58 protein-coding genes and 1 tRNA gene are annotated in these 54,095 nt (G+C 62.8%); 30 read left to right on the top strand and 29 right to left on the bottom strand.

Going from position 1 to position 54,095, the window contains the following annotated elements; all coding sequences use genetic code 11:
* Positions 1-25 precede the first annotated feature (25 nt).
* The 3 genes from lon to clpP form a co-directional block, all read right to left on the bottom strand.
* A complete protein-coding gene (gene lon / locus RFN30_RS29365; RefSeq protein ID WP_320265555.1) occupies positions 26-2,437 on the bottom strand; it encodes an endopeptidase La in 2,412 nt (803 codons plus the stop codon).
* Positions 2,438-2,714: 277 nt separating this feature from the next.
* Positions 2,715-3,989 carry an ATP-dependent Clp protease ATP-binding subunit ClpX gene (clpX, locus tag RFN30_RS29360; protein WP_320265554.1) on the bottom strand — a complete coding sequence of 425 codons (1,275 nt, stop codon included), beginning with the start codon at positions 3,987-3,989 and terminating at the stop codon, positions 2,715-2,717.
* 295 nt (positions 3,990-4,284) lie between these two features.
* Positions 4,285-4,914 (bottom strand): ATP-dependent Clp endopeptidase proteolytic subunit ClpP, encoded by a 630-nt coding sequence (clpP, locus tag RFN30_RS29355; protein ID WP_320265553.1) that lies wholly within the window; start codon positions 4,912-4,914, stop codon positions 4,285-4,287.
* 343 nt (positions 4,915-5,257) lie between these two features.
* Here clpP and RFN30_RS29350 point away from each other — a divergent pair, with 343 nt between their 5' ends.
* Entirely contained in the window at positions 5,258-5,851 is a 594-nt protein-coding gene (locus tag RFN30_RS29350) for a hypothetical protein (protein WP_320265552.1), read from the top strand.
* Between the two features lie 164 nt (positions 5,852-6,015).
* Here the strand turns inward: RFN30_RS29350 and RFN30_RS29345 are convergent, their stop codons facing one another.
* Together RFN30_RS29345 and cysE are read right to left on the bottom strand one after the other, a co-directional pair.
* Positions 6,016-6,219, bottom strand: a complete 204-nt coding sequence (locus tag RFN30_RS29345) for a DUF3126 family protein (RefSeq protein ID WP_040969488.1) — start codon at positions 6,217-6,219, stop codon at positions 6,016-6,018.
* A 146-nt stretch (positions 6,220-6,365) separates the two neighbouring features.
* Complete coding sequence (gene cysE / locus RFN30_RS29340) at positions 6,366-7,214, bottom strand: serine O-acetyltransferase (protein WP_320265551.1); 849 nt, start codon at positions 7,212-7,214, stop codon at positions 6,366-6,368.
* A gap of 120 nt (positions 7,215-7,334) precedes the next feature.
* Here cysE and RFN30_RS29335 point away from each other — a divergent pair, with 120 nt between their 5' ends.
* Positions 7,335-7,937 carry an HD domain-containing protein gene (locus RFN30_RS29335; RefSeq protein WP_320265550.1) on the top strand — a complete coding sequence of 201 codons (603 nt, stop codon included), beginning with the start codon at positions 7,335-7,337 and terminating at the stop codon, positions 7,935-7,937.
* A 7-nt stretch (positions 7,938-7,944) separates the two neighbouring features.
* On the opposite strand, the gene RFN30_RS29330 is transcribed toward RFN30_RS29335, so the two are convergent.
* The 3 genes from RFN30_RS29330 to RFN30_RS29320 all read right to left on the bottom strand — a co-directional run bounded on the left by RFN30_RS29330 (position 7,945) and on the right by RFN30_RS29320 (position 10,038).
* The gene (locus RFN30_RS29330) at positions 7,945-8,712 is read right to left on the bottom strand and encodes an alpha/beta fold hydrolase (RefSeq protein ID WP_320265549.1); all 768 of its coding nucleotides are present in this window, start codon (positions 8,710-8,712) and stop codon (positions 7,945-7,947) included.
* A gap of 15 nt (positions 8,713-8,727) precedes the next feature.
* Entirely contained in the window at positions 8,728-9,234 is a 507-nt protein-coding gene (locus RFN30_RS29325; RefSeq protein WP_320265548.1) for a DUF192 domain-containing protein, read from the bottom strand.
* A gap of 210 nt (positions 9,235-9,444) precedes the next feature.
* On the bottom strand, positions 9,445-10,038 hold the full coding sequence (locus tag RFN30_RS29320) for a cold-shock protein (protein WP_320265547.1): 594 nt from the start codon (positions 10,036-10,038) through the stop codon (positions 9,445-9,447).
* Positions 10,039-10,295: 257 nt separating this feature from the next.
* Here RFN30_RS29320 and gloA point away from each other — a divergent pair, with 257 nt between their 5' ends.
* A complete protein-coding gene (gene gloA, locus RFN30_RS29315) occupies positions 10,296-10,736 on the top strand; it encodes a lactoylglutathione lyase (RefSeq protein WP_320265546.1) in 441 nt (146 codons plus the stop codon).
* A gap of 108 nt (positions 10,737-10,844) precedes the next feature.
* Entirely contained in the window at positions 10,845-11,132 is a 288-nt protein-coding gene (locus RFN30_RS29310) for a DUF2218 domain-containing protein (RefSeq protein ID WP_320265545.1), read from the top strand.
* Between the two features lie 63 nt (positions 11,133-11,195).
* Here RFN30_RS29310 and RFN30_RS29305 read toward each other — a convergent pair whose 3' ends face one another.
* Both RFN30_RS29305 and ilvA read right to left on the bottom strand, forming a co-directional pair.
* Positions 11,196-11,768 (bottom strand): DUF1697 domain-containing protein, encoded by a 573-nt coding sequence (locus tag RFN30_RS29305; protein WP_320265544.1) that lies wholly within the window; start codon positions 11,766-11,768, stop codon positions 11,196-11,198.
* The gene (gene ilvA / locus RFN30_RS29300; protein WP_320265543.1) at positions 11,765-13,021 is read right to left on the bottom strand and encodes a threonine ammonia-lyase IlvA; all 1,257 of its coding nucleotides are present in this window, start codon (positions 13,019-13,021) and stop codon (positions 11,765-11,767) included. The genes RFN30_RS29305 and ilvA overlap by 4 nt, the downstream gene beginning before the upstream one ends.
* Before the next feature lie 276 nt (positions 13,022-13,297).
* Here ilvA and RFN30_RS29295 point away from each other — a divergent pair, with 276 nt between their 5' ends.
* The 5 genes from RFN30_RS29295 to RFN30_RS29275 all read left to right on the top strand — a co-directional run bounded on the left by RFN30_RS29295 (position 13,298) and on the right by RFN30_RS29275 (position 18,411).
* On the top strand, positions 13,298-14,332 hold the full coding sequence (locus RFN30_RS29295) for an alpha/beta hydrolase (RefSeq protein ID WP_320265542.1): 1,035 nt from the start codon (positions 13,298-13,300) through the stop codon (positions 14,330-14,332).
* 107 nt (positions 14,333-14,439) lie between these two features.
* Positions 14,440-15,603, top strand: a complete 1,164-nt coding sequence (locus RFN30_RS29290) for an alpha/beta hydrolase (RefSeq protein WP_320265541.1) — start codon at positions 14,440-14,442, stop codon at positions 15,601-15,603.
* A 134-nt stretch (positions 15,604-15,737) separates the two neighbouring features.
* Complete coding sequence (locus RFN30_RS29285; protein WP_320265540.1) at positions 15,738-16,640, top strand: transporter substrate-binding domain-containing protein; 903 nt, start codon at positions 15,738-15,740, stop codon at positions 16,638-16,640.
* Positions 16,641-16,692: 52 nt separating this feature from the next.
* Complete coding sequence (locus RFN30_RS29280) at positions 16,693-17,472, top strand: amino acid ABC transporter permease (protein WP_320265539.1); 780 nt, start codon at positions 16,693-16,695, stop codon at positions 17,470-17,472.
* A 42-nt stretch (positions 17,473-17,514) separates the two neighbouring features.
* Positions 17,515-18,411, top strand: coding sequence for a homocysteine S-methyltransferase family protein (locus tag RFN30_RS29275; RefSeq protein ID WP_320265538.1), 897 nt, complete (start codon positions 17,515-17,517; stop codon positions 18,409-18,411).
* Here the strand turns inward: RFN30_RS29275 and ade are convergent.
* Positions 18,408-20,219: an adenine deaminase gene (ade, locus tag RFN30_RS29270; protein WP_320265537.1), complete on the bottom strand. Its 1,812-nt coding sequence runs from the start codon at positions 20,217-20,219 to the stop codon at positions 18,408-18,410. The two genes, RFN30_RS29275 and ade, sit on opposite strands and share 4 nt — an antisense overlap.
* A gap of 163 nt (positions 20,220-20,382) precedes the next feature.
* On the opposite strand from ade, the gene RFN30_RS29265 reads away from it, so the two are divergent.
* Together RFN30_RS29265 and RFN30_RS29260 are read left to right on the top strand one after the other, a co-directional pair.
* Positions 20,383-20,595 carry a hypothetical protein gene (locus RFN30_RS29265; protein WP_320265536.1) on the top strand — a complete coding sequence of 71 codons (213 nt, stop codon included), beginning with the start codon at positions 20,383-20,385 and terminating at the stop codon, positions 20,593-20,595.
* Positions 20,596-20,686: 91 nt separating this feature from the next.
* Positions 20,687-21,352, top strand: a complete 666-nt coding sequence (locus RFN30_RS29260) for an outer membrane protein (protein WP_320265535.1) — start codon at positions 20,687-20,689, stop codon at positions 21,350-21,352.
* A gap of 291 nt (positions 21,353-21,643) precedes the next feature.
* Here RFN30_RS29260 and RFN30_RS29255 read toward each other — a convergent pair whose 3' ends face one another.
* On the bottom strand, positions 21,644-21,847 hold the full coding sequence (locus tag RFN30_RS29255; protein ID WP_320265534.1) for a hypothetical protein: 204 nt from the start codon (positions 21,845-21,847) through the stop codon (positions 21,644-21,646).
* A 217-nt stretch (positions 21,848-22,064) separates the two neighbouring features.
* On the opposite strand from RFN30_RS29255, the gene RFN30_RS29250 reads away from it, so the two are divergent.
* From RFN30_RS29250 to RFN30_RS29235, 4 genes are all read left to right on the top strand, one after another.
* Complete coding sequence (locus RFN30_RS29250; RefSeq protein WP_320265533.1) at positions 22,065-22,367, top strand: tyrosine-type recombinase/integrase; 303 nt, start codon at positions 22,065-22,067, stop codon at positions 22,365-22,367.
* An 11-nt stretch (positions 22,368-22,378) separates the two neighbouring features.
* A tRNA-Leu gene (locus RFN30_RS29245) sits at positions 22,379-22,464 on the top strand.
* Positions 22,465-22,895: 431 nt separating this feature from the next.
* Entirely contained in the window at positions 22,896-23,075 is a 180-nt protein-coding gene (locus RFN30_RS29240) for a hypothetical protein (RefSeq protein WP_320265532.1), read from the top strand.
* Positions 23,076-23,419: 344 nt separating this feature from the next.
* A complete protein-coding gene (locus RFN30_RS29235) occupies positions 23,420-23,704 on the top strand; it encodes a hypothetical protein (protein ID WP_320265531.1) in 285 nt (94 codons plus the stop codon).
* Between the two features lie 850 nt (positions 23,705-24,554).
* On the opposite strand, the gene RFN30_RS29230 is transcribed toward RFN30_RS29235, so the two are convergent.
* A complete protein-coding gene (locus RFN30_RS29230; protein ID WP_320265530.1) occupies positions 24,555-24,896 on the bottom strand; it encodes a hypothetical protein in 342 nt (113 codons plus the stop codon).
* Positions 24,897-26,082: 1,186 nt separating this feature from the next.
* Between RFN30_RS29230 and RFN30_RS29225 the strand changes: the two genes are divergently transcribed.
* Positions 26,083-26,364 (top strand): hypothetical protein, encoded by a 282-nt coding sequence (locus RFN30_RS29225; RefSeq protein ID WP_320265529.1) that lies wholly within the window; start codon positions 26,083-26,085, stop codon positions 26,362-26,364.
* A 188-nt stretch (positions 26,365-26,552) separates the two neighbouring features.
* Here RFN30_RS29225 and RFN30_RS29220 read toward each other — a convergent pair whose 3' ends face one another.
* Positions 26,553-26,780, bottom strand: coding sequence for a hypothetical protein (locus RFN30_RS29220; protein ID WP_320265528.1), 228 nt, complete (start codon positions 26,778-26,780; stop codon positions 26,553-26,555).
* 210 nt (positions 26,781-26,990) lie between these two features.
* Complete coding sequence (locus RFN30_RS29215) at positions 26,991-27,569, bottom strand: NUDIX domain-containing protein (protein WP_320265527.1); 579 nt, start codon at positions 27,567-27,569, stop codon at positions 26,991-26,993.
* Positions 27,570-27,725: 156 nt separating this feature from the next.
* On the opposite strand from RFN30_RS29215, the gene RFN30_RS29210 reads away from it, so the two are divergent.
* The 3 genes from RFN30_RS29210 (at position 27,726) to RFN30_RS29200 (ending at position 29,472) form a co-directional block, all read left to right on the top strand.
* The gene (locus RFN30_RS29210; protein WP_320265526.1) at positions 27,726-28,829 is read left to right on the top strand and encodes an NADH:flavin oxidoreductase/NADH oxidase; all 1,104 of its coding nucleotides are present in this window, start codon (positions 27,726-27,728) and stop codon (positions 28,827-28,829) included.
* Positions 28,830-28,924: 95 nt separating this feature from the next.
* Positions 28,925-29,203 (top strand): DUF982 domain-containing protein, encoded by a 279-nt coding sequence (locus tag RFN30_RS29205; RefSeq protein WP_320265572.1) that lies wholly within the window; start codon positions 28,925-28,927, stop codon positions 29,201-29,203.
* A gap of 29 nt (positions 29,204-29,232) precedes the next feature.
* Positions 29,233-29,472: a hypothetical protein gene (locus RFN30_RS29200; protein WP_320265525.1), complete on the top strand. Its 240-nt coding sequence runs from the start codon at positions 29,233-29,235 to the stop codon at positions 29,470-29,472.
* Between the two features lie 92 nt (positions 29,473-29,564).
* Here RFN30_RS29200 and RFN30_RS29195 read toward each other — a convergent pair whose 3' ends face one another.
* Both RFN30_RS29195 and RFN30_RS29190 read right to left on the bottom strand, forming a co-directional pair.
* The gene (locus tag RFN30_RS29195; protein WP_320265524.1) at positions 29,565-29,843 is read right to left on the bottom strand and encodes a hypothetical protein; all 279 of its coding nucleotides are present in this window, start codon (positions 29,841-29,843) and stop codon (positions 29,565-29,567) included.
* A gap of 166 nt (positions 29,844-30,009) precedes the next feature.
* Positions 30,010-30,984 (bottom strand): alpha/beta fold hydrolase, encoded by a 975-nt coding sequence (locus RFN30_RS29190; protein ID WP_320265523.1) that lies wholly within the window; start codon positions 30,982-30,984, stop codon positions 30,010-30,012.
* Positions 30,985-31,111: 127 nt separating this feature from the next.
* On the opposite strand from RFN30_RS29190, the gene RFN30_RS29185 reads away from it, so the two are divergent.
* The 5 genes from RFN30_RS29185 to RFN30_RS29165 all read left to right on the top strand — a co-directional run bounded on the left by RFN30_RS29185 (position 31,112) and on the right by RFN30_RS29165 (position 34,630).
* Complete coding sequence (locus tag RFN30_RS29185) at positions 31,112-31,852, top strand: competence/damage-inducible protein A (RefSeq protein ID WP_320265522.1); 741 nt, start codon at positions 31,112-31,114, stop codon at positions 31,850-31,852.
* Positions 31,853-31,957: 105 nt separating this feature from the next.
* Positions 31,958-32,791, top strand: coding sequence for a universal stress protein (locus RFN30_RS29180; RefSeq protein ID WP_320265521.1), 834 nt, complete (start codon positions 31,958-31,960; stop codon positions 32,789-32,791).
* A gap of 216 nt (positions 32,792-33,007) precedes the next feature.
* On the top strand, positions 33,008-33,508 hold the full coding sequence (gene gpt / locus RFN30_RS29175; RefSeq protein WP_320265520.1) for a xanthine phosphoribosyltransferase: 501 nt from the start codon (positions 33,008-33,010) through the stop codon (positions 33,506-33,508).
* Between the two features lie 205 nt (positions 33,509-33,713).
* Positions 33,714-34,202, top strand: coding sequence for an NUDIX hydrolase (locus RFN30_RS29170; protein WP_320265519.1), 489 nt, complete (start codon positions 33,714-33,716; stop codon positions 34,200-34,202).
* A 119-nt stretch (positions 34,203-34,321) separates the two neighbouring features.
* Positions 34,322-34,630, top strand: a complete 309-nt coding sequence (locus RFN30_RS29165; RefSeq protein ID WP_320265518.1) for a PilZ domain-containing protein — start codon at positions 34,322-34,324, stop codon at positions 34,628-34,630.
* A gap of 32 nt (positions 34,631-34,662) precedes the next feature.
* Here the strand turns inward: RFN30_RS29165 and RFN30_RS29160 are convergent, their stop codons facing one another.
* The 4 genes from RFN30_RS29160 to RFN30_RS29145 form a co-directional block, all read right to left on the bottom strand.
* On the bottom strand, positions 34,663-36,468 hold the full coding sequence (locus tag RFN30_RS29160) for an ABC transporter ATP-binding protein (protein ID WP_320265517.1): 1,806 nt from the start codon (positions 36,466-36,468) through the stop codon (positions 34,663-34,665).
* A gap of 378 nt (positions 36,469-36,846) precedes the next feature.
* Positions 36,847-37,074 carry a GNAT family N-acetyltransferase gene (locus RFN30_RS29155; RefSeq protein WP_320265571.1) on the bottom strand — a complete coding sequence of 76 codons (228 nt, stop codon included), beginning with the start codon at positions 37,072-37,074 and terminating at the stop codon, positions 36,847-36,849.
* A 204-nt stretch (positions 37,075-37,278) separates the two neighbouring features.
* Positions 37,279-38,985 (bottom strand): NAD+ synthase, encoded by a 1,707-nt coding sequence (locus RFN30_RS29150; RefSeq protein ID WP_320265516.1) that lies wholly within the window; start codon positions 38,983-38,985, stop codon positions 37,279-37,281.
* 127 nt (positions 38,986-39,112) lie between these two features.
* The gene (locus RFN30_RS29145) at positions 39,113-39,826 is read right to left on the bottom strand and encodes a DNA-3-methyladenine glycosylase I (protein ID WP_320265515.1); all 714 of its coding nucleotides are present in this window, start codon (positions 39,824-39,826) and stop codon (positions 39,113-39,115) included.
* Positions 39,827-39,916: 90 nt separating this feature from the next.
* On the opposite strand from RFN30_RS29145, the gene RFN30_RS29140 reads away from it, so the two are divergent.
* Positions 39,917-40,477, top strand: coding sequence for a DUF1003 domain-containing protein (locus RFN30_RS29140; protein WP_320265514.1), 561 nt, complete (start codon positions 39,917-39,919; stop codon positions 40,475-40,477).
* Entirely contained in the window at positions 40,477-41,085 is a 609-nt protein-coding gene (locus tag RFN30_RS29135; RefSeq protein ID WP_320265513.1) for a DedA family protein, read from the top strand. The genes RFN30_RS29140 and RFN30_RS29135 overlap by 1 nt, the downstream gene beginning before the upstream one ends.
* A gap of 82 nt (positions 41,086-41,167) precedes the next feature.
* Here RFN30_RS29135 and RFN30_RS29130 read toward each other — a convergent pair whose 3' ends face one another.
* Positions 41,168-41,527: a diacylglycerol kinase gene (locus RFN30_RS29130; RefSeq protein ID WP_320265512.1), complete on the bottom strand. Its 360-nt coding sequence runs from the start codon at positions 41,525-41,527 to the stop codon at positions 41,168-41,170.
* A 77-nt stretch (positions 41,528-41,604) separates the two neighbouring features.
* Positions 41,605-42,024 carry a GFA family protein gene (locus tag RFN30_RS29125; protein WP_320265511.1) on the bottom strand — a complete coding sequence of 140 codons (420 nt, stop codon included), beginning with the start codon at positions 42,022-42,024 and terminating at the stop codon, positions 41,605-41,607.
* Between the two features lie 319 nt (positions 42,025-42,343).
* On the opposite strand from RFN30_RS29125, the gene RFN30_RS29120 reads away from it, so the two are divergent.
* The 3 genes from RFN30_RS29120 (at position 42,344) to RFN30_RS29110 (ending at position 44,604) form a co-directional block, all read left to right on the top strand.
* Complete coding sequence (locus RFN30_RS29120) at positions 42,344-43,414, top strand: GGDEF domain-containing protein (RefSeq protein WP_320265510.1); 1,071 nt, start codon at positions 42,344-42,346, stop codon at positions 43,412-43,414.
* Between the two features lie 85 nt (positions 43,415-43,499).
* Entirely contained in the window at positions 43,500-43,877 is a 378-nt protein-coding gene (locus tag RFN30_RS29115; protein ID WP_320265509.1) for an antitoxin Xre/MbcA/ParS toxin-binding domain-containing protein, read from the top strand.
* Positions 43,837-44,604, top strand: a complete 768-nt coding sequence (locus RFN30_RS29110) for an RES family NAD+ phosphorylase (RefSeq protein WP_320265508.1) — start codon at positions 43,837-43,839, stop codon at positions 44,602-44,604. The genes RFN30_RS29115 and RFN30_RS29110 overlap by 41 nt, the downstream gene beginning before the upstream one ends.
* 10 nt (positions 44,605-44,614) lie before the next feature.
* Here the strand turns inward: RFN30_RS29110 and RFN30_RS29105 are convergent, their stop codons facing one another.
* The 4 genes from RFN30_RS29105 to RFN30_RS29090 form a co-directional block, all read right to left on the bottom strand.
* A complete protein-coding gene (locus RFN30_RS29105) occupies positions 44,615-45,319 on the bottom strand; it encodes a hypothetical protein (RefSeq protein ID WP_320265507.1) in 705 nt (234 codons plus the stop codon).
* Between the two features lie 184 nt (positions 45,320-45,503).
* Entirely contained in the window at positions 45,504-46,877 is a 1,374-nt protein-coding gene (locus tag RFN30_RS29100; protein ID WP_320265506.1) for a class II 3-deoxy-7-phosphoheptulonate synthase, read from the bottom strand.
* A gap of 239 nt (positions 46,878-47,116) precedes the next feature.
* Positions 47,117-50,614: a transcription-repair coupling factor gene (gene mfd, locus RFN30_RS29095; RefSeq protein WP_320265505.1), complete on the bottom strand. Its 3,498-nt coding sequence runs from the start codon at positions 50,612-50,614 to the stop codon at positions 47,117-47,119.
* 12 nt (positions 50,615-50,626) lie between these two features.
* Positions 50,627-50,914 carry a succinate dehydrogenase assembly factor 2 gene (locus RFN30_RS29090; RefSeq protein WP_320265504.1) on the bottom strand — a complete coding sequence of 96 codons (288 nt, stop codon included), beginning with the start codon at positions 50,912-50,914 and terminating at the stop codon, positions 50,627-50,629.
* 92 nt (positions 50,915-51,006) lie between these two features.
* On the opposite strand from RFN30_RS29090, the gene recG reads away from it, so the two are divergent.
* A complete protein-coding gene (recG, locus tag RFN30_RS29085; protein WP_320265503.1) occupies positions 51,007-53,115 on the top strand; it encodes an ATP-dependent DNA helicase RecG in 2,109 nt (702 codons plus the stop codon).
* Here recG and RFN30_RS29080 read toward each other — a convergent pair.
* Together RFN30_RS29080 and RFN30_RS29075 are read right to left on the bottom strand one after the other, a co-directional pair.
* Complete coding sequence (locus RFN30_RS29080; RefSeq protein WP_320265502.1) at positions 53,067-53,822, bottom strand: DUF502 domain-containing protein; 756 nt, start codon at positions 53,820-53,822, stop codon at positions 53,067-53,069. The two genes, recG and RFN30_RS29080, sit on opposite strands and share 49 nt — an antisense overlap.
* An 84-nt stretch (positions 53,823-53,906) precedes the next feature.
* A partial coding sequence (locus RFN30_RS29075) for a hypothetical protein (RefSeq protein WP_320265501.1) occupies positions 53,907-54,095 on the bottom strand: 189 nt, incomplete at its 5' end.

Raw genomic sequence — 54,095 nt, 5'->3', positions numbered from 1 at the left:
TTGTGCATCGCAATGTTAGAAGATACTAATGTGCGAGCGACTTGCCGGCATCGTCGCCGGCATCCACGCCGACCGGCGGATTCACCGGCTCGACCCACTCGATCGGCTCCGGCATCCTGACCAGCGCGTGCGCAAGCACTTCGCCGACCCGCGACACCGGAACGATCTCCATGCCGTTCTTCACATTGTCCGGAATCTCCGCCAGATCCTTGACGTTCTCTTCCGGGATCAGCACCTTCTTGATGCCGCCGCGCAATGCGGCAAGCAGCTTCTCCTTCAGACCGCCGATCGGCAAGATGCGGCCGCGCAGCGTTATCTCACCGGTCATCGCCACATCGGCCCGGACCGGAATGCCCGTCAGGACCGAGACGATGGCCGTGGCCATGGCCGCACCTGCAGACGGGCCGTCCTTCGGCGTGGCGCCTTCCGGCAAGTGGACGTGGATGTCGCGCTTGTCGAACAGCGGCGGCTCGACGCCGAAATCGAGCGCTCTTGAGCGGACATAGGAGGCCGCCGCCGAGATCGATTCCTTCATCACGTCGCGCAGGTTGCCGGTCACCGTCATGCGGCCCTTGCCGGGCATCATAACGCCTTCGACCGTCAGCAGCTCGCCGCCGACTTCCGTCCAGGCAAGACCGGTGACGACGCCAACCTGATCGTCGGCCTCGACCTGACCGAAGCGGAAGCGCGGAACGCCGAGATAATCGGCGAGGTTGTCCGCCGTGATCTTCACCGTCTTCTTCTTCGTCTTCAGGATCTCGGTCACCGCCTTGCGCCCGAGCTTCATCAGCTCGCGCTCCAGGCTTCTAACGCCCGCTTCACGGGTGTAGGTCTGGATGATGCCGCGGATCGCGTCCTCGCCGACAGAGAACTCGTTCGGCTGCAGCGCGTGATCGCGGATTACCTTGGGCATCAGGTGACGCTTGGCGATCTCGATCTTCTCGTCCTCGGTATAGCCGGCGATACGGATGATCTCCATGCGGTCCATCAGGGGCGCAGGGATGTTCAGCGTGTTCGCCGTCGTCACGAACATCACGCTCGACAGGTCGTATTCGACCTCGAGGTAATGGTCCATGAACGTCGAGTTCTGCTCCGGATCGAGCACCTCGAGCAGGGCCGACGACGGATCGCCGCGGAAGTCCTGGCCCATCTTGTCGATCTCGTCGAGCAGGAAGAGCGGGTTGGACTTCTTGGCCTTCTTCATCGACTGGATGACCTTGCCGGGCATCGAGCCGATATAGGTCCGCCTGTGGCCGCGAATCTCGGCCTCGTCGCGCACGCCGCCGAGCGCCATGCGGATGAACTCACGCCCCGTGGCCTTGGCGATCGACTTGCCGAGCGAAGTCTTGCCGACGCCGGGCGGGCCGACGAGGCACAGGATCGGCCCCTTGAGCTTCTTCTGGCGGCTCTGCACGGCGAGATACTCGACGATGCGCTCCTTGACCTTGTCGAGGCCGAAATGGTCGGCGTCGAGCACGTCCTGGGCGAAGGCGAGGTCCTGCTTGACCTTGGAGTTCTTGCCCCACGGGATCGACAGCAGCCAGTCGAGATAGTTGCGCACGACCGTCGATTCAGCCGACATCGGCGACATCGACCGCAGCTTCTTCAGTTCGGCTTCCGCCTTCTCGCGGGCCTCCTTGGAGAGCTTTGTCTTCTTGATGCGCGCCTCGATCTCGGCGGCCTCGTCGCGGCCGTCCTCGCCCTCGCCGAGCTCCTTCTGGATCGCCTTCATCTGCTCGTTGAGGTAGTACTCGCGCTGCGTCTTCTCCATCTGGCGCTTCACCCGCGAGCGGATGCGCTTCTCCACCTGGAGCACGGAGATCTCGGCTTCCATGAAGCCCATCGCCTTCTCGAGACGCTCCTTGACGGAGAGCGTGGCGAGCATCTCCTGCTTCTCGGGGATCTTGATGGCGAGATGCGAGGCAACCGTGTCGGCGAGCTTGGAATAGTCGTCGATCTGGCTGGCGGCGCCCACCACTTCGGGCGAGATCTTCTTGTTCAGCTTGACGTAATTTTCGAAGTCGGTGACGACCGAGCGGGCAAGCGCCTCGATCTCGACCTCTTCCTCATCCGGCTCGACCAGCGCGGTGGCGCGGGCCTCGTGGAAATCGGCGCGGTCGGTGAACGAGACGATCTTGGCGCGCGAGGCGCCCTCGACCAGCACCTTCACGGTGCCGTCGGGAAGCTTGAGCAGCTGCAGCACATTGGCGAGCGTGCCGATGTCGAAGATGGCATCGGGCTCAGGATCGTCGTCGGCTGCATTCATCTGGGTGGCAAGCAGGATCTGCTTTTCCTGACCCATCACTTCTTCCAGCGCCTTGATCGACTTTTCACGGCCCACGAAGAGCGGAACGATCATGTGCGGGAACACGACGATATCGCGCAGTGGGAGGACCGCGAAAACGCCGTCGCCGGAAGACTTGGATATCTTGGCCATTGTCCAACCTTTCATGTCGCGGCCGCTTATTTTAGCCAACCGCGAATCTCATATTAACGACCGAGCGTCGTTCCGCCTACCACCGTTTGTGACGGGAGTTTTACAGCACAGAATTCGGCGCTTCGGCCTTCCGCTGTTAGGTGGATGCGGGTAGTGCAAAGATCAAGGGTTAACATGGTCGCTCAGTCCACTCCATCGCCAGGCGGCACACCCCTGACAACAAAAACGGCGCCGCACGGGCGCCGTTCCATGAAAAATTGCTTGATCAGCAACCATGTCAGGCGCTGACGTTGCCCTTCTTTTCCTTCTGCTCGGAATAAATGTAGAGCGGCCGGGCATTGCCCGAGACAACCTCCTCCGAGATCACCACCTCGCGCACGCCTTCGAGCGCCGGAAGCTCGAACATCGTGTCGAGCAGGATCGCTTCCATGATGGAACGCAGGCCGCGCGCACCGGTCTTGCGCTCGATAGCGCGCTTGGCGATCGCCGACAGCGCGTTCTCGTGGAAGGTGAGATCCACATTCTCCATTTCGAACAGCCGCTGATACTGCTTGACCAGCGCGTTCTTCGGCTCGGTCAGGATCTGGATCAGCGCCGGCTCGTCGAGATCCTCGAGCGTCGCCAGCACCGGCAGGCGGCCGACGAATTCCGGGATCAGGCCGAATTTCAGGAGATCTTCCGGCTCGACCTGGCGGAACAGGTCGCCGGTGCGGCGATCCTCGGGCGAAGCCACGGTCGCGCCGAAGCCGATCGAGGTCTTGCGGCCGCGGTCCGAGATGATCTTGTCGAGCCCGGCAAAGGCGCCGCCGCAGATGAACAGGATGTTGGCGGTGTCGACCTGCAGGAATTCCTGCTGCGGGTGCTTCCGGCCGCCCTGCGGCGGCACGGAGGCGACGGTGCCTTCCATGATCTTCAAGAGCGCCTGCTGCACGCCCTCGCCCGACACGTCGCGAGTGATCGAGGGGTTGTCCGACTTTCGCGAGATCTTGTCGATCTCGTCGATATAGACGATGCCGCGCTGGGCGCGCTCGACATTGTAGTCGGCCGACTGCAGCAGCTTCAGGATGATGTTCTCGACGTCCTCGCCGACGTAACCGGCTTCGGTCAGCGTCGTGGCGTCGGCCATGGTGAAGGGCACGTCGATGATGCGGGCGAGCGTCTGGGCGAGCAGCGTCTTGCCGCAGCCGGTCGGGCCGATCAGCAGGATGTTCGACTTCGCCAGCTCGACGTCGTTGTTCTTGCCGGAATGCGCGAGGCGCTTGTAGTGGTTGTGGACGGCCACCGACAGCACCCGCTTGGCGTAGGGCTGGCCGATGACATAATCGTCGAGGACCTTGAGGATCTCCTGCGGGGTCGGCACGCCCTCGCGCGACTTCACCATCGAGGTCTTGTTCTCCTCGCGGATGATGTCCATGCAGAGTTCGACGCATTCATCGCAGATGAAGACGGTCGGACCGGCGATCAGCTTGCGCACTTCGTGCTGGCTTTTGCCGCAAAACGAGCAATAGAGCGTGTTCTTTGAATCACCGCCGTTGTTGCTGACTTTGCTCATTTTTCTGTCCTTTCACCGCCTGCCCGCCGATGGTCTGGCCGCGTTGGCGTCTCACCAATCTATCGCAGGAATCCGCCACCGCCAGTGTCCCGGCTCACACAGCGCATTCCGTACGAAACACAATCAGAAAACGCGACAATGATTCGCAGCAACCCCATGCAAAGCTAAGCCGTCGAAAATCAACATAGCCTTAACGTAGGCAATCCCGAACCCTGAGGGAACAGGCAATTGTGGCCGAAATGCCGCAAGCCGCGCCAAAAGCGCGTTATCCCGCCAACCAGCTGCCAATCAAGGCCTACGCGGCGGCGGTTTCGCCCAGCTCGCGCGTCGTGATGACCTTGTCGATCAGACCAAAGTCCTTGGCCTCGTCGGCGCTCATGAAATGGTCGCGGTCGAGCGTCCGTTCGATCTCGTCATAGCTCTTGCCGGTGTGCTTGACATAAACCTCGTTCAAGCGACGCTTGAGCTTGATGATATCCTGCGCATGACGTTCGATGTCCGACGCCTGACCCTGGAAGCCGCCGGACGGCTGATGCACCATGATGCGGGCGTTCGGCGTGGCGAAGCGCATATCCTTGTGGCCGGCGCAAAGCAGCAGCGAGCCCATCGAGGCTGCCTGGCCGATGCAGAGCGTGGACACCGCCGGCTTGATGAACTGCATGGTGTCGTAGATCGCCATGCCCGATGTGACCACACCGCCCGGCGAGTTGATGTAGAGGTTGATTTCCTTCTTGGGGTTCTCCGCCTCGAGGAACAAAAGCTGTGCACAAACCAGCGTCGCCATCCCATCCTCGACCGGGCCGGTGATGAAGATGATGCGTTCCTTCAGGAGGCGGGAGAAAATGTCATAGGCGCGCTCGCCGCGATTGGTCTGCTCGACCACCATCGGAACGAGGTTCATGTAGGTTTCGGCGGGGTTCTTCATGGACTACCCTTGTTAGATGGATTCCGGCGCCGTGAAAAATTTGAGCAATCGGGCGGAATCGGTTCTGGATCCTTAAATCCTAAATAGGATGCCGGCTCACCCTAGCGCAAGGCCGCCCCTCCTAGCCATCTGGTTAAGTCGAATCAAGCGTCTCGGCTCAAGGTAATGCTGGCGGTCGCGCCGGAGACTGCCTTTGCCCGAAGTGGCTGGGCGACGCCGAACGCCGCGGTAGCAGTTTCTTAACCGCACGGCTTAACGACAAGCCCTGAAATCCCTGTCCGGCGGTGGACCTTCCGATACATTCCTGCGTTGAACCGGCGTCCTTTTTCAACGGGGGAATGTCATGTTTTACAAGCGTTCCGCATCGCTCGCTTCGGCTAGCCTCGCAATGCTCGCTACCGTGTCGCAAGCCGCGGCCGGCGGCCGGGCGCTCGAATGTTACGAGCCGGTGCATCGGCCGGCGCTTTACGACACCGTCTATGAAGACGTGATGGTAAGCCCCGGCGGCCAGCTCGTCGATTATGACCCGCCGATCTACGGCACGACCGAAAGCATTGAGCAGATCGCCCCGCCTCGCGTCAGCTATGAAGTGGTGCCGGCCGTCACGCGCACCGTCTATCACACGGTCAAGGTGGACGATGGCGGCTATGCCTGGGAATGGCGCGTCATCCATGGCCGCAAGGTGCTGTGCAAGGTGTGGCGCAAGGCGCGCTACGCGCGGGTCGCCGAAACCGTCATCGTCGAGCCAGAGCGCGTCCGGCGCGTCGTCCTCCCGGCCGAATATGAAGGCGTCGCCCGCGAGGTGCTGGTGCGGCCAGGAGAGCGGCGCATCACCGAAGTTGCGCCCTCGTACTGGACGGTGGCGCGTCGGGTGGTGGTGCGGGAAGGTTCGACCGGCTGGCGGCGGGTGCATATCCCGCGGCACTGCGTGGACTAATGCATGTCGCCCAAAAGTGCGCAGCGGTTTGGGGCAACGACATGCATCAAAACAAGACTTAAAGCGCGGCGCCTGAATCGGCTTCAGCGCGACGCGCTTTAGCCGGAAATCCCTTGAGGGTGTTTCCGACCGGGCGGTATAGAGATCCCGGCCGGAAAGTCGGCTCAGGCCAGGTCGACGTCGAGGATCGCCATCGAGAAATTGTAGTCGCCGTCGTCCTCGTCCTTGAAGACGATGCCGAGGAACTCGTCGCCGACATAGACCTCGGCCGAGTCTTCCTTGCGCGGGCGCGCCTTCACCTGCAGTTTGGGATTCTGGAAGACGCGCTTGAAGTAGGCGTCCAGCTTTCTGATTTCGTCCGGCTTCAAAAGTCTTCTCCGAATGCGGCTGTTCGTTGGAACGCGCTTCTGACACGCCGACGATGGCGATGTAAAGGCGAGCCGGCAGCATATCACGGGACAACCGGCGCCTGAAATGGCGGCCGGAAACCGGCCGCTGCCGATGACGGCCGAATTCAGATGTCGAAGCTGACGACGTGGTCCATCGTTTGCGAGGGCAGGAGCTGGTCCATCTGCCGCGAAGGCTGGTCGCAGCCGGTCTCGCCGACGACACGCGCCGGCACGCCGGCGACCGTCTTGTTGTGCGGCACGGGCGAAAGCACCACCGAGCCGGCCGCGATCTTCGAGCAATGGCCGATCTCGATGTTGCCGAGGATCTTGGCGCCGGCGCCGATCAGCACGCCGCGGCGGATCTTCGGATGGCGGTCGCCGCTGGCCTTGCCGGTGCCGCCCAGCGTCACCCCATGCAGGATCGAGACGTCGTCCTCGATGACGGCCGTCTGGCCGACGACCAGGCCGGTGGCGTGGTCGAGGAAGATGCCCTTGCCAATGCGGGCGGCCGGGTTGATGTCGGTCTGGAACACCGAGGACGAGCGGCTCTGCAGGTAGAGCGCGAAGTCCCTGCGGCCCTGGTTCCACAGCCAATGCGCCAGCCGATGCGTCTGGATGGCGTGGAAACCCTTGAAATAGAGCACCGGCATGATGAAGCGGTCGCAGGCCGGGTCGCGATCGTAATAGGCCTGGATGTCGACGCGTACGGTGGCGCTCCACTCGGGATCGTCGGCAAGCATGGCCTTGAACGTCTGCCGGATGAGGTCTGAGCCGATGTCTTGATGATCAAGGCGTTCGGCCAGGCGGTGGATGACCGCTTCTTCCAGGCTCTCCTGGTTGAGGATGGTGGAATAGAGGAACGCAGCCAGCAGCGGATCGCGGTTCACCGCCTCCATCGCCTCATCGCGGATCGAACGCCATATTGGATCGACCGGCTGCACCATGCTGGGGCGGGCTATCGTTACACTGTTCATCGACGGTCTCCGGCCTGCTCGTTCTCCGGCGGCACATATAGGCCAGATCATAGCATGGTTGAACTCAATTTTCCTTAGTGCTTTGTCAAATGGACTTGGTTCATCGAAATTCAAGCCGCGATGGAAAACGAACCCTTGATCAACGAAGCGCTGAAAAGCGAGCTTTCCGCCCTCTATCGGGCCGAGGGCCGGCACTACCACAACCTCGCCCATATCGAGACCATGCTGGCGCTGGCCGAGGAATACCGGAGCCAGCTCCACGACCCGGACGCCGTCGAGGCGACGATCTGGTTCCACGACGCGATCTACGACAGCCGCGCCAAGGACAACGAGGCGAAAAGTGCTGATTTGGCCGCGGAAAAGCTCTCCGGCCGCATCAGCCCAGAGCGCCTCGCGCGTGTCGCGGCGATGATCAATGCCACCGCCACGCACCAGTTGCCCCCGCTCGATGACGAGAAGGCTGCCACCGATGCGGCCTTCGTCCTCGACATGGACCTGGCGATCCTCGGCGCCGAACCGGACGCTTTCGATGCCTGTGAAAAGGCGGTCCGACGCGAATATGGCTGGGTCGAGGAGCCGATGTGGCGCGCCGGGCGCGCGGCGGTGCTAAAGAGCTTCCTCGCTCGCCCGCACATCTTCCACACGGCCGAGTTCCGGCAGCGTTTCGAACCCAGGGCCAGGCAAAATCTGGAAAGGTCGCTGGCCGCGCTCGAAGCCGGATAGTTGCTGTTCAGAGCGGATATTCGGCGTAGAACTCCAGCACGCGCTGCTTGAAGCTCTTGTCGCCGACGGCGAGCATGTGGTCGCGGCCCTCGATGTGAAAAGCTTTTGCGTTGGGCATCAGGACGGCCAGTTCGTCGGGCGAGCCGGCAATGTCGTCCCTGGTCCCGACAGCGATCAAGGTCGGCTGGGCAATGCGCGCGACATCATCCTCGCTCATCGACGCACGCGAGCCGACGATGCAGACGGCGAGCGCCCGGCGGTCGCTGCGCGTCTGGTCGGCGAAGGCGCGAAACGAGCGGCCACGCGCATGGCCGATCGTGCCGGGATCCTCGGCCAGAAGCGCATCGGCGATCGGATCCCAGTCGCCGACGCCGTCGACAAGGCCGACGCCGAGGCCGCCGAGCACCAGCGTCGCCACCTTGTCCGGATTGGACAACGCCATGAATGCGGATACCCGCGCGCCCATCGAATAGCCCATGACATGGGCGCGTTCGATACCGAGATGATCGAGAAGTGCTGCCGCGTCCGAGGCCATCCTGGCCGGCGTGTAGTCCGCCTCCTCGTAGCTCTTCGTTGAAGAGCCGTGGCCGCGATTGTCGAAGGCGATGGCGCGGTAGCCAGCGTCGTTCAGCGTCTTGAACCAGCCTGGCGAGACCCAGTTGACGTAGTGGCTGGAGGCGAAGCCGTGGATCATCAGCACCGGATCGCCCTGCCCGGACGCCGGCTGGCGGTCAAGGTAAGCGAGTTCGAAGCCGTCATGGGAAAAATATTGCATTTGGCGCGGCCGAGGTCAGTTGGAACCGGCGGCCTTGTCGATCGCCGGGTGGCGCAAGACGTCTCCGTCCGCGAGACCGTCCTTGGCGGCCGTTCCCGCCTTCAGCTCGAGCACGAAGCTCACGGGCTGCCCCGGGGAGATGATCGCTTCGGATTCCGGCTCGCCGCGCTTGATGGCCTTGATCCTGCCGTCCTGGCCGACAAAGACCAGGTCGAGCGGCATCGGCGTGTTCTTCATCCAGAAATTCACCTCGCCAGGTCTCTCGAACACGAACAGCATGCCGTGATCGTCGGCCATGTCCTTGCGGAACATCAGCCCGGCCTCGCGCTCTTCGGAGGTGTCGGCGATCTCGATGGAGAAGGAATGCTTGCCGGAGCCGGTTACCGCGACCAGCGGCGTCGGATCGACCGGCAGCATCATGGCCTGGCCGTCGGCCCAACCCGGTCTCAAGGCGCTGAAAGTGGCGGCCAAAACGATGGCGGCGCAAAGCGCGCCTGCTGTCAGCCAGTTACGATGAGCCATGTGATACCTCGTCCAGGGCTCGTCCTAGACCATGATCCGGGCGAGTGGAACCGGTTTTTCGAACACGATCGGCCTTGCACTGGTCAGCGCTATCCGGATCGTGTCGGGAAAACTTATTGCATGTCGCCCAAAAGTGCGAAGCGGTTTTGGGAGAACGGCATGCACAAAGACCTGAAGCGCGTCGCCTGAACCCGTTTGGCGCGACGCGCTTTAGTGCGAGACCGGCAAGGTGCCCATATCGGGGTGAATTTCGGCGGCCATAAGGCCTTTGTCGCCGCGCCCAAAGCGAACCAAAACGACCTGGCCGGGCCTCAGTTCGGTGATGCCGTAGCGCCGCAGCGTCTCCATATGGACGAAGATGTCCTCGGTGCCCTCGCCCCGGGTTAGGAAGCCAAAACCCTTGGTGCGGTTGAACCATTTCACCAGCGCCCGCTCGAGCCCGCTCTCCGCCGTCACGGTGACATGGGTGCGCTGCTCCTGCTCCGCCGGATGCACCGCTGTCGAGGCATCCATCGAAAGAACGCGGAAAGCCTGCAGGCCACGCTCGCCCTGCTTGACGAGGCAAACGACGCGGGCGCCTTCCAACGCGGTCTGGAAGCCGTCCCTTCGAAGACATGTCACATGGAGGAGAACATCACCCGAGACGCCGTCGTCCGGGAGAATGAAGCCGTAGCCCTTGGCCACGTCGAACCATTTGATAGCGCCGGCGATTTCGACAAACTCGGCGGTGTCGCCGCCACTGTCTCGCGTCAAGGCGTCGTCAAGGCTTCCGTCCCGCCTCGTAAAAGAGGCCTTTTCCCCCATAAGAATGCCCCCTTTTTCAACTGCAACCGCTACTGATTCTTGCCATCAGATTAACACCGCGGCTTCCGGGGTGTGCAAGACCTGACGTGCCTTTTTTCACCGTTGAGCACTGGAAAGCCTCAATTGTTGTTTGCCGGCGCGGGTCGACGCGCAACGGCGCGGCCTGGAATCGACCGTTATACCCGTTTTGTCGGACGATTGCCCTTTGGCGGAGCGGCTCCTATGGTGCGCCGCAATGCAACCCCGAGGAGCCCGATATGCGCTATCTCCACACCATGGTCCGCGTCGCCGACATCGATCGATCGCTCGATTTTTACTGCAACAAGCTCGGCCTCAAGGAGGTGCGTCGCTACGAAAACGAGCAGGGACGCTACACGCTGATCTTCCTTGCCGCGCCCGAAGACGAACAGAACGGCATCTCGGAGAAGGCGCCGCTGATCGAATTGACCTACAACTGGGATCCGGAAGAATACAAGGGCGGCCGCAATTTCGGCCACCTCGCCTATGAGGTCGACGACATCTACGCCACCTGCCGGAAACTGATGGACAATGGCGTGACCATCAACCGGCCGCCGCGCGACGGCAACATGGCCTTCATCCGCTCGCCGGACGGCATTTCGATCGAGCTCCTGCAGAAAGGCCCGGCAAAGGCGAAGGCCGAGCCGTGGGCCTCGATGCAGAACACGGGAAGCTGGTAGTCCGGCGCGGATTTGAGCTGGCGCTTCAGCGGACAGCGCCTATCTAACGATGAGAACGGCGCCAGCCCGATCAGGCTGGCGCTTTCTTCGATCCTCCGGGAGAATTTCATGCCGACCAGCCGCGCCGATGTCGCCACCGAACACGCCAGCCGCTACCTGCAGCAGCTCTGCAAGCATTGGGCGCACAAGTTCCCGGTCGAGTTCGATCCGCATCACGGCGCCATCCAGCTTTCGCTCGGCCGCACAGTAATGCATGCCGACGACAAGGCTCTTCATATTGCGGTTGCCGCCGATGACACTGCCTCGCTCGAGCGCCTGGAAACCGTGGTCGCCGACCACATCAAGCGCTTCGCCTTCCGCGAGGAGTTGACCTTCGACTGGCAGCCGGCCGCCTGAGCCAGCGCAATTCCAGGAAAAGTGCCTAGCGGTTTTCCGTCCGGAATTGCGTGGAATGAATAGTCAGCCGCCGGCCTTGCCCGCCATGTCGAGCAGGGCAAGGACGCTCCGCCAGTTGCGCGCCGTGCCCGGCACCTTGAGCGTGCGCGGAATGAGGTTGGCGAACACCGACTTGCCGAGCCCTTCCGGCGCATGCAGGTAAAGCACGTCGCCCTTGATCTCGAACTGCTCCGGTCCGGTGCATTTCTCTGTGAGCCGCTTGATCTCTTCCGCGGGCGGCTCGCGCTCCAGGGCGTAGGCATGGAGCTTGGTCGGCTCGCCGGCCACTTCCGGATAGGGATTGTCCGCAACCAGCCGCTCGAACCAGCCGGCATCGCGCACCATGATGCGCGAGTTGAAGCCCCATTTCTTCTCGAAGGCCGCTTCGAGCTGCTTCGTCAGCGACGCCGCATCGCCCTTCTTCGCGCGAAACACGACGTTGCCGCTCTGCACATAGGTCGCGACGTCGGTGAAGCCGAGGCTTTCGAAGAATGACCTCAGCTCCGCCATCTTGACGATGCGGTTGCCGCCGACATTGATGCCGGAAAACAGCGCGACGAAGACGGTTCCTTTTTCGTTCGCTTTCGGCCCGCTCATATGATGAAGCCCGCCAGCGTCTCGTTGTCGGTAATGTCCTGATATTGCACGCCTTCGGCGTCGAAATTGGCCTTGAGCAGATCGAAATTGCGCCGGTCCTTGGTCTCGATGCCGATCAGCACCGACCCGAAATTGCGTGCCGACTTCTTCAGATACTCGAAGCGGGCGATGTCGTCGTCCGGGCCGAGCATTTCGAGGAAATCGCGCAGCGCGCCGGGCCGCTGCGGGAAGCGGATGATGAAATACTTCTTCAGGCCCTCGAAACGCAGCGCCCGCTCCTTGACGTCCGGCAGGCGTTCGAAATCGAAATTGCCGCCGGAGACGACCGCGACGACGGTCTTGCCCCTGATCTCCTTGCGCGAAAAATCCTTGAGCGCGTCGATCGCCAATGCGCCGGCCGGCTCCAGCACCACGCCCTCGACATTCAGCATCTCGATCATCGTCGCGCAAAGCCGGTTTTCCGGGACGAGCCGGACCGCGTCGGCGGTGAAGTCCTTGAGATGGCGCAGCGGCTCGCGGCCGATCTCGGCCACCGCCGCGCCGTCGACGAAATTGTCGACCTTGGCGAGCTTGACCCGCTTGCCGCTGGCAAGGCTCTCGCTGAGGCTCGGCGCGCCCGCCGGCTCGCAGAAGACGAAGCGCGTATCGCGGTGCCGGTCGGCGAAATAATGCGTCACCCCGGCGGCCAGGCCGCCGCCGCCGACTGGCAGCATGACGATGTCGGGCATGCGCCCGCCAGGCATTTGGGCCGCGATCTCATAGGCAACCGTCGCCTGGCCCTCGATGATGTCCTTATGGTCGAAGGGCGGCACCATATGGGCGCCGGCGGTCTCGGTGAATTCGAAGGCGGCCCGGTAGCAGTCATCGAAGAAGTCGCCGACCAGCCTGATCTCGACGAAATCACCGCCGAACAGCCGCGTCTTGTCGATCTTCTGCTGCGGTGTCGTCACCGGCATGAACACCACGCCCTTTTTGCCGAAATGGCGGCAGACGAAGGCAAAGCCCTGCGCATGGTTGCCGGCCGAGGCGCAGACGAACAGCTCGGCATTGTTGCCGGCGGCGAGCGCTTTGCGGAAGAAATTGAAGGCGCCCCGGATCTTGTAGGAGCGGACCGGCGTCAGATCCTCGCGCTTCAGAAGGATGCGCGCGCCGGTCTTCTTCGACAGATAGTCGTTCTCCTGCAGCGGTGTTTCCGGAAAAATCCCGTGGATCGCCTCGGCGGCAGCGGCAACCCGGGCGGAGAAGCTGTTCACTTGGCAAATCCCTCATTTCATTCGAGGCAACGCGCCTCGATCCCCTGCCGGCCCGGCTTTCTCAGCCAAGGAACCTTCCTGCCGTCGTTTTGGCTTTCGCGCAACAGTGCGATGGCCCTCGCCGGCCGCTGATCAAATTTCCGCTCGACACGACTTACTTCCGCCGCACTTCGCCTGTCCGGGAGATTTCGCGGAGGTGGATGGCCAATTGCGGCCGGAGCGGATTTGTTCGACGTGCATGTGAAGACGTTTTTGATTATTGCCCTGGCTCTGTTGATGGCAGGCTGCGCGGGGCATCAGACACAGGAAATTCTGGGCAGCGTCGTCGTGCCGACGACGGCGACCGAGATCGCCGGCAACCACTCGATCTTCATCACCACCACCCGCAAGCGTTCCGACGACCCGAACAAGGTTTTTGACGGTGAGCGCTCGGCAACGCTGAACTATGCCCGCGTCAACGTCACTGTGCCGCCGGTCCACCAGACCGGCCAGATCGAGCGGCGCTCGCGCGGCAACTCGAACGACCCGACCAAATATTTCATGGCTTCCGAGGTCGTCGGCTACGACACGCAGCCGAAATTCGCCAGCGCGCTCAACGCCGACATCGATGCCCGTGGCGGCCGCGTCATGGTCTTCGTCCATGGCTACAACACCGGCTTCGACGACGCCGTCTACCGGCTGACCCAGATCGTCCATGATTCCGGTTATCCCGGCACGCCGGTGCTGTTTTCCTGGGCTTCGGGCGCCAAGACCACCGACTATGTCTACGACAAGGAAAGTGCGGCCGCCGCACGCGACCAGTTGGAAGTGACGCTGAGGATGCTCGCGCAGACCGGTGCGCGGCGCATCGACATTGTCGCCCATTCTATGGGCACTTGGGTGACGATGGAGACGCTGCGTCAGCTCGCCATCACCGGCGATCGCGACCTTAGCGGCAAGCTCGGCGACGTGGTTCTGGCCTCGCCCGACATCGACGTCGATGTCTTCAAGAGCCAGATGCGCCGCTACGGCAAGCCCGACAAGCCCTTCATCCTGCTTCTGTCCGACGATGACCGGGCGCTGAGGCTCTCCGGTCTGATTGCCGGTTCGCGGCCGCGCGTCGGCGACTACAGGGACGCGGCCGATCTCGCCTCCTATGGCGTCACGGTCGTCGACCTCTCCAAAGAGAAGGGCAGCGACAGCTTCAACCACACCAAATTCGCCGACAACCCGGTGCTGGTGAAGATGATCGGTCAGCGGCTGCGCGAGGACGATGGTTTTGCCAGCGACCGCGACGTCACCGACCGCATCAGCCAGCTCGGCACCCAGTAACCCGTGTTCACGCGGTTGCTGCCCTGCACCGACTTTGAACTGGACCGGGCTCGCCTCTGGCTATATCGAAGTAGCAGGAGAGGTTTGCCGTCCTTGGGGGACCCCGGGTGATCGTGCGTTCGAAGATCGTCCTTGGCCTTGCCTTTGCGCTTGCCCTGACGGGCTGCGCCGGGCAGAGCGCACATGACCTGCTCAACCGGACGGCCGTTACGGTCCCCGCATCGGACATAGCGGCCAAGCACGAGATCTTCGTCGCCACGACCCGCCAGCAGGCAACCAAGGATCCGCGGCAGGTTTTCGATGGCGACCGTTCGCTGACCACCAGCTACGCCCGTGTCGATGTCACGGTTCCAAAGGTCCATCAGGTCGGTGCTATCGAGCGCGCCAAGGGCTCGGCCGACAGCAATCCGGCCAAGCAGTTCACCGCCACCGATGTCGTCCACTATGGTGACGCCCAGCAATTCGCCAAGGCGGTCGGCGCCAACATCGCCATAAGTGGCGACCGCGCCCTGGTCTTCGTGCACGGCTTCAACAACGGCTTCGACGACGGTGTCTATCGTCTGACGCAGATCGCTCACGACACGAACTATCCGGGCACGCCGGTGCTGTTCTCATGGGCGTCGAGCGGCAAGACGACCGGCTATATCTATGACAAGGACAGCTCCACCGCCGCGCGCGACGATCTCGAGGCGACGCTGAGGATGCTCGCCAAGACGAAAGCCAAGAGCATCGACATCATCGCCCATTCGATGGGCACCTGGCTGACGATGGAGGCGCTGCGGCAGCTCGCCATCACCGGCGACCGCGACCTCAACGGCAAGCTCGGCTATGTCATCCTCGCCTCGCCCGACATCGATGTCGATGTGTTCAAGAAGCAGATGATCCGCTACGGCAAGCCCAACAAGCCGTTTGCCATCCTCCTTTCTGGCGACGACCGTGCGCTGAAGCTGTCGAGCTTCATTTCCGGCGACAAGCCGCGCGTCGGCGACTATGGCAACGCTGCCGATCTCGCAAGCTATGGCGTGGTCGTCGCGGATCTGACCAACACCAAAGGCGGCGACCGTCTGAACCATGCCAAATTCGCCGACAACCCGGTTCTGGTGCAATTGCTTGGCGACCGGCTGCGCACGCCGGCGGCCCTGCGGGCGGACGAACCGCAAGGGGCCGGATTGGACAATATCGGCCAGGGTCTCGGCAAGGCGGTCGGGTCGGTCGCCGAGGTGGTCATCACCACGCCGTTCAAGGTGCTGACCATCGCCACCGGCGGCTGAGCGCCGGCTGTTTCGGACTGGGCAAGAGGCACCTCACTCCCCGTCTCGCGAGAGAGCCATCGGGTAGCCTGCCCGGCAAAAAATGTTATCAAAGCGCTTATTCTAGCCAATCTATAGAAAAAATATTCTTCAGCTTGCTGCCCGCCCAGCCTAGTTTCGCGGAAATTAGCCGAGCCGATGAAGCTCCCAGATTCTGGAGACGATTTTCCATGTCAAAGCCTTTCACCCTCCGCCTGGCCATTGCGGCGGCGATAGCCCTGCTCGCTTCGAATGGGTTTGCCGGCGAGGTTCTTGAACGGGTGAAGAAGAGCGGCGAGATCGTTGACGCCGTCGTCAACGATTATCCGCCTTTCGCCTATCTGAACGACAAGAACGAATTGGACGGCTTCGACATCGATGTCGCCAAGGCGTTCGCCGCCAAGCTTGGCGTCAAGCTGCGGCTGGAGACCCCAGGCTGGGAAACAATCATCGGCGGGCACTGGGCAAATCGCTGGGATATCGCCATCACCTCTTCGACGCCGACGGAAGAACGCGCCAAGGTCGTGAACTTCCCGGTCAACTATTACAGTGTTCCCGCTGTTCTTGTGGTCAATAAGGACGAGACGTCGATCAAGTCGATAGCCGATATCAGCGGCAAGCGCGTGGGTGTCGGCACCGGCTCTTCCTATGAGGCCTACCTCAACAAGACGTTCTCCATTCCTGGTCAGCCGGCCATCAAATTTCCTTTCGGCGATGTCCAGATCGTTCCCGGTGACGAAACGGTGAACTTCCAGAACCTTGCGCTCGGGCCGGGCGTGCGCCTGGATGCCATCGTGGCGTCGCTCGGCACCGCCCAGGGCCAGATCGATGCCCAGGGCAAGCTGAAAGTGCTTGGCGAACCCCTGTTCGCCGAACCCAACGCTGTCGTGACCGACAAGGGCGATCCGGATTGGGACGCTGAGGTCAAGCGCGTGATCACCGCCTTGAAGGAAGACGGAACGCTCGCGAAGATCTCGCAGAAGTGGTTCAAGACCGACATCACCAAATATGCTTTCTGACAGCGAGGGGGTCGAAGGCACCCCCCTTCTGACGGCGCCTCTTCTTCGCGGAATGCGCTGTCCGCCGTTCTGGCTCAAGGTGCAGACCGTCTGGCTTGTGCTGATCTTGCTGCTGACGGCAGGCTTCTATCGCCTTGGGCTCGATTTTTCGCTCATTCGCGAAAAACTGCCCTTCATGCTCGGGTTGAGATTGACGCCGAACGGTTTTGTTCAAGGGGCGGTGCTGACTTTGGTCATCACGGTCGTTTCGATGGCCGTTTCGCTTCTGGTTGCGGTCCTGACCGCGCTCGGCCGTCTGTCGAGAAATCCGGTCGCGTTTGGCGTTGCGACGTTCTATGCCTCTTTCTTTCGAGGCACGCCGCTGCTTGTGCAGGTTCTGATCATCTATCTGGCGCTGCCGCAATTCGGCCTCGTGCTTTCCGGCTTCACTTCCGGGATCCTGGCGCTGTCGCTGAACTACGGCGCCTATCTCGCCGAGACAATCCGCGCCGGTATTGCCTCGGTCCCCAAAGGCCAGCGTGAGGCGGCCATGGCCCTTGGTCTCGGACGCTATTTGATCGGGGTCAAAATCGTTGCGCCGCAGGCAATGCGCTTCATCATTCCGCCCGCGGGGGCGCAATTCATCTCGATGCTGAAGGATTCCTCGCTGGTGTCGATCATGGGGCTCTGGGAGTTGAATTTCCTTGCCCAATCCTTCGGGCGTTCAACCTATCACTATATGGAAATGTTGCTCTCGGCTGCTGTCATCTATTGGATCCTGTCGATCGGGCTGGAGATCATGCAAAACCGCTTGGAACGGCATTTCGGCCGCAGCATCGCCGCGGAACGTTGAAAGGCAAAGTCAATGGATACGGGCACTCAATCCTTTTCGATATTGGACGGCGGCATGGGCCGCCTGCTTGAGCGGCTCGGCGCTCCCTTCCGGCTTCCTGAATGGTCCGCGCTGTCGCTGATAGAGGCGCCGGAATTCGTCACCCGGGCGCATCAGGCCTATGTCGATAGCGGAGCCGATATCATCACCACCAATTCCTACGGTCTGGTCCCGCATATGCTGGGTGCGGAGCGTTTTGCCTCACACGGCAAGACGCTGGCCGATCTCGCCGGCCGCCTCGCCCGCGACGTCGCGGGCTCCACTGGCCGCAAGGTGCTGGTCGCCGGCTCGCTGCCGCCGCTTTTCGAAAGCTACAGACCGGATCGATTCCAGTCCGACGAGGCGCCACGCATCCTCCAAAGTCTGATCGATGGACTGAGACCGCATATAGACTTGTGGCTGATAGAAACCCAAAGCTCGACCATAGAGGCGTTGACCGCAATCGCCGCCGTGAAGGACCTCGGCCTTCCGGTATATGTCTCGTATACCCTCAAGGATGAGACCGGACGCGTTGGGCCGGCTGAATTGCGTTCCGGCGAACCGGCCGGTGAGGCCGCCCGCAAGACACTCGAAGCCGGCGCCTCGGGCGTTTTTTTCAATTGCAGCCAGCCCGAGGTTATGAGCGAGGCCGTTCTTGCCGCTCGGCGCGTCATCGATGACCCGCGGATTCCGGTCGGTGTTTATGCCAATGCGTTTCTTCCCGAGCCGCCATCGGATGAACCCTACGCCGGCATTTCCGAAATCCGTGAAGATCTCGGCCCCGAGAACTATCTGAAGTGGGTCGACCGTTGGATCGGACAGGGCGCGACGGTTGTCGGCGGCTGCTGCGGCATTGGTCCGGAGCACATCGAAGCCATCAAGGCCTTTCGCGATGGCCGCTCCGCCAACGAACAGCCCTAGACGAACAGGTCGACCTTCTGGAACGTCGTCACGTCGACCAGGCCGACGTCCGAGATTCTGAGCTCCGGAATGACCACAAGCGCCAGCAGCGAATGCTGCATGTAGGCGTTGTTGAGCGAGCAGCCCACCTTGCGCATCGCTTCCGTCAACTGCTCGGCTTTGGCCGCGACGATCTCGGCGCGCTCGTCCGACATCAGCCCGGCGATCGGCATTTCGACCAGCGCCAGTTCCTTGCCCTTGGAATAAAGCACGACGCCGCCGCCGACCTCGCTCAGCCGGTTGACCGCTAAAGCCATGTCCTCCTTGTTGGTGCCGACGACGATGATGTGGTGCGCATCATGCGCCACGCTGGACGCCATCGCGCAGTCTTCCACGTAGCCGAAGCCGGAGACGAAGGCGTTGGTGACGCCGCCCGTGCCCCTGTGGCGCTCCACCAGGGCGATCTGGCAGACGTCGTTGCGGCGATCCATGGCGACCAGCCCGTCCTCGACCGGCAGATCGGCCTCCAGTGCCCGAGTCGGCGCCTGGTTCTCGATCACGCCGATCACCCGCGCCCGCACCTCGTTGGCGCCCTGAGGCGCGGCGATGTCGAAATCCGCCGCCTTGAGCTTCTTGCCGAGCTTGACCGTATTCTTCGCCGTCTGCGGATAGTCATAGGCGGGAATCTCGATCTCCAGCTTGCCGGCCTTCGCCAGCCTGACGCCGCGGCCATAGACCTCGTCTATGCTCATCTGGGCGAGATCGGAGACGATCAGAAGGTCGGCCAGCCGCCCCGGCGCGATCGAGCCGATCTCGCGTTCCAGCCTGAAATGCTGGGCGGTGTTGAGCGTCGCCATCTGGATCGCCGTCACCGGCTTCAGCCCCTGGCTGATGGCGTGCCGCACAACGCGGTCCATATGGCCCTCATGCACCAGCGTGCCGGAATGGCTGTCGTCGGTGCACAGAATGAAGTTGCGCGGATCGATGCCCCCCTCGGTGACCGCCTTGATCTGCGCCGCGACGTCGTACCAGGCGGAGCCAAGCCTCAGCATCGCCTTCATGCCCTGGCGCACGCGCGCGATCGCGTCCTCGGCGCGCGTGCCTTCATGGTCGTCCTCGGCGCCGCCGGCGACATAGCCATGGAACGGCAGACCGAGGTCGCGCGAGGCATAATGGCCGCCGACCGTCTTGCCGGCCTTGACGGTCTCGGCGATCTCGCCCGACATCACCGGATCGTTGGCGGCGACGCCCGGAAAATTCATCACCTCGCCAAGCCCGATGATGTTCTCCCACGTCATCGCCTCGGCGACATCGGCGACCGTAAGCTCGGCGCCTGCATGTTCCAGGCCGGGCGCCGACGGCACGCAGGACGGCATCTGCACATGCACGTTGATCGGCATCGCGACAGCCTCGTCATGCATCAGGCGAACGCCAGGCAGGCCCAGCACATTGGCGATCTCGTGCGGGTCGATGAACATCGAGGTGGTGCCGTGCGGGATCACCGCGCGGCAGAATTCCGTCACGGTGACCATGCCGCTTTCGACATGCATGTGCGCGTCGCAAAGGCCAGGCACCAGATAGCGACCGCCCGCATCGACCACCTTGGTCCCCTGCCCGATCGTGTGGCCGGCATTCGGTCCGCAATAGGCGAAGCGCCCAGAGGCGATCGCGATGTCGGTGCCGGGAATGATTTCGCCCGAATGGACATTCACCCAGCGCCCGTTGCGGATCACGAGATCGGCGGGCCTGCGCCCCATAGCGACGTCGACCAGATGCGTCGCCACCTCGGTCCAGGGCTTGGGTTTTGTCGGATTGGTGCGGCCTGCCATGACGGACTCCTGTTTGCCCGACTGTGCCAAGCGGGCGCGGTTTTGACCAGTTGGCAAAACCGATTTGTTTTGATCGGGACCGGCCCCGACAGATCGCTCTCCTCCGCCACGGCGAAATCGCCTAGACTGGATTTCCCGGCCGTCATTCGAGGTTGCAAAAGAGATGGCACAGACGATCCGGTTCGCAATTTTCGTGCTGTCGGCATGTTGCGCCGGCCTGTCCTTCTTCGCCCTGCACTCGTTCTGGGCATGCGCCGCGCCGATCGCCATCTTCATCATCGGCTCGTTGCTTGCCGACTATGCTTTCAGCCGGCTGGCCTCGCCCGAGGAGAAACGGCGCGACCTGGAAGATCGCGTCCGCAACCCACCGACGTAAACCACTGTTGCAGGAATGCAATTCCGTTTCGGGGCGAATAACGCTAGGTTGCGTCGAGGAGTTTTTCGAAACCGCCATTTCGGAGCGCTCGATGTGTCGCCTGACGCTTGCCAGTGCCGGCTTTTTAGCCCTGCTGTCCGGGCCGGCCTTGGCCGCGGACGCAGGCATCGACCTGCCCATGACCGCGCCCGGCTTCGACTGGACAGGCTACTATGCCGGCCTGCAGGCCGGCTATGGCTGGGGGTCTTCCGACATCTCCGGCACGGAAGGCGAGCCGTTCGCCGCCTCACCCGATCTCGATGGCGGTTTTGTCGGTGGCCACGTCGCCGGCCTGTGGCAGTTCAACCAGGCGGTGATCGGCGCGCAGGCCGAGCTCAACTATTCTTCGGTCGACGGTTCGGCCCTGCTGGACCCCGGAAATTCCGTCGGCACGGACATAAAATGGTTCGGATCGGTCAATGCAGAGGCCGGATTGGCGGTCGATCGCTGGCTGATTTACGGTGTCGGCGGCGTCGCCTTCGCCGGCATCGAGACTTCGCAAGACGCCGGGCCCAGCTTCGCCAAGACACGCACAAGCGCCGGCTGGACGATCGGCGCCGGGGTCGACTATGCGCTGAGCAACAATATCGTCGTCGGCGCTCAGTACCGCTACTACGATTTCGGCAAGGAGCATTTCGACGTCCCGGACGACTTCTCCGATCGCGACCAGGACGTGAAGCTGCATACGCTGGGCGTGAATTTCAGCTACAAGTTCTGAATTGCGAGGCAGCAACGGAACGAAGGTGGCCGGCGCCCGCAGGGGGCGGGGGAATGGGTAGGGGCCTGAAAGACGCCGGCCGCTGCGGATCAAGTCCGCAGCGAGGACGACAGTAGCGAACGCCTCTGAAGTCGTAATTCCGCGATCACGCCACTATCCAGGATCAGGCCGAATGGATCTTGCCCGCTGGCATGGCGGCCAGACACTCCTCCAGCCGTTCCAGGCGCGTCTTTTGCCATCACAAGCTGTCCACCCTGCCCTGCGCATGGCTGCACGCGTCATGCCCCTTGGCTACCACCCCAAGCGGACTATCCGAGAAAGATCGGCGATGTCGCCATAGATCATCGAACCTTTGACGAGAAAACACCTGCCACTCAGGACCTCGAAGAGTGGGCTTGACGCGGTGCAAATCGGCGCGACCTTACGGTCCTTGGCTTCGGCATAGCCGACGCTGATCGCGAGGATAACGGTAGCAATGAGAGTCGTTTTGCTCATACTTAACCCCTAAAGCCAACTGGCTTCCAGGGCTGCAAAACCGGGCTGCCGTCCCTTAAGTAGCATCGGGCCATCATGGGCTTCATTCTATCGATTGGAGACGTGGGCTCATCCATTTGCCGTAGGGCACAAAGACGGGTTCACCCGCCGCCAGGGCGGTGCGCCTTGATCAGCGCCCGCACTTCGGCAGTATCGTCCGACGGCATCAGCGACTGTCGTGGCTGCAAGAAGGGCGCGGCGGTCGAGATCCCCAAGGACCCGGTTCCACGACCTCCGACACACCCACGCATCCGCCCTGATCGGCGGCGGCCTCGACGTGGTTGCAATTAGCCGCCGGCTAGGGCATGCGTCACCCGCGGTCACGCTGTCGGTCATTTGTTCAAGAAGTCGGACGAAGGTGCGGCGGCGGCGACCGAAGCTGCGATGGCAACGGGCGCGGAACACTAGATCAGCCTTTTGGTGCCGGTCCGGTGCCAAATCCACCCCGGAAGGCTGGACCTGTATCGGCTTAAGTGCTTGAAATTGCGGCGCGCGGACGTGGCGGAATTGGTAGACGCAAGGGACTTAAAATCCCTCGATCTCTGATCGTACGGGTTCGATTCCCGTCGTCCGCACCAGATTGAAATTGCTAGCTTATTCCCATTCTACCATTTCTGTTGGCTACCCTAACAAAAGCTGACGTGGGTAGCCGCAGGGGTAGCCGAGACACCAGAAAGGCCCGAGACATAAGCCGATGTTGAAACCTGGGGGATCGCCATCGCGCTAAAATGCGAAGCGCCCGCTACGTTGCCGCAGCGAGCGCTCCAGCGGCCCCTCGCGGATAAGACGGTACGCCTCGCTAAGATGGATAATAAGCGCGCCCTAGTTGAAGCGTTGCATATTAAAGCCGCGTGACTTTTCTGCCACTAGACACCCAGAGGGCCCCGGAAGCAGAAGCCGCTGGAGCCTCACATGCAGCGAAAGCTAGGTAACCATTAATTGGAACACATTCCCCGGCCGCGATGTTGAGTAGTTAGCAGAGGGACGCAAAATCCACACTGGATGACGCATGAATACGCAATCGTGGAGAACTTCGGTCGAGATCGAGGAACTTGAAAATAGGCATTATGTGCGCGTCATCGAGGACGGCACAGTCAGCATCAAGGGCTTCAGTTCTCAAGCAGATGCCAAAACCTTCGCCAACAGCGAACGCGTGAGGCTCGGGCTTGGCACGCCTCTGAAGAAATAAGCGCGGCCGCCTGAGCGGCTAGGACTTGTTATCGCCATTTGGATTTGGTGCCGGCGCCTCCCGCACGTCTCGCGGTGGCGGATCGACATGTCCGGGCTCTGGCGAGCAATGATCCGGGTCGGCGGGATCGTCTTTTGTCGGCTTTTGCTTCGGCAAGGGACGCTCGTCCCGTTGGTTCTGCATTCGCGCTCCTTTCCCGCTAAAAACCGGGCAGACGCGCTGTTTGTTCCAGGAACAAAGAGGCCCGGAAGCCTTAGCCTGCCGGGGCGCTCCCTCGTATTTTAGCAAAATGTGAAACAAAGCGATTTCGCCAGCGTTGAAGCTCCGAAAAAGGAGCTTCGAGCATGGACCCGGCAGCCGCGGCAGTGATGGTTTTGCTTCTGTGCAGCCCAGGCGATGCGTCGGTCTGCAAACCGGTCAATACGGCTTCGTCTCGGGTGTTCTCGTCTCTCAGCGAATGCCGTACCTCGTTGGCAGAAGAACTCGCCCAGGCTCCTAGCGGAAGAATGATCGGCCGATGCCAGATCGTCGATCCGATCGTCACAGGCTCCCTGCCAACCGGCTACACGACAGTCATCGTCACGCGCGGCGGGCACGCTGCCAGGTATGTTGTTCCGCATAAGGAATAGCCCGCCACCGTGAGGCAGCGGGCTATCAAGTGTCCGAAGGGCAATTGGTCGGGCTATTTCTCAACCTGAGACTTTGATTTCGGATGCGGCTATAGAGCGGGCAAGAAAACGCGCACATGCGATCGCCGACGACATCGGCAAAACCCATACGCAGAACACGTTCTGCTCGGCGTTTATGTACTATCTCGACAAAGGTTATCCTCGTTAAAGGGAGTGCTGTCATCCCGCCGAGCAGCAGAAGGACGTTTGCTGCCCACTGACAATAACCAAATCTACCTTGAATCGGCGACTTACGGATTCGTAAGGGAATTGGAGGCTCTAACTTTGCAGGCAACTGACTGCTCGATATTGCCTTGAAGATCGCATTTGTCGATCGGTATCGCTGGGCAATTGTAGCCAACGTGGCATGCCTTGTTTGCGAAAGATTTTACCTGCTTCGCGCTGGTTTCGGTCACTGGGAGTAGTCTGGTCACACTGCTCAAGGTGCTAATGTGTTTGCCGCCATTGCCGCCTCCACCACCTTTGGCAGACGCGATGCCAATAACAGCGGCGAACGCGACGGTTGCACTCAGGATGGAAAGCAATGCTCGACGGGATGTAGGCATTGTTCAACCCTTCCCTTTAGGGGCAGAGGAAGAGCGCCGGCAGACTTCGTTCAACCGGCGCTCAATGGCGCAAGGGGTCGCGCCAACACACCAGACTAGCACGAATCCCTGAGAGGCCGGTCTCCATAGATTGGATGACGCAGGCTCATCTATATTAGCTATCGACCTGAGCGCCGCACAAAGCCCCGCCAGCGGGCCCATGCCGCCGGCCTTACGCCGGCGCGCATCTCGACCATGTTGGCGCATCATCGCGTATCGGCAGTTGGAGCTTTTTTGCCGGTCCGTTTGCTGAAATCGTCAAGCACTCCCCTTGCGGGGGGAAAGGCTTTGCGCTTGTCCGGCGTCACCGCATGGTTGGTGAACTGCAGGTTCCGGTCGTCGCGGCCGGCGGCGCGGCACTCGTGGCAATAGATCACCCTGATCAGATCCCAATGCATAGCGCCGTGATCCGGGCCTAAGCGCTGCACCAATTCGGCCACGTCCAGGACCGCATTTCGCTTACAAGTGAGGCAATCGACGGAGAGGCTAGTACCGGCCGCAAGCTTCCGGCCTAATATGTCTTCTGTGAATGGAAACTTCATTGTCACGGCGACCTCCGCTGTGATGAGGTCGCCGCACCGGGAAGGATTATATTCCTTTACGCGCTCCCGGTGACAAGACCCATGCGTCCAGAGGACAGTGCTCGCCGCTTGTCTGCTTGAGAAATAGCTGGGCGTATACCGCCCATTCAGCGGGGGTGATGCCCTGCTCGCGGGCCGACGCTTTAAAAGCCTCTCGCAAAGCGTCTAGATCGAAGGGAGATATATGCTTGACGCCACCCGTTTCCATGCCGTTTCGAACGCCGTGTCGTGGCGAATGTTCCACGGTTGTTCGACTGAATTTTAGCAACCGCTTGAGTAGGTCGAGAGGGGACAGGCATTCTGGGCGCGATCTATCCCAAGATCGACTGAAGTCCGACAGGTTAGGCGCATTGGTCCCTGCAGTGAAACAACTTGCCCCGATGCATCATTTGACAGAGCCGGCGAGGAAATGCGTCACCTTCCTGGTCGGTACGAGAGAGAACAGGTGCCCGCCGTTACCCCCCCGGATGGCGGGCATCTGTTGTTTTGGGCTACTTTTGCCCGATTGAACTTGTGCCCGGCGGGGCGAAAAAGCACGTCCACCGGAATCTGTGATAGGCCTCGAACGTCATGTGCGGGGTCAACGTCCGATAGAAGGTCATCAGGCGCTCGCAAATATGATATCGATCATCCGGCGACGGCTGGACACGCTCTCTGGGGATAAACCACTCCGGCTGTTGGGGGGCATTCAAGTAAAGGAGGCGTGGCGGGCTCACGAAATAGCCGTCCTTTGTCATCCTGACGTGGCTTGAATCGATCGGGTGACAGTCTTTGCCCCCGCAGCAATCGTATTGCAGAACTGGGTCTGTCTTACCCGTATACCAATCGTGAGCGTTGGCATGGCCGACCAGCGCAAGCCACGCCAAAGTGAAATACCGCTTTGACTGCGTCATGGAACTTCCCTCGCAGCCTGCATATCATATTAGACATCGCTAATCTTTTGGCTGAAAGTTGCATCGGACGCCGCATAAGTTGGTACGCCGTCGGCACATCGTCCGTCTCCCGAAAGTCTTTCTGCGACAGGTTGCGTGGCATGAGCAGCCGGAACATGAGCCACTTGAACTGGATAGCTAATCACAAATCGTTTTAGGGACGCGGAACAAATCTCGCGACTGTAAGTTAGCTAGCGCTGCTTACTGAGGGGACTTAGGCGATGCTCCTTGCCTTGGACGATGCGCTCTCGACGGCTGTTTTGGCTGGCAGAGGCGCAGACGCGGAAATCTTCGGAGTGATCGATCTTACCAGCAAAATTGAAGCCCGGATCGGCGCCATCAGCTTAGGCCGCGCGATCCAGTTCGTCGCCAATGCGTCGGTGCTTGGATATGACGTGCGTGGGGCGATGGTTCTCTATGGGTTGCCAGGAACGCCAAGCTTGAGGAAATGGGACTGCGACCGGTTGTGGGCGCAATACGGTGGCGCTCTGCTCCAAGCATAGTGGGTCACCGACAGCTTTGGGAGATCGCCGACATCGTTGCGCTGATCGAGGCGAAGGAAGCCGAAAAGCCGATGGCTCGCGGACCGCACAAAAAGCGCGTCTTGGCTGAATAGCCCCGGTTTCCCTCAATCAAGGTGACACAGGATCTCGGCAGGCCGGGCTATTCAGCAGGGCTAGGGTTGCCCAGCCTAGCCTACCCGCTCAAGCGCGGCCGACAGTTCGTCGGCGTCTTCGATGCCCTGACAGAAAAGACTCATAACCTTTTGGGCGATCTGTTCCCGGTCGCGCTCGTTCCTGCACAGGCCGGGATGCCTTGCGCAGTAGTCTTTCAGAGCTTTTGTAAGAATCGCAAGCTGGGCGGAATCCGCCACACCGTACGCCAACATGCTTTGCCTCCCCATGTCGGGCGAAAGCATGATGGCCGCTCTCAATACCGCCAAGGGCTTACATTGCGCCTAAGCGGTATCGCAATCAATCATATATTAGCAGTCGCTTGAAGAAGATGCTGGCCGCTCCAGAGTCATGCCATGGCCAAGAGTATCAACATCGGTGATGAGGTGGCTATCACAGCGATAGTGCGACGGCCAAGGCGCTTCCTTCGCTGTCTCGTTTCGGAGGACGGGCACTCAGGCCCTGATCGGATTGAGCTTCAGATGCTGGATCAGGATGATGGTCTTGGCGTCGATGATACGGCCTTTGGCAATGCCGGCCAGCGCCTCGTCGAGCGGCATCTCCAGCACCTCGATGTCCTCGCCCTCCTCCGGCGCCCCGCCGCCATCGGAGATGCGGTCGGCCGGCGAATAGCGCGCGGTAAAGAACCAGAGCCGTTCCGTCACGCTGCCGGGGCTCATATAGGGCGCGAACAGCCGCTCGACGTCCTTCAGACGATAGCCGAGCTCCTCTTCCGCTTCCTTGCGGATGCAGGTTTCCGGATCGTTTTCGTCGAGCAGGCCGGCACAGGCCTCGATCAGCGGCTCGCGATGGCCGGTGACATAGGCCGGATAGCGGAACTGCCGCACCAGAAGCACCGTCGAGCGCTGCGGATCGAAGGGCAGGATGACGGCGCCATCGCCCCGGTCGTAAGTCTGGCGGGTCTGCGTCTCCCAGCGCCCGTCGCGGCGGCGATAGTCGAGCACCGTCTTCTTCAGCACCGCCCAGTCGTCGGACAGGACTTCTTCAGAGCGGATACGGACGCGATCTTCCATGATGGACTCCGTGCTGCCGGCGGCAAGGGTTAGCGGCGAATAGGAAACTGCGCAATCCTGGAAACCGACTGGTCCAGCGAGACTTTCACCGGCTCGTGTCTGGCGCGAAATGCCGCGGCTGCCTAGATAGCGATATCTCTCGCAGGAGCCCGTTTCATGACATCATCACTTTTTCAGCCGATCACCCTCGGCGGCCTCACCTTCCCCAACCGCATCGCGGTGGCGCCGATGTGCCAGTATTCGGCCGAGGACGGTTCCGCCAGCGACTGGCATCTCCACCACTGGATGAACCTGGCCCTGTCCGGCGCCGGCATGGTGACCGTCGAGATGACCGATGTCGAGCGGCGCGGCCGCATCTCGCATGGCTGCCTTGGGCTCTACTCCGACGACAACCAGGCGGCGGCCAAGCGCACGCTCGATGCCGCGAGGCGCGTCGCCGCGCCCGGCACCAAATTCGGCGTCCAGCTCGCCCATGCCGGCCGCAAGGCCTCCAACAGGAAGCCTTGGGAAGGCGGCGGTCCCCTGCAACCGGGCGAGGATCCCTGGCAGACCGTCTCGGCTTCGGCCATCGCCTATGACACAGGATGGAATGTGCCGCACGCGCTGGAGGAAGACGAGATCCAGCAAGTCATCCAGCGTTTCGCCGAGGCGGCCAAACGGGCCGAGCGCGCCGGCTTCGACTTCATCGAACTGCACGCCGCTCACGGCTATCTGATCTTCCAGTTCCTGTCGCCGCTCTCCAACCAGCGCACCGACCGCTGGGGCGGGTCGCTGGAAAACCGCATGCGCTTCGCCGTCGAGATCGCCAGGGCTGTGAAGAAGGCCGTGCCGGGCCTGATGCTCGGGGCACGCCTTTCGGTGAAGGAATGGGTCGACGGCGGCTTCGAGGTCGAAGAGGCGATCGAAGTGGCCAAGGCGCTGAAGGCGGAAGGCGTCGCCTATCTCTGCTGTTCCAGCGGCGGCAATTCGCCGCTGCAGAAGCTGCCCAGCGGTCCCGGTTACCAGGTGCATCTGGCGGAAGCCGTGCGCAAGGGCGCCGACATTCCGACGCGCGCCGTGGGCCTGATCGACGATCCGAAGCAGGCCGAGGCGATTTTGGCCGATGGCCGCGCCGACATGGTGGCGCTGGCGCGCGCCTTCCTCGCCGATCCGCGCTGGGGCTGGCGCGCGGCGGCGACCTTCGGCGCGGAGATCCGTCCGGCGCCGCAGCTGGCGCGCTCGGTGACGACGATGCAGCACTGGATGAAGGCAGCCGGCTGAGCGGCTGTTTCCACAGGTGACGCAGGGGCTGAGACCTTTGGGCGCAGGTGTGCCGCCACGATTGCAACCAAATTGGCCGTTTTGCGTTGGCGGCCATGACAGACAGCAAGCCGTTTGAAAAGCCGGTGGTGGTCGAACTCGGCCATGTCGGCAAATATCGCCAGATCCGCAGCACCCGCGAAGCCGCCGAGTGCCTGATGACCGTTTGGCCGCTCAATCGCGGCCAGCGGCATCGTGATGCTCTCGACACTTGCCTCAAGGCGCTGGAGGGTTATCGTTCGACGGCGGACGCACGCCGCGCCCTGATAGAGGCGGCCAGGGAATCGGAAGTTCTGGTTCCCGAAGACAGGTTGCCTGACGAAAAGCTGCATTGAGCATCGGGGCTTCTCAATCGGAGGAATCCATGGCGAAGCTGACTTACAAGATCGTCGAACATGACGGCGGCTGGGCCTACATGGTCGGCTCGACTTTTTCGGAAACATTTCCCACCCGCCAGGACGCGCTGCACGCGGCTGAAATTGCTTCGGCCGAGCAGCAGGTCGCCGGCACCACGGACGGCATCCAGTATGAGGACTCCGAGGGTGTCTGGCATGACGAACTGGCCGACGGCCGCGATCGGCCGCAGACCGAAGTCTCGGATTGACGACCGAATTTCGGATCAATTCTGTCGCATCATTCCCGCGCCGCGACCGACGAGCCCCAACACTTAACGCCGGCCGCCCGCTGGCGCATGGATCACTTGCCGCAATACTGGTCGTTGACGTTCGGACCGGCGTTCGCATCGGGGCCAGCCGCGTCCGAAGCGCATGGGCCGACGGCGCCATTGCCGAAGCTGTTGAGCCCGCGGACATCACGGTCGGAATAGATGCTGCCCGTGGTGTAGGGATCGACCGGCGCTTCTTCGCTATAGACCGGGCGATCACGATGCCACCACCACGCATCGTATGACTGCGCCATGGCCGAGGTGCCCATGGCCAGCACGAGCGCCGAGGCTGCAAGAATTTTCGTAAGCATAGGGGTCCCCATTCTATTGATCGCCGAAATATTCACGGCGACGCGAATGAAACCCTGGGTTGGGCGCAAAAGTTCCGAGAGAAAAATCGGCGCTGAGCAGGATCTGCGACACGTTTGTGTGACGAGGCCGTGAGCTGCCAGACCCTTCGACCTGGCGCAATCGAATTCAGGCCACGCCGGCAAATGCCCGTGCAGCGATGCGCTGGATGAAAGCGACCACGCGTTCCGGCTCCACGAATTGCGGCATGTGCCCGAGCCCTTGGATCCGTTCGAAGTCGAGCTCTATAATCCTGCCCGGCATCGGATCGCCATGCGCCGCGATGCCGATGACCCGGTCATCCGCGCCGAACAGAATGCCGGCCGGCATCACGATCTCGCCATAGCGCCGCTCCAGGCGACCGAGATTCTCTTCCACCGCCACGAAATCGGTCGAGGTCGCATGGAAATGGGCAGGCCGCAGCCCGAGCCACCCGCCTCCGGCAACCATGTAATCCCCGGGCACGGCTTGCGGCGCAAAGATGAATTTCATCGTCGGCTCCGCATATTTCAGGCTGGCCGGTATCGCTACCGTGCGGGCCAGGACCCGCCGCCACAGCCGCGAGGGAACATAAAGCAGGTCGAATTTCTGGCGCACCCTCGCTTCCAGATGCGTCAGCGGCGCGAGCAGCGCGATGCCGGAAATCGCCGTCGGATGCTCGATCGCGAGCGCAAGCGCGATGGCGCCGCCCAGCGAATGGCCGACGACCAAAGGCCTTTCCAGCCCAAGCTCCTCGATGAAGCGCCGCACAACTTCCGCCTGCTCGGGCAGCCGGCCGCTCGCCCCGCTCGCTCGAACTGAATATCCCGAGCCCGGCCGGTCGAGAGCGATCAGCCGGTAGCCGGGACCGAAGCGTCCGAACAGCGTATGCCGGAAATGATGGAGCTGGGCGCCGAGGCCGTGCAGGAAGACGATCGGCCTGCCCTCGCCTTCTTCGACATAGTGGATACGGTTGCCGTCGATCTCGACGAACTTGCCGCAAGCCGGCACCAGCCTTTCGGCCCTGGCCGCGATCCGCCATGTCGCAAGCATGAAGCCGAGCACGACGAGAGCCGCCGCAACGAGCAGGCCTCCGATCAGCCACGACACAACCGATATCAGCATCTTCCACCCCAGCCGGACCGGCGCACCTTACTCGCAACCGTCTCTGCCACAAGGGTCCGCCCCTGCCTGCGCATTGTGGCCGGCTGGCCGCCGCGTTATCTCAGGCGATCTGCAGCCGGAGTGAGCCATGCCTGAAATCGTCACCGCCGCCATGCTCGTCATCGGCGACGAGATCCTCTCCGGCAGGACCAAGGACAAGAACATCGGCCATCTCGCCGATATCATGACGGCGATCGGCGTCGATCTGAAGGAAGTGCGCATCGTTCCCGACGAGGAGGACGAAATCGTCGCCGCGGTGAATGCGGTGCGCGCCCGCTACACCTATGTCTTCACCACTGGCGGCATCGGCCCCACGCATGACGACATCACCGCCGATTCGATCGCCAGGGCCTTCGGCGTGCCCTGCGAATACGATGCCAAGGCCTATGCCATGCTGGAGGCAAGCTATGCCCAGCGCGGCATCGAATTCACCGAGGCACGCAAACGCATGGCGCGCATGCCGCGCGGCGCCGACCACATCGACAATCCGGTCTCGATGGCGCCGGGCTTCCGGATCGGCAACGTCCACGTGATGGCCGGCGTGCCGTCGATCTTCCAGGCGATGCTCGACAATGTCGTGCCGACGCTGAAGACCGGCACGAAGATGCTGTCGGCCACAGTGCACTGTCCGTTCGGCGAAGGCCTCGTCGGCGGACCGCTGGCCGACATCCAGAAGGCGCATCCCGACACCATCATCGGCTCATACCCGAAATATGGCGACGGCAAGTTCTGGACCGAGCTTGTGGTGCGCGCCCGCAGCGAGGACGCTCTCGAGGCCGCGCGCAAGAACGTCGAGGCCATGGTGGCGGGCCTGTCGGCCGCGAGCTGATCCCGGAACCAGAAGGCGCGCGCCGACGTTTCTGGCACGGCACTTCATGCCGGTCATTTTGATGGCCGGAGGCGCGTTTGCGCCGGCAAATTTGAGGGATCTGTCATGCGCTTCAAGACGATCGTCGCCATTCTGCAGAACGAACAGGACGCCGAGCGCGTGCTCGACTGCGCCATCCCGCTTGCCGAGCGGTTCGACAGCCATCTCGTCGGCATCCATGCAGAAGCGCTTCCGGTCCCTTATACGTCGGCCACCGGTTTCCCCGACACGGAATTCCTGCAGGTCTCGGCCGAGATGAACAAGGAGCGCGCCGACAAGCTGCGGGCGGTCTTTCTCAGCCGCATCGAGGAGTCCGGCCTGTCCTTCGAATGGCGGAGCCTCGAAAGCTTCTCCGGCGACAGCGCGCTGACCGGCATTTCGAGCGTGCGGGCGGCTGACCTGATCATCGCCGCGCAGCGCGATACCGGAGGCGATCCGGGCGCGGATGTCGACACGCTGGTCTACGACGCAGGCCGGCCGGTGCTTGTCGTTCCGCATGGCGGGCCGCTCGTCACCACCTTCAGGCGCGTGCTGCTCGCCTGGAACGGTAGCAAGGAGGCGGCTCGCGCCGCATTCGATGCCCTGCCCTTCATCAGCGAAGCCGACAAGACCGACATTCTGGTCATCGATCCGCCGGAGACGCTCGACGAGGCTCCCGAGGCGGCCGGCGCCGAGATCGCGGCTGCCTTGTCGCGCCACGGCGCCAATGTCAGCGTTTGCGTGCAGAAATCGGGGGGAAGCTCGGTCGACGACATGATCCAGGAGAGAATCGCCGAATCCGGCGCCGATCTGCTGGTGCTCGGCGCCTACAGCCATTCCTGGCTGCGCCAGCTTCTTTTCGGCGGCGTCACCCGCACCGTGCTGCGCACGGCAAACGTGGCGGTCTTCCTGTCGAGATAAGCGTGTCTCCCGAAAGTGGGAACCGGTTTCGGGACAAAGACATGCATCAAACGAGAACTTACAGCGCGTCGCGCTGAAACGCGCTCAAGCGACGCGCTGTAAGTCCACAGCCACCACCGGATCTCACTCTTGCCAAGACTGGCGCTTTCCGGCTAATTCCGCCTGCATTCCATCGTATCTGCGCGCTGCGGCGCGCGCTTGCGGAGTGCGCGAACCATGTCCCTTCCCGAAAAAGCCTTTCCAGTCTCCTGGGACCAGTTCCACCGCGATGCCCGCGCGCTCGCCTGGCGGCTTTCCGGCACCAACAAAGGCCAGTGGAAGGCGATCGTCTGCATCACCCGCGGCGGCCTGGTGCCAGCCGCGATCATTTCGCGCGAGCTTGGCATCCGCGTCATCGAGACGGTCTGCGTCGCCTCCTATCACGACTACACGAGTCAGGGTCAGTTGCAGGTGCTGAAGGAGATCTCCCCTTCGCTTCTTGCCGAGGACGGTGCCGGCGTCCTGATCATCGACGACCTCACCGATACCGGCAAGACGGCTGGCATCGTGCGCGCCATGATGCCGAAGGCGCATTTCGCCACCGTCTATGCCAAGCCGAAGGGCAGACCGCTGGTCGATACGTTCGTCACCGAGGTCAGCCAGGACACTTGGATCTACTTCCCGTGGGATATGGGTTTTACCTACCAGAAGCCGATCGCCGACGATCACGCCGGCTGAGCTGCCGTCACATTTTCCAAAGAATCCGGCCGCGAAGGCATGTTCATGCCTTGGAATCGCGCCCGATGAGCACAGTTACTTTGTGGGATTGACTTTTTCCGGTGGAATTTTCCTGCGGTGTGAAGATTTTTACTTTTAAAGCTCACAATCCGCCGTAAGATTCGTAAGGTGGCAAACGATTCTGGAGGCTGGGGCAGCTTCTTCGATGTTGACGAGGCCAACGACGCACAACCAGATGACCGAAAGAGTCCGGCGACTCTTCGGAACGGCGCCGTGCCGCCTGCAGGTTGCTGCCTTGCCCTGGCGCGAGAATGAGAACGGCGTCGAGATCATGCTGATCACCAGCCGCGATACCGGGCGCTGGGTGCTGCCGAAAGGCTGGCCGGAAGCCAGGGAGCCGCTATGCGAGGCCGCCGCCCGCGAGGCGGGCGAAGAAGCGGGATTGCACGGCACCGTCTCGCATCTCGAAGCCGGCCGCTATTTCTACGGCAAGGTCCTGGGTTCCGGCGAAGAAGTACCCTGCGAGGTTCTGGTTTTCCCGCTCAAGGTCGACCGCGTTGCCGACCGCTGGAAGGAAAAGCGCGCGCGCACCCGCAAATGGGTCGGCTCCGCCGAGGCCGTTCGCATGGTCAGCGAGCCCGATCTTTGCCAGATCATCACCTATTTTTGCGCCGAACCCGATAAATTCGCCTAAAGTCACCATCGCATAATCCCATATGCAACTTGGCGGGCATGCCGCGCATTGCGGCGCGTGAACTTCGGTGCTTTGTTGATTGCCGCAATGCCGATTCGGCCTAACGGCGTCGATTGAGAATGAACTCCGCTCAACCACTCGAAGAGAACTCCGGCGAACACCGGCGTGAGCACCGCCAGCGCGTGCTCAAGGGCGGGACGATCATCACCGGCATCCAGAATTCAGAGGTGAGCTGCACCTTGCGGAACCAGAACCCGGGCGGCGCCGAACTGAAAGTCGCACCGGAATCGCGCGTTCCCGATCGTTTCCTGCTCTATGTTCCGGTCGATGGGGTGGCCTATCGGGCGGAAGTCCGCTGGCGCCGCAACGACCGCGTCGGTGTCAAGTTCACCGGGACCGAGCCCAAGCCCAAGCTGCATTACGGCTAAGGGCATCCGGCCGAGCCGGATGCCCATCTATTTCACATGACGAGCCCCTTGGTCAGCTCCAGCGCCTGGCGCTCGAACAACCGCCGGTAGATCCCGCCGTTCAGCCGGATCAGTTCGTCATGCGAGCCTTCCTCGATGATGCGGCCGCGGTCGAAGACCAGCAAGCGGTCGAGCGCCCGCACCGTGGAGAGCCGGTGCGCGATGACCAAGGTCGTGCGCCCGACCATCAGCCGCTCCATCGCCTTCTGGATGAGCACTTCCGATTCGGAATCGAGGCTGGATGTCGCCTCGTCCAGGATCAGGATGCGCGCATCGGCCAGGAAGGCGCGCGCGATCGCCACGCGCTGGCGCTCGCCGCCCGACAGCTTCACGCCGCGCTCGCCGACCAGGGTTCCGTAGCCCTTGGGCAGGTTGGCGATGAAGTCGTGCGCGCTGGCGAGCTTCGCCGCATGCTCGATCTCGGCCTGCGTGGCGCCCGGCCTGGCATAGGCGATGTTCTCGGCCAGCGACCGGTGAAACAGGATCGGCTCCTGCTGCACGATCGCGATCTGGCTGCGCAGAGATGACTGCGCAACCTTTGCGATGTCCTGGCCGTCGATCAGGATCCGGCCCGCATTCACGTCATAGAGGCGCTGGATCAGCTTGACGAAGGTCGTCTTGCCCGATCCCGAATGCCCGACCAGCCCGATGCGTTCGCCGGCAGCGATCTCGACCGAGAAGTCGCGGTAGAGCGGCAGCCGGTGGTTGCCGTAGTGGAACGTCACCTTGTCGAACGCGATGCGGCCGTTGGTGATCCGGATCGGCGCCGCGCCGGGCCGGTCCTCTATGCCGAGCAGCTCCGACTGGAAGTCGACCAGTTCCTCCATGTCGTTGATCGAGCGCTGCAGGTTGCGGATATGCGTGCCGATATCGCGCAGATAGCCTTGCAGGACGAAGAACGAGGTCAGCACGAAGGCGATGTCGCCGGCGCTCGCCTCGCCCCATGCCCAGAGCATGAGCGCCAGGCCGATCACAGCCGCCCGCATCAAGAGCAGCATCGTGCCTTGCGTGGTGCCGTTGAACGTGCCGCGCACCCAGGTGCGGCCCGTGCGCAAGCGCCATTTGGCGACCACGCGAGCAAGCCGCGCTTCCTCGCGAAGCTCGGCGCCAAAACCCTTGACCACCGCATTGCAGTTCACCGCGTCGGCCAGCGCGCCGCCGAGCCGCGTGTCCCAGCTGTTGGCGAGGCGTGCCGCCGGCGCGACATAGCCGAGCGACAGCATGGCGGTGACGGCGATGAACAGCACCGAGCCGACGGCGACCGCCAATCCCATCATCGGCCAGAACCAGCCGAGCAGCAGCGTCGAGCCGACCAGCATGACGACCGAAGGCAGCAGCGCGATCAGGATCGTGTCGTTGAGCAGGTCGAGCGCCCACATGCCGCGCGTGATCTTGCGCACGGTCGAGCCGGCGAAGCTGTTGGCGTGCCAGTCCGTGGAGAAGCGCTGGACGCGGTGGAAGGCGTCGGCGGCGATGTCCGACATCATCTTCAGCGTCAATTCGACGATCCACATGAAGGCGGCGTTGCGCAGCACGACGCCGGCCAACGCCAGCGCCATCAGGATGGAGAAGGCCGTCATTGCGGCGTGCCAGGCCACCGCGTCGGCGCCGGCGCTGCTGGCGACCGCGTCGACCAGCCGGCCGGAGTAGAGCGGCGTCAGCACGTCGGCGAGCGTCGACAGCAGGAATGCGCCCATGATGAGCGACAGCCGCCACGGCTGGCGGCGCCAGTGGCCAAACGTGAAGCCGAGCACGCTGCGAAAGGCGCTGGCGCGCAGATCGATCTTGGAACGGATCATAGTGTCATCCGGGCGCAGACAGGCCCGGTCCCGGTAAAGTCAAATTGGAAAACCCGCGGCGGCGCCTTATGGCGCCCTCTGAAAGCGGAGGTTCAGTATGGTTAGGCCCCGCCCGGAAGGCGGCGACCGGCAGCGGCAAAGGCCTGTTCTGCGTCTGGCTTTCCGAAGGGATTTCGGACGGCCGGTGCAGACCTAGGCTTCGCGGCCTCGCATAACGATGTCAATTCCTGCCATACGGTCCTCCCGAAAGGGAATCGCGGAGAGGCTCTTATAGAGGCGGCTCACCACCCCGCCAAGGCAGGCTGTCCCCAAAACGACATCTGGCCCAAGCACTGATACTATTTTGCAACAACGGCGGGTTGTGGCATCGCCGCGCATTCAGGCGGCGGGCTTGCGCTCCGGTCGCATGTAGCGGCCATCGGTCTCGAACCCGAACTTCTCGTAGAGACCGTGAGCGTCGCTGGTCGAGAGGCTCCAGTGGGATACGGTCTTCACCTCGGGGTGATCGATAAGCGCCTGAACAAGCTGCTTGCCGATGCCCTGCCCGCGATGCTCGGGCCAGATGATGACATCGGCAAGATAGGCAAAGACCGTATAGTCGGTGATCGCGCGGGCGAAGCCGACCTGCTTGCCCTCGATTTAAGCGCCGACGCAAAGTGAGTTGGCGAAGGCACGATGATGCATCTCATCGCTGCGCGCGCTCCCCCAATAGCTCGCCATCAACTGATCCGAAGTCGCCCGGAAGTCGATCTGCGACAGGTCGAAGCTGATTTCAACGTCAGGCATGGCTAAGCTGATGGCCGGCGTCCGCTAACGGCGATCCCGGAACCGGTTGGTGATCGGATAGCGGCGGTCGCGGCCGAAGTTCTTCCTTGTGATCTTCACGCCCGGTGCCGCCTGCCGGCGCTTGTACTCGGCGATGTAGAGCAGGTGCTCGACGCGCGTCACCGTCGCCCGGTCATGGCCGCGCGCGACAATCTCGTCCACACCCATCTCGTTCTCGACCAGGCATTCGAGGATGTCATCCAGCACCGGGTATGGCGGCAGCGAATCCTGGTCGGTCTGGTTCTCGCGCAGTTCCGCCGACGGCGCCTTGTCGATGATGTTCCGCGGGATCACCTCGCCCGACGGGCCGAGCGCCCCCGGCGGCACATGTGCGTTGCGCCAGCGTGACAGCGCATAGACCTGCATCTTGTAGAGGTCCTTGATCGGGTTGAAGCCGCCGTTCATGTCGCCATAGAGCGTGGCGTAGCCGACCGACATCTCGCTCTTGTTGCCTGTGGTGACGACCATCGAGCCGAACTTGTTGGAGATCGCCATCAGGATCGTGCCGCGCGCGCGGCTCTGCAGGTTTTCCTCGGTGATGCCTTCCTGGGTGCCCTCGAAAAGCTGGGTCAGCGCATGCTTGAAACCTTCGACCGGTTCGGAGATCGGCACGATGTCGTAGCGGCAGCCGAGCGCGCGGGCGCAGTCCTCGGCGTCCTTCAGCGAATCCTTCGAGGTGTAGCGATAGGGCATCATGACGGTGCGCAGCCGCTCCTCGCCGAGAGCGTCGACGGCCAAGGCCGCGCAAATCGCCGAGTCGATGCCGCCGGAGAGGCCGAGCACCACGTTCTTGAAGCCGTTCTTGTTGACGTAGTCGCGAAGGCCGAGCATGCAGGCCCGGTAGTCGGCCTCTTCCCGCTCGGGAATCTTCGACATCGGCCCTTCCGAGCAGACCCAATGCTCGGAATTTTTTCCATTTTGCGCGCCTGCGGCGACGCGGTTTCTTTTCCAGGTGGTGACGGCGACCGCTTCCTCGAACTGGCTCATCTGGAAGGCGAGCGTCTTGTCGGCGCTGATGGCAAAAGACGCGCCGTCGAAGATCAGCTCGTCCTGGCCGCCGAGCTGGTTGGCGTAGATCATCGGCAGGCCGGTTTCGATGACCTGTCGGATGACGACCTGGTGGCGGACATCGATCTTGGCGCGGTAGTAGGGTGAGCCGTTCGGCACCAGCAGGATCTCGGCACCGCTTTCGGCCAGCGTCTCGCAGACGGCGACGTCGCCCCAGATGTCCTCGCAGATCGGGATACCGATGCGCACGCCGCGAAAATTGACCGGCCCCTGCAGCTCCGGCCCGGCCTGGAAGACGCGCTTCTCGTCGAACTCGCCGTAGTTCGGCAGGTCGAGCTTGTAGCGCTCGCCGATGATCTTGCCGCCATCGGCGAAGACGATCGAATTATGCGTGCCGCTCCTGCGCTTGAGCGGCGTGCCGATGATGACGCCGGGACCGCCGTCGGCCGTATCCTTGGCGAAATCCTGTGCCGCTTTTTCGCAGGCCTTCAGGAAGGCCGGCTTCAGCACCAGGTCTTCCGGCGGATAGCCGGCGAGGAAGAGCTCGGTATAGAGCACGAGGTGGGCGCCTTGGCGCGCCGCATCCGCCCTCGCCTCGCGTGCCTTGGCGAGATTGCCGGCGACGTCGCCGACAGTCGGGTTCAACTGGGCGACGGCGATGCGCAGGATGTCTGTCTGGGTCATGAAGTGGATTTAGCGTGGCGGAAATCGCCGGGCAATGACGATTGCTTGTACCAAATGGGATCGATCGACCACGTCGGTCGTATCCTGATCGATCGATTTCGATCGCGAGATCTCGCCGATGTGGCCTCTAATCGTTCATGTACTCGCTCAACGCTTCCACTGAGCGGTTCTCACCGATCGACATCGCCAGGATGCGCGAGATGTGCCGACGCGGCAGCCCTGTTTCGGCCGACCACTGGTTGATCTGCGCCTGGATCTTGTCGAGATCGCGCTTCGAGGTCGGGCTTTCGGCGATGTCGAGGCCGGCATCGCGCAGAGCCGCCGCCATGTCGCTCGACACGACAAAGGTGTCCCACTCCAGCCAGCGCAGGAAATACTGGCCGGTGTTGCCGCCGAGCCGGCTTCCGTGCTTGCCGAGATAGGCGGTCAGCCCGACCTGGTCGTCGGCCGGCCATTTGGCGAGGAATTTGCCGAAGCCGCCATGTTCCTTCGAGACGCGGTCGACGAAGGCGGCATTGTCGCGCACGGATTTGATCTTCTGCGGGTTGCGCACGATGCGCTTGTCGGACGCCAGCTCATGCCAGAAATCGTCCGGCTGGAACAGGAGCCGCTTCGGCTCGAAACCGAGGAACGCCTCCTCGAAACCCGGCCACTTCTGCTCGATGACGCGCCAGACGAAACCGGCGGCAAAGATGCGCTCGGCCATGGTGGAGAGGATGCGGTCATCGGGGACTTTCGACACGGCCGCATTGTCGGGCATCGGCCCAAGTAGCGACGCCAGCGCCTCTTCACCGCCCTTGCGCTTTGCCGCCCGGGCACGAATTTTCTGGAAATCGGCCATCTCCGCCCTCGCCTGTTCCGACCAATCTATCACTTCCCGTCAGCCTCGGTAGCCTCTACCTCTATCAAGGCTCTGCTGATGGAGGGGACGATGAACAAAACGGTCGAGGATCTGGCGAACCGCTGGCTGAAGCGAAGGCCGGATGGCTTGAGCCCGCTTGAAAGTCGCGTGCTGCAATCGACGCTCGAGCGCACCACCATCACCAAGGATACCAACAAGGCGGTCGCCTTTCACCAGACTTTTGGCGATCGCGTCGCAGACACCATCGCCCGGATCGGCGGCTCATGGTCCTTCATCCTCGGCTTCATCGCTTTTCTGGTGCTGTGGACTTTCGGCAATGTCTGGCTGCTTTCGCGCGACGCCTTCGACCCCTATCCCTTCATCTTCCTCAACCTCGTGCTGTCCATGGTCGCCGCCCTGCAGGCGCCCGTGATCATGATGTCGCAGAACCGCCAGACCGAGCGCGACCGCATCGACGCCGCCCACGACTACGAAGTCAACCTGAAGGCGGAGATCGAGATCATGGCCCTGCATGAGAAGCTCGACGAGTTGCGGCACAGCCAGATCATCGGCATGCGCGACGAGATGCTGCGCATGGCCGAGCAGATCAGGCGGATCGACGAGAAGCTGTCGGCTCGGTCGGCAAGCTGATGAGCGAGGCCATCCATCGTCTCATCGAGCAGTACGGGCTGATCGCGGTCTTCCTCGGCTGCGTCGCCGAAGGCGAAAGCGCCGTCATCCTCGGCGGCTTCTTCGCGCACCAGCAGATCTTCGTGCTCTGGCAGGCGTTCCTGGTCGCGTTTCTCGGCGCCTTCGCCGGCGACACGTTTTTCTTCACCCTCGGCCGCAGCTTTGCCGATCATCGCTATGTACGCAGGCTGCGCAGGCGACCTGGCTTCCGCCGCGCCTACCGGCTGCTCAACACCCATCCCAACATCTTTGTGCTGACGAACCGCTACGTCTACGGAATGCGCCTTGTCGGCGGCATCGCCGCCGGGCTATCGACCGTGTCGGTGCCGCGCTTCGTCATCCTGAACGCGATCTCGTCGGCGGTCTGGGCAGCTTTGTTCGGCACCATCGGCTATGTCTTCGGGCTGGGCGCGGAGCACATGGTCGGCCAGGCTTTTGCCCGCCACGAGCGCCTGCTCATCGCGCTTGCCATTGGCATCGCCGTGGCCGTCCTTGCCTGGCTGCTTGCCCACCACTTCGCCCGAAAGGAACGGGTGAAGGATGCAATTGAGGATCAGGCGGAATCCTAGATTGTTTTGACGCAATTCCGGACGGAAAACCGTTACGCACTTTCCCTGGAATTGCTCTAAGCTGCCGGATCAGTGCCTACCCTCAGATCGGCGTGCCAATGAGGCGCTCGATGATGGCGATGCCCCAGACGCCGCCCGCGATCACGATCGAAATCAGCACGGCCAGCGAGCCACAGTCCTTGGCGAGCTGGATGTCGATGTGGAACTCGCGGGAAATCGCGTCGCACGCCGCCTCGATGCCGGTGTTGAGCACCTCGACCATGATCAGGAGGAGGACGGCGCCGATCAGCAAGGCATAGCCACGCCAGGAGACCGAGATGAACCAGCCGGCCGGCAGGGCGAGCGCAAACAGCATCAGCTCCTGCTGGAATGCCTTTTCGTGGGCGGCCAGCTTGCGGAATGCCCGCACCGAATTGATGAAAGCGTCGATCAGCCGCTGCATGCCCAGCCCCGTTTCGAATCACCGTCAGGGGATATCGCAACGGCCGGATCAAGGGAATAAGGCAGCCGCTTCAAAAATCACTCGTCCGCGACCTTTATCGACGGCGTCGACCTCTGGAACTGCGGCAGTCCGTCGTCGATCGCGTAGTAGTCGCCTTTGTCGCCGACGAAGATGTGGCTTTCGGGTGAAAGACCCGTCGGCTTGTCGAACGAGTCGGCCATGATCGAGATGGTGTCCAACTCGTTGTGCTTCCAGAACAGCACTGAACCGCAGCTGCGGCAGAAGCCGCGTTTCGCAACGTCGGAGGCGCCATACCAGGTGAGCGCGTCGGTCCCTTCTATGTCGATGTCGGCGTCATTGGAGGAGGTCGCGGCAACGAAATGGCCGGTTTGCTTGCGGCATTGCGAGCAATGGCAATAGACCACCCCACGCAACGGACCTCTCGTGGTGAAGCGCACCGCCCCGCACAGGCATGATCCACTGTGATTTTCGTTCATCCCGGGCCTCCTTCAACGTCGTTCGCCTCATCTTGCCGGACAAGATTCCAGTTTTGCGGCTGCCTGGCGCAGGCAAATGCGACACCGAAAAGGCGCCTTTCAAAGCCGTGTCCGCACCGAATTGCAGCCTGTGGTAGCAGAGACAATGAGGAAATGCAGGCCATTAAGGAAACTTTAGCGCAACTGCATCTATGATTCCTGCAAGCGAAGGTCGTGTTGGGGACGCGCCGTCGCATTCGCAATTCTGATTCAAATCCCCGTATAGGCGACTCCCGGCGGTGGCAGGTCTCCGGTCGCACTGAAGGGTAGTGAACAGACTATGCAGCCGGCAGCCGTCCCGACCGACAGGAATAGCGATATCGCCAGCACCGTTGTGGCGACCATGCGCCAGCTCGGTGTGCTCGGCCTGCCGCGCAACTATGAAATCTTCTACGAGGCGCTCAGCGGCAGCAATCACGAGCTCAGCCTTGCCGTCGTGTCGTTGAGCAATCGGCCGACGCAGCAGGATCTCGACAGCATCGGGCGCACCTTCTTCCCGCAGCACCACGGTCCCGCCATCGTCGAGCATGCCCGCGAGATGGTCGCCAGTGAACTCGAGGACATAGCCGCGCTGCTGCGCAGCGAACGCACCCATATCGAGAAGTACGGCCGCATCCTCGACGAGACGTCGAGCGGCCTGAGCAATCGCAGCCTGCTCTCCCAGGATCTGCTGCAGAAGATTGCCGGCGCCATGTCGGCCGCCACCAGCTCGACCCTGGATCACACCCGCCAGACCTCAAGCACGCTCAGCGAGAAGACCGCTGAGCTGGAAAGCGTCAAATCGAAGCTCGAGGAATACAAGCGGCTCGCCGATACCGATCCGCTGACGCATATCTGGAATCGCCGCGCCTTCGACAAGGAAATCACCCGCATCTACAACAGCAACCGCGGGATCCTGTTCAATGCGCTGATCCTCGCCGATATCGACCGCTTCAAGGACATCAACGACCGTTACGGCCACCCGGTCGGCGACAAGATCATCCAGATCATCGCCGAGATATTCCAATCCAGCCTCCGCGCCGACATGTTCGTGGCGCGCACCGGCGGCGAAGAGTTCGCGCTGATCGTCGAAGGCGCCAGCGAGGATACCACCTACGAGATCGCCGAGCGTATCCGCGTGCTGATCGAACAGACGCCGTTCACCAGCAGCCAGACGGGGATGAACTACGGCACGGTGACCGTTTCCATGGGCATTTGCATGGCTTCCGAGGCCGACACGCCAGAGGACCTCTACACCAAGGCCGACCGAGCGCTCTACCGCTCCAAGGTCAGCGGCCGCAACCGCGTCACCAGGCATTCCACTATGGCCGGCCGTGCCGGCAAGGGTTGGCTGCTCTACAAGAAAGACTGACATTTCGGCTGGCGCATTCGAGCCGGTCCCTTTCCAAATGAATTTTTGTGGACTATATTTTCCACAGAAATGAAAGGGTGCGCTCATGCAACGTCCTGTCGCTGCCGCGGCGGCGGCGGAGAATGCCGTCATCACCAAGGCCACGCTGCGCGCGGCCGACCTGCTCGACATCACCGCGAGGACGCTGTCTCTTGTCATCGGCGTCTCGGAAGCGACGGTCTCGCGCATGCGCAAGCAGGAATTCCTGCTCGAGCGCGGCACCAAGCCGTTCGAGCTTGCGGTGCTGTTCGTCCGGCTGTTCCGCTCGCTCGACGCCATCGTCGGCGGCGACGAGACGGTCGCCCGGGCATGGCTGAAGAACCCGAACACAGCGCTCGACGGCACGCCGCTCGAAAAAATCCTGACCATTGCCGGACTTGTCGATGTCATCGCCTATCTGGACTCCCGACGCGCTCTCGTCTGAGGCGGTCGGGCTCGAAGGCAAGTATTGGCGGATGGTCGAGGCGCAGCACCGCGTCTCGACGCTGAAGCTCGTCGACACGCTCGACGAACAAGGGCTGCTGGAGGACCTCATCGAGGAGACCAAGCCGCAGATCCCGCTCGAATGCCGTCACCTTCACTATCTTCTGGCGACGCCATTCCGCTACGGCTCGGTCTATCCGTACGGCTCGCGCTTCCGACGCGCCGGCAAGACCAAGGGCGTCTACTACGCGGCCGAGACGGTGCTGACGGCGGTGGCGGAAATGGCCTTCTACCGCTTGCTGTTCTTTGCTGAATCGCCGCAGACGCAATGGCCGAACGACGCAGCCGAATACACCGCCTTTGCCGCGGCGATCAGATGCGAGAAGGCCGTCGACCTCACCCGGCCGCCGCTCGACCGCGATCAGGTGGCGTGGACGCATCCGACCGACTACGCCGCCTGCCAGGCCATCGCCGACGTCGCGCGCGAAGCCGGGATGCAGGCCATCCGCTACCGCTCGGCGCGCGACCCGAAGGGCGCCAACATCGCACTTCTGACCTGCAGGGGTTTCGCCAAGGCCAAGCCGCTGGGACCTCACACCTGGCGCATCCGCATCGGCTCGTTCGGCGTCCAGGCGATCTGCGAGTTTCCGGACAAGCGGCTGGAATTCTCAAGGACGAGCTTCATCGATCCGAGGCTGGCGACCATGCGCTGGGAGCGCGCTCGCTGACCGTCCTGTCCTACGCCAGTATGTTAACCGCACGCGCGGCAACCAGCGCAATGGTCAGCAGCGAGATCATCGCCTCGGCCATCATCAACAGCTTGGCGCGCTGGCTGAGCGGCAAAGTGTCTGTCGGCGAGAACGCCGTCGCGTTGGTGAAGGCCAGGAAGACGTAGTCGACGAAGCCGGGCAGCCAGTCTCGGGTTTCGCGATCGGGCAGTGTCATCTGCGGAAACAGAAAGTCGGCATGCGCGCGCTTGACCAGGCCGCAGGTCGGCGGGCCGCCGCGATCGATGCTCCAGAACCACAGCGCGAAGACGATGAGGTTGGTGACCCAGATGTTTAAAGCATCGACCAGCAGCGTCGTGCCGGCGCCGGCATGGCCTTCGAGCAGCTTTCGGACCAGAAAGACCAGCGAGCCGCAATTCATGATGCTGATGACGCCGGTCATGACCAAGGCGGTGCGGCGGATGAAGAGGCGAAACCGGCCGATCGCATACCAATGCTCATGGTCGACGGCCTTGTGCGTCGCCATCTGTGTCCAGGCCGTTGCGATCGACAGGGGCACGAGCAGCGCCGCCTCGATTGCGGGCGCGAGCCAGCGCGGGCCGAATGACAGGTCGTTGATGACGAGAAGCTGCAGGCAGATGACGACGAGCACCGCCGCCCGCGCCGACCAGAAGTCGATCGCGCGGTGATAAATGATGGCATGCTCGTGACGCATGGTGGAACCTGTGCCGTATGCGCGGTTTCTCGGCCGCGGCGGCGACACCTTCACCCCAAAGTTGGTCCTGCGATGGTCGCCAGCGGACACATTTTCGTAATCGCTCACGTGATCGCACCGACCCGAAAACGAAAAGCGCCGGATTTCTCCGGCGCTCGAGTGACCGATTGGATTGGAGGCAGGTTCAGGCGCTGGCGGCCTGCTTGTGCTGGACCGTATGGCTCTTCTTGAGCAGCTCCGAGACCAGGAAAGCCAGCTCGATCGCCTGGTCGGCGTTGAGGCGCGGATCGCAATGGGTGTGGTAGCGGTCCTGCAAGTCTTCGGCCGTGATCGCACGCGCGCCGCCCGTGCATTCGGTGACGTTCTTGCCGGTCATCTCGACATGGATGCCGCCTGGATGCGTGCCTTCGGCGCGATGCACCTCGAAGAAGGTCTGCACTTCCTTGAGGATGCGGTCGAAGGGCCGCGTCTTGTAGCCGGCCGCCTCGATGGTGTTGCCGTGCATCGGGTCGGACGACCACACCACGTTGCGGCCTTCCTTCTTCACCGCCCGCACCAGCTTCGGCAGGTGTTCGGCGACCTTGTCGGAGCCGAAGCGCGCGATCAGCGTCAGCCGGCCCGGCTCGTTCTTCGGATTGAGCAGGTCGATCAGTTCCAGCAAACCGTCCGGCGTCAGCGACGGACCACATTTCAGGCCGAGCGGGTTCTCAATGCCGCGGCAATATTCGACATGTGCATGGTCGGGCTGGCGGGTGCGGTCACCGATCCAGATCATGTGACCCGAGGTCGCGTACCAGTCGCCCGAGGTCGAGTCGACGCGCGTCAGCGCCTCCTCGTAGCCGAGCAGCAGCGCCTCATGGCTGGTGTAGAAATCGGTCTCGCGCAGCGCGAAGTTCGTCTCGGAGGTGATGCCCACCGCGCGCATGAATTCCATCGTCTCGGTGATGCGGTTGGCGAGCGACTCGTATTTCTCGCCCTGCGGGCTGTCGGCGACGAAGCCCAGCATCCAGCGATGCACATTCTCCAGGCTGGCATAACCACCCTGCGCGAAGGCGCGCAGAAGATTGAGTGTGGCCGCCGACTGGCGGTACGCCATCTCCTGCCGTGCGGGATCCGGGATGCGCGAGGAGGCGTCGAATTCGATGCCGTTGATGATGTCGCCGCGGTAGCTCGGCAGCGTCACGCCGGCCTTGGTCTCGCTGTCGGAGGAGCGCGGCTTGGCGAACTGGCCGGCGACGCGGCCGACCTTCACCACCGGCTGCGCGCCAGCGAAGGTGAGCACCACCGACATCTGCAGGAAGACACGGAAGAAGTCACGGATGTTGTCCGCGCCATGCTCGGCAAAGCTCTCGGCGCAGTCACCGCCCTGGAGCAGGAAGGCCTCGCCGGCGGCGACCGCCGCCAGTTGCTTCTTCAGCTTGCGCGCCTCGCCGGCAAAAACCAGCGGCGGGTAGGTGGCGAGCCGCGCTTCCGTGGCCTGCAGCGCCGTAAGGTCCGGGTAGGTCGGGACCTGCTTGATCGGCTTTGCTCTCCACGAATTCGGCGACCATTTCGTCATCGCTGCACCCAAACGTCCTTTCAGAGCAATTCCCGGAAACGCCAAGCGGTCTTCCGTGGGGAATTGCGTCAAACAAACCGGCGAACGCCCTCGCTCGCCATTTCAGCCCCAATATGAGGTGGCGGCTCCTTACACGAAGCCGATTTCCTATTCTAGCCGGGAATTTCAGCAGTGGCGAATGCCTCCGCCCCCCAAGGCAAGTCGATATTCAGGCCGGCCTGACCTGGATATCGTCTGCCTCATGCGGCTTTGTCGACCATCCGCGCCAGTTGCGTCATCACCACCGCAGAGCCGGCCAGGCGTTTTTCCGCATTCGGCCAGTCGCGGATGAAGACCACGCTGTGGTCCGCCCTGATCTTGGCCAGCGAGCCCTGTTCACCGATGAATTTGACCAGCCCGACCGGGTTCGGGAATTCGCGCTTGCGGAAATGGATGACGACGCCCTTGGGGCCGGCATCGAGCCTTTCGACATTGGCCTTGCGGCACAGCGCCTTGATGAAGACGATCTTGAGCAGATGCGTGACTTCCTCCGGCAGCGGCCCGAACCGGTCGATCAGCTCGGCGCCGAAGCCGTCGATCTCCTCCGTGGTTTCGAGATCGCCGAGGCGGCGGTAGAGCGCCATCCTGAGCTGCAGGTCCGGAACATAGCTTTCCGGGATCATCACCGCCGTGCCGACAGCGATCTGCGGCGACCAGCCGCCATCCTGCACTTCACCGGAATCCTTCACCTCGGCCACCGCCTCCTCCAGCATCTGCTGGTAGAGCTCGAAGCCGACCTCCTTGATATGGCCGGATTGTTCCTCGCCGAGGAGATTGCCGGCGCCCCTGATGTCGAGATCGTGGCTGGCTAGCTGGAAGCCGGCGCCGAGCGTGTCGAGCGACTGCAGCACCTTCAGCCGGCGCTCGGCGGTGTCGGTGAGCTTGCGGTTTGCCGGCAGCGTGAACAGCGCGTAGGCGCGCACCTTCGAGCGGCCGACGCGGCCGCGCAGCTGATAGAGCTGCGCCAGGCCGAACATGTCGGCGCGATGGATGATCAGTGTGTTGGCGGTCGGAATGTCGAGGCCGGATTCGACGATGGTCGTCGACAGGAGGACATCGTACTGGCCGTCGTAGAAGGCGTTCATGATGTCGTCAAGCTCGCCGGCCGGCATCTGGCCGTGGGCGACCGCCACCTTCAGCTCCGGCACGGATTCCTTCAGGAAATCATGGATTTCGGCAAGATCGTTGATGCGAGGCACGACGTAGAAGGAATGGCCACCGCGATAGCGTTCGCGCAGCAGCGTCTCGCGGATGACTAGCGGATCGAAGGGCGAGATGAAGGTGCGCACCGCCATGCGGTCGACCGGCGGCGTGACGATTAGCGACAGTTCGCGCACGCCGGTCAGCGCCAATTGCAGCGTGCGCGGGATCGGCGTCGCCGACAGCGTCAGCACATGCACGTCGTTCTTGAGCTCCTTCAGCCGCTCCTTGTGCTTGACGCCGAAATGCTGCTCCTCGTCGATGATCAGCAGACCGAGGTTCTTGAACGAGATCGAGCTGCCGAGCAGCGCATGCGTGCCGACGACGATGTCGACCGAGCCTTCCGCAACGCCCTTCTTGGTTTCGGCCAGTTCCTTGGCGCGGACCAGGCGCGAGGCCTGCGCGACGCGGATCGGCAGGCCGGAGAAGCGCTGCGCGAAGGTCTTGAAATGCTGGCGCGACAGCAGCGTGGTCGGCACCACGACCGCAACCTGAAACCCTTCCATCGCCGCGATGAAGGCGGAGCGCAGCGCCACCTCCGTCTTGCCGAAGCCGACATCGCCGCAGATCAGCCGGTCCATCGGCTTGCCGGCGCCGAGGTCGCCCATGACCGAATCGATCGCCGTCTGCTGGTCGTCGGTTTCCTCATAGGGGAAGCGCGCGGCGAATTCGCCATAGAGGCCTTCGGCCGGGATCATGGCAGGTGCGGCGCGCATCTGCCGCTCGGCGGCGATGCGGATCAGCTGCCCGGCCATGTCGAGCAGGCGTCGCTTCAGCCGCGCCTTGCGCGCCTGCCAGGCGCCGCCGCCGAGCTTGTCGAGCGCCGCTTCCGTCGAATCCGAACCGTAGCGCGACAGGAGCTCGATGTTTTCCACCGGCAGGAACAGCCGGTCGTCGCCTGCATAGTGGATCTCGAGACAGTCATGCGGTGCCCCCACCGCCTCGATGGTGCGCAGGCCGACGAAACGACCGATGCCGTGATCGGTGTGGACGACGATGTCGCCGGAAGACAGCGACGACGCTTCGGCGATGAAATCGGACGCCTTCTTCTTGCGCTTCGAACGGCGGATCAGCCTGTCGCCGAGAATATCCTGTTCGGCGACGACGACCATGTCGTCGGTCTCGAAGCCGGATTCGAGCGGCAGCACGGCAAGACCCGCCTGCCCCGGCTCGAGCTTTTCGACTTCGGCGAGCGTAGCGACAGGCTTGAGGTTGCCGAGATGGTGCTCGGCGAGGATCTGGCCGAGCCGGTCGAGTGAGCCTTCGGTCCAGCCGGCGACGATCACGCGGCGGCGCGCGGCGCGCTCATCGGCAATATGCTTCACCACGACATCGAAGACGTTGATGTTGGGATCGGCGCGCTCCTCGGCGAAGCTGCGGCCCTGCCGCGAGCCGGCATGGAAGACCGGTCTGCCGCCGACGTCAGGCGCGTCGAAGACGGTGAAGTCGATATCCTCGCGCGGCCCGAGCGAAGCGCGGAGATTCTCCGGCGAGAGATAAAGCAGGTCCGGCGCCACCGGCTTGTAGGGCACCGCGTCCTTCAGCGCGGCGTCGGCCTGCTTGCGGCGCGCCTCGTAGTGATCGAGGATCAGCGTGTGGCGCTCGGCCAATGCCTCATGCGCCAGATGGTCGAAGACGACAGGCGCATCCGGCAGATAGTCGAACACCGTCTCCAGCCGCTCGTAGAAGAAGGGCAGCCAGTGCTCCATGCCGGCGAAGCGCCGGCCTTCGCTCACCGCCGCATAGAGCGCATCGTCGCGTGACGGCGCGCCGAAGGCCTCGATATAGGAGCGGCGGAAGCGGCTGATCGTTTCCGGCGTCAGCGCCACCTCGCTCATTGCCTGCAAGGCCATCGATTTGCGCTGTCCGGTGGTGCGCTGGGTCGCCACGTCGAAGACGCGGATCGATTCCAGCGTGTCACCGAAAAAGTCGAGCCTGAGCGCCTCGCTCCAGCCGGGCGCGAACAGGTCGAGGATGCCGCCGCGCACCGCGAATTCGCCGACATCGCGCACCGTCGGCACGCGCTCGAAACCGGAATTCTCCAGCCGCGCGATCAGCACGTTCATGTCGATCTGGTTGCCGGGCCTGGCATGGAATGTCTGCGCCTCGATCAATCCGGCCGGCGGAATGCGCTGCAAGAGCGCATTGGCCGTGGTGAGGATCACGCCGCGATGCGGCTTTTTCGCCAGCGCAATGATGGCGGAAAGCGCGTCGAGCCGCCGCGCAGCGGCGTCCGCGCCCGGCGAGACGCGGTCGTAAGGCAGGCAATCCCAGGCAGGCAGCTCCAGCACCGGCAGGCCGGGCGCGGCAAAGGCAAGCGCATCGATGATCGCCGGCAGCCGCTGGCCGTCGCGCGCGACGAACAGCACCGGCTTGTCGGGCGCGATCTCGTGGGCCGTACGCACCAGCGCGAAGGCTTCGTAGCCGTCGGCGACGCCGTCGACGATGAACTGGCCGGCGCGGCCCTTCGGCAGGCCGATTGAAGGAATGAGGCTCATGCTATGCGTTTTTCAAAATGTCATGGTCCGGCGCGACGCCAGTATCTTCCGCAGCACCGCGCAATCGACATCGGGCGGAACCGGGCGTTCGCCGGTGATCATCGGCAGGAATTCGGTATCGGGGATTTCGAGGAGCTTTTCATATTGGTCGATTTCGTCGCCATTCAAGACACCGATCTCGGTGTCGGCGAAGGAGCCGAGGATAAGGTCCATCTCGCGCATGCCGCGATGCCAGGAGCGGAACAGAAGCTTGCGCCGCCGGGCGTCGAGCCCCTCGCTTGATCGCTGTGTTCCGGTCATCGCGCCGCATCCCTGTTCGAGCGGCGCATATAGCGTGGATAGCGACCGGTGTCAGCCTTTGCGCTGCGGCCGTCGCGACATAAGCTGACACGATGCGTCCTTCCATCCTCGATCCCCTATTCGTCCCGATCACCTCGCTCGCCGGCATTGGTCCGAAAGTCGGGACCATGATCGAACGGGTCGTGCCGGCCGATCTCGGCGACCGTCCCGCGCGCGCCGCCGACCTTCTCTTCGTGCTGCCCAACACGGTGATCGACCGCCGCAACCGGCCTGGCATAGCACTCTCGGCCGAAGGCCAGATTGTCACGCTCGAAGTGCGGGTCGACCGCCACCAGCCGCCGCGGCGCGGCAACCGGTCCGTGCCTTACCGGGTCTACGCCCATGACGACACCGGCGAGGTCGCGCTGACCTTCTTCCATGCCCATGCCGCCTATCTCCAGAAGATGCTGCCGGAAGGCGAGCGTGTCGTGATCTCCGGCCGCATGGAATGGTTCAACGGCCGCCCGACCATGGTCCATCCCGACCATATCGCCCCGCTCGACGAGGCCGAGGGCCTGCCGCTGGTCGAGCCCGTCTATCCGCTCACCGCCGGCCTGTCGGCAAAGGTGCTGCGCCGCGCCATCGGACAGGCGCTCGGTCGCCTACCGGAACTGCCGGAATGGCAGGACGACGCCTTCATGCGCCGCCACAGCTTTCCGTCTTTCGGCGACGCCCTCGCCCGTATCCACTGTCCGAAGGACCCGATCGACGTTGCCGTCGAGGGGGCGGCCTGGAGGCGCCTTGCCTATGACGAGTTCCTGGCCGGACAGGTATCGCTGGCGCTGGTGCGGGCCAGGATCCGCCGCCTGTCGGGCCGGCCGCTGGTCGGAGACGGCCGTGTCGTCGAGAAACTACGCGCCGCCCTGCCCTACAAGCTTACGCCCAGCCAGGAATTCGCGCTCGGCGAAATCAACGCCGACCTCGCCGATCCCGAGCGCATGCTGCGCCTGCTGCAGGGCGATGTCGGCTCCGGCAAGACGGTGGTCGCGCTGCTCGCCATGGGCCGCGCGGTCGAGGCCGGCGGCCAGGCGGCGCTGATGGCGCCAACAGAAATCCTGGCGCGCCAGCACCTGGCGACGATCGCGCCGCTGGCGGAAAAAGCCGGCCTTCGCGTCGCCATCCTGACCGGACGCGAGAAGGGCCGCGAACGCACCGAGACGCTGGAAGGGCTTGCCGGCGGTGGGATCGACATCGTCGTCGGCACGCATGCGCTGTTCCAGGAAACGGTGATCTTCCACGACCTTGTGCTGGCCGTCGTCGACGAGCAGCATCGGTTCGGCGTCCATCAGCGGCTGGCGATCACCGCCAAGGGCGATGCGCCCGACATGCTGGTGATGACGGCCACTCCCATACCGCGCACGCTGGTGCTGACCGCCTTCGGTGACATGGATGTCTCGAAGCTCACCGAAAAGCCGGCCGGCCGGCAGCCGATCCGCACCGTGACCTTGCCGCTGGAGCGGCTGGACGAACTGGTCGGACGTATGCAGGACGCTATCGCCGAAGGCCAGAAGATCTACTGGATCTGCCCGCTGGTCGAGGAATCCGAAGAGATCAAGCTGATGTCGGCGGAGGACCGTTTTGCTTCGCTGAAGCCGCTTTTCGGCGACCGGATCGGCCTGGTTCATGGGCGGATGAAGGGCGCCGAAAAGGACGAGGCGATGCGCGCCTTCAAAGAGGGCGAGACGCGTATCCTGATCGCCACCACTGTGATCGAGGTCGGCGTCGACGTGCCCGACGCGACGATCATGGTCATCGAGCATGCCGAACGCTTCGGCCTTGCCCAGTTGCACCAGTTGCGCGGCCGGGTCGGGCGCGGCGATCGGCCCTCCTCCTGCGTGCTGCTCTACAAGGACCCACTCGGCGAGACGGCCAGGCGACGCCTTTCCGTGATGCGCGAGACCGAGGATGGCTTCCGCATCGCCGAGGAAGACCTCAAGCTGCGCGGCGAAGGCGAGCTGCTGGGCACCCGCCAGTCCGGCACGCCCGGCTTCCAGGTGGCGCGCATCGAGTTCCATGCCGACCTGCTCGAAGCCGCGCGCGACGACGCGCGGCTGATCCTGTCGCGCGATCCGGAACTGCAGTCCGAGCGCGGCGAGGCGCTCCGGCTGTTGCTCTACCTGTTCGGACGCGACGAGGCGGTGCGGCTGCTGCGCGCCGGCTGAGCCGCGCCGATCGCCGGATTGGCGAGCGCCCCCTCGATGGGCTCGCCGTTAAGCGTCACCAGCTTGGCCGTGACCTCCGGCGCCACCATGCCGGCCGAAACGATCAGCTTGGCGCCGTCCTCGATGCTCATATCGAGCAGCACGATCTCGGATTTGTGCACGTACATCAGGAAGCCGGTGGTCGGGTTCGGCGTGCAGGGCATGAACACCGCAATCAGCGGATCGCCTTCCTGGTCGAGCTTCTGGTTGATCTCGGTTTCCTTCTCGCTGGCGACGAAGACCAGCGACCAGACGCCTTTGCGCGGATACTCGACCAGGCCGACCTGGCGGAACATCTCGCCCTTGTTGGACAGCACCGTCTCGAAGATCTGCTTCAGCGAGCCATAGATGCCGCGCACCAGCGGCATCCGGCCGAGCAGCCGTTCGCCGAAATTGACGATGGCACGGCCGACGATGTTTGCCGTCAGGAAGCCGATCAGCGTGATCAGCACCAGCGCCACGATCAGCCCGAAGCCGGGCACAGGGAACGGCAGGTAGGTGTCCGGGTTGTAGCGCGCCGGAATATAGGGCTTCACCCAGGAATCGACCCAGCCGATGAGGGACCACGCGATATAGGCGGTGATCGCCAGCGGCGCGCAGACGATGAAGCCGGTCAGGAAATAGTTCCTGAGCCGGGTCATGCCAGAGGTCTTCAGGGCGTCGGACATGAGGTCACCACGGCACAGGTTGCGTCGCCGAGATTAGTGAACCGCGAGCCGGTTTGGAACTGCGAAGTTTTTAAAAAACCGGTTCTATGACGAGGCTTTCAGTGTTCCAAATGGAAGCTGCTTCCGTTCGCGATTAGCCGAAACATCCTTCTCTTCGTCATCCACGGGCGGAGCAGGCGCGAAGCGACTGCGCAGACCCGAGGATTGTTTGAGAAGGATCGGGTAGTTTGGCGGCCGGGACTGCAGGCCCATCACAGCCAGCAGTCCCGGCGG

Origin of the sequence: Mesorhizobium dulcispinae (assembly GCF_033977345.1) — a bacterium.
Classification (GTDB): domain Bacteria; phylum Pseudomonadota; class Alphaproteobacteria; order Rhizobiales; family Rhizobiaceae; genus Mesorhizobium; species Mesorhizobium dulcispinae.
The sequence above is the reverse complement of the archived record's forward strand: the minus strand, read 5'-3'. Positions and strand labels throughout refer to the sequence as shown.

Bases quoted from the DNA above. Each gene is read 5' to 3' on its own strand.
- lon (WP_320265555.1), bottom strand. From the start codon at position 2,437: ATGGCCAAGATATCCAAGTCTTCCGGCGACGGCGTTTTCGCGGTCCTC.
- clpX (WP_320265554.1), bottom strand. From the start codon at position 3,989: ATGAGCAAAGTCAGCAACAACGGCGGTGATTCAAAGAACACGCTCTAT.
- clpP (WP_320265553.1), bottom strand. From the start codon at position 4,914: ATGAAGAACCCCGCCGAAACCTACATGAACCTCGTTCCGATGGTGGTC.
- RFN30_RS29350 (WP_320265552.1), top strand. From the start codon at position 5,258: ATGTTTTACAAGCGTTCCGCATCGCTCGCTTCGGCTAGCCTCGCAATG.
- cysE (WP_320265551.1), bottom strand. From the start codon at position 7,214: ATGAACAGTGTAACGATAGCCCGCCCCAGCATGGTGCAGCCGGTCGAT.
- RFN30_RS29335 (WP_320265550.1), top strand. From the start codon at position 7,335: ATGGAAAACGAACCCTTGATCAACGAAGCGCTGAAAAGCGAGCTTTCC.
- RFN30_RS29330 (WP_320265549.1), bottom strand. From the start codon at position 8,712: ATGCAATATTTTTCCCATGACGGCTTCGAACTCGCTTACCTTGACCGC.
- RFN30_RS29325 (WP_320265548.1), bottom strand. From the start codon at position 9,234: ATGGCTCATCGTAACTGGCTGACAGCAGGCGCGCTTTGCGCCGCCATC.
- RFN30_RS29320 (WP_320265547.1), bottom strand. From the start codon at position 10,038: ATGGGGGAAAAGGCCTCTTTTACGAGGCGGGACGGAAGCCTTGACGAC.
- gloA (WP_320265546.1), top strand. From the start codon at position 10,296: ATGCGCTATCTCCACACCATGGTCCGCGTCGCCGACATCGATCGATCG.
- RFN30_RS29310 (WP_320265545.1), top strand. From the start codon at position 10,845: ATGCCGACCAGCCGCGCCGATGTCGCCACCGAACACGCCAGCCGCTAC.
- RFN30_RS29305 (WP_320265544.1), bottom strand. From the start codon at position 11,768: ATGAGCGGGCCGAAAGCGAACGAAAAAGGAACCGTCTTCGTCGCGCTG.
- RFN30_RS29295 (WP_320265542.1), top strand. From the start codon at position 13,298: ATGGCAGGCTGCGCGGGGCATCAGACACAGGAAATTCTGGGCAGCGTC.
- RFN30_RS29280 (WP_320265539.1), top strand. From the start codon at position 16,693: ATGCGCTGTCCGCCGTTCTGGCTCAAGGTGCAGACCGTCTGGCTTGTG.
- ade (WP_320265537.1), bottom strand. From the start codon at position 20,219: ATGGCAGGCCGCACCAATCCGACAAAACCCAAGCCCTGGACCGAGGTG.
- RFN30_RS29265 (WP_320265536.1), top strand. From the start codon at position 20,383: ATGGCACAGACGATCCGGTTCGCAATTTTCGTGCTGTCGGCATGTTGC.
- RFN30_RS29260 (WP_320265535.1), top strand. From the start codon at position 20,687: ATGTGTCGCCTGACGCTTGCCAGTGCCGGCTTTTTAGCCCTGCTGTCC.
- RFN30_RS29255 (WP_320265534.1), bottom strand. From the start codon at position 21,847: ATGAGCAAAACGACTCTCATTGCTACCGTTATCCTCGCGATCAGCGTC.
- RFN30_RS29240 (WP_320265532.1), top strand. From the start codon at position 22,896: ATGAATACGCAATCGTGGAGAACTTCGGTCGAGATCGAGGAACTTGAA.
- RFN30_RS29235 (WP_320265531.1), top strand. From the start codon at position 23,420: ATGGACCCGGCAGCCGCGGCAGTGATGGTTTTGCTTCTGTGCAGCCCA.
- RFN30_RS29225 (WP_320265529.1), top strand. From the start codon at position 26,083: ATGCTCCTTGCCTTGGACGATGCGCTCTCGACGGCTGTTTTGGCTGGC.
- RFN30_RS29220 (WP_320265528.1), bottom strand. From the start codon at position 26,780: ATGCTTTCGCCCGACATGGGGAGGCAAAGCATGTTGGCGTACGGTGTG.
- RFN30_RS29215 (WP_320265527.1), bottom strand. From the start codon at position 27,569: ATGGAAGATCGCGTCCGTATCCGCTCTGAAGAAGTCCTGTCCGACGAC.
- RFN30_RS29210 (WP_320265526.1), top strand. From the start codon at position 27,726: ATGACATCATCACTTTTTCAGCCGATCACCCTCGGCGGCCTCACCTTC.
- RFN30_RS29205 (WP_320265572.1), top strand. From the start codon at position 28,925: ATGACAGACAGCAAGCCGTTTGAAAAGCCGGTGGTGGTCGAACTCGGC.
- RFN30_RS29200 (WP_320265525.1), top strand. From the start codon at position 29,233: ATGGCGAAGCTGACTTACAAGATCGTCGAACATGACGGCGGCTGGGCC.
- RFN30_RS29195 (WP_320265524.1), bottom strand. From the start codon at position 29,843: ATGCTTACGAAAATTCTTGCAGCCTCGGCGCTCGTGCTGGCCATGGGC.
- RFN30_RS29190 (WP_320265523.1), bottom strand. From the start codon at position 30,984: ATGCTGATATCGGTTGTGTCGTGGCTGATCGGAGGCCTGCTCGTTGCG.
- RFN30_RS29185 (WP_320265522.1), top strand. From the start codon at position 31,112: ATGCCTGAAATCGTCACCGCCGCCATGCTCGTCATCGGCGACGAGATC.
- RFN30_RS29180 (WP_320265521.1), top strand. From the start codon at position 31,958: ATGCGCTTCAAGACGATCGTCGCCATTCTGCAGAACGAACAGGACGCC.
- gpt (WP_320265520.1), top strand. From the start codon at position 33,008: ATGTCCCTTCCCGAAAAAGCCTTTCCAGTCTCCTGGGACCAGTTCCAC.
- RFN30_RS29170 (WP_320265519.1), top strand. From the start codon at position 33,714: ATGTTGACGAGGCCAACGACGCACAACCAGATGACCGAAAGAGTCCGG.
- RFN30_RS29165 (WP_320265518.1), top strand. From the start codon at position 34,322: ATGAACTCCGCTCAACCACTCGAAGAGAACTCCGGCGAACACCGGCGT.
- RFN30_RS29160 (WP_320265517.1), bottom strand. From the start codon at position 36,468: ATGATCCGTTCCAAGATCGATCTGCGCGCCAGCGCCTTTCGCAGCGTG.
- RFN30_RS29150 (WP_320265516.1), bottom strand. From the start codon at position 38,985: ATGACCCAGACAGACATCCTGCGCATCGCCGTCGCCCAGTTGAACCCG.
- RFN30_RS29145 (WP_320265515.1), bottom strand. From the start codon at position 39,826: ATGGCCGATTTCCAGAAAATTCGTGCCCGGGCGGCAAAGCGCAAGGGC.
- RFN30_RS29140 (WP_320265514.1), top strand. From the start codon at position 39,917: ATGAACAAAACGGTCGAGGATCTGGCGAACCGCTGGCTGAAGCGAAGG.
- RFN30_RS29135 (WP_320265513.1), top strand. From the start codon at position 40,477: ATGAGCGAGGCCATCCATCGTCTCATCGAGCAGTACGGGCTGATCGCG.
- RFN30_RS29130 (WP_320265512.1), bottom strand. From the start codon at position 41,527: ATGCAGCGGCTGATCGACGCTTTCATCAATTCGGTGCGGGCATTCCGC.
- RFN30_RS29125 (WP_320265511.1), bottom strand. From the start codon at position 42,024: ATGAACGAAAATCACAGTGGATCATGCCTGTGCGGGGCGGTGCGCTTC.
- RFN30_RS29120 (WP_320265510.1), top strand. From the start codon at position 42,344: ATGCAGCCGGCAGCCGTCCCGACCGACAGGAATAGCGATATCGCCAGC.
- RFN30_RS29115 (WP_320265509.1), top strand. From the start codon at position 43,500: ATGCAACGTCCTGTCGCTGCCGCGGCGGCGGCGGAGAATGCCGTCATC.
- RFN30_RS29110 (WP_320265508.1), top strand. From the start codon at position 43,837: ATGTCATCGCCTATCTGGACTCCCGACGCGCTCTCGTCTGAGGCGGTC.
- RFN30_RS29105 (WP_320265507.1), bottom strand. From the start codon at position 45,319: ATGCGTCACGAGCATGCCATCATTTATCACCGCGCGATCGACTTCTGG.
- RFN30_RS29100 (WP_320265506.1), bottom strand. From the start codon at position 46,877: ATGACGAAATGGTCGCCGAATTCGTGGAGAGCAAAGCCGATCAAGCAG.
- mfd (WP_320265505.1), bottom strand. From the start codon at position 50,614: ATGAGCCTCATTCCTTCAATCGGCCTGCCGAAGGGCCGCGCCGGCCAG.
- RFN30_RS29090 (WP_320265504.1), bottom strand. From the start codon at position 50,914: ATGACCGGAACACAGCGATCAAGCGAGGGGCTCGACGCCCGGCGGCGC.
- recG (WP_320265503.1), top strand. From the start codon at position 51,007: ATGCGTCCTTCCATCCTCGATCCCCTATTCGTCCCGATCACCTCGCTC.
- RFN30_RS29080 (WP_320265502.1), bottom strand. From the start codon at position 53,822: ATGTCCGACGCCCTGAAGACCTCTGGCATGACCCGGCTCAGGAACTAT.